Here is a 57,671-nt window from a genome sequence, read left to right as displayed (position 1 = left end):
GATCAAAATTAGGGGTGGAAATAGGAGCTGTATTGCTAATGCTTCTGTTTCCGTCCGACAGTTCGATGGGAGTGGCTGTGGTATTAACCTGATTGATCGTCTGTAGCGAGCTGGTTGGGTGCTGACCAGTATTGGGAATCCTGTTTTCTGGCTCGGTGGATAACAGATTGCCTCTCGTCAATGTATCGGGCTCACTTGTAACCGGTTGCCCGGTATTTGAAGTCATATACGTCATTGAAGTCGGCAAGGTTTTGCCACTACCGGCAAAATTTGCCGTATCAATTACTTGATCAAAGCTATTTGCAGAAGTAGATGCCAGATTGCTGATGCCCTTGGTTTCATCTGTCAGCTCAATAGGGTCGGTTGTCTGCAGTAAGCCGGCTGAGTGCTGCCCGGCATTTGAGGTTATACCTGTCGGCAGTATGGATAATAGTTCTGCCGTCTGAGTATCCGGTGCGGGCTGAAGTTGATTGATCCATTGGTTAACCGGGACAGGCATCATGCCCGGCATGAATGCATCAACTGGTAATGCAAGCTCCAGATCTTCAGTATCGTTTTCTTCAGCTGTTGGCTCATTTCCCATCATACTGGTCAGGATGTTGCCAAATGCCTGTTCAACCGGCTGACCGGGAGCAGAAGGGGCAGAAGCACCCGGCAAAACGGTCGTCATGAGATCGCTTGTTGTGACGCGCAGACCCATGTCAGGAATGGCGGGTAAATTTGGCATAGCTATCCTCGGAGAAATTTGTGCTTGTATAACAAATATCAAGCAATTTTGATGCCATTATTCTACGTTCTTTGGCCGTTTGCTGAGTGTGTGTGAAGTGTGTTCATCCAGCTGATGTTGCTCCTGCTTTTGCAGGCGCAGTTGATAATGAAGCTCGGCACGTCGCGATAAGGTGTCATAAGATTTCAGTTTTTTCCGCTGATGGTGGTATTGCATGCTGCCTGCTTCTGTATGCTGTTGTGTCACCGCAACAAGGTTTTGCTGTGCCTGAATGGCGGTATCAAGCTTGCAGATAAATGCCTTGAAATTGCGCCATTCGGTGGGTGTCACGCCATTCCCAGCAGATTCCATGAATTGTACCTGGTAGTTTTCCCGGTATTCGATCAGCAGTCGCAGGGTTTTTTCAGCCTCCTGTTGCTTGAAATTCAACTTTCCCAGATTAATGGCGGCATCATCCGTCTGCTTATGGGCGTGTTCAAGTAACAGTTTGAGTGAATGAGAAGTGGCCATGATTCATCTTGTCCGGTTACAGATTCAGGGTGGTTAGTTTGTCCATGCTTGCAGCATAGTTCTCCTGTTCAAACATGCCTTGCTGTAGGAAAGATTCGAGTGCCGGATAAAGCGTGATAGCCCGATCCAGTTGAGGATCGGTACCACTGGCGTATGCGCCAACGCTGATCAGATCATGGCTGCGCTGGTAGCGAGAGTACAGCGCCTTGAAACGCTGCGCCTGACCAAGTTGTTCGCGTGTTACCAGGCTGGCCATCACCCGGCTGATCGAGGATTCGATATCTATCGCCGGGTAATGACCGGAGTCGGCCAAGCGTCGCGAAAGAACAATATGACCGTCGAGAATGGCGCGTGCATTATCAGCGATGGGGTCATTTGGATCATCATTCTCGGCCAACACGGTATAGAAGGCAGTAATTGATCCGCTACCCCGTCGGCCATTACCAGCGCGTTCCACCAGTTGGGGCAAGCGAGCAAATACCGAGGGAGGATAACCTTTGGTGGCAGGCGGCTCGCCAATGGCAAGTGAAATCTCGCGTTGTGCCATGGCAAAGCGGGTGAGTGAATCCATAATCAGCAGCACATGCTTGCCTTCATCGCGGAAATATTCAGCAATCGCGGTGGCGTAGGCGGCACCGTGCAGTCGCATTAGTGGTGAAGTATCAGCCGGGGCAGCTACGACCACTGAGCGTGCCAGGCCTTCTTCGCCGAGGATAGTTTCGATGAATTCCTGCACTTCCCGACCCCGTTCCCCGATCAGTGCCACCACGATAACGTCCGCACTGGTATAGCGCGCCATCATGCCGAGCAAGACACTTTTACCCACACCACTACCGGCAAACAATCCCATGCGCTGGCCACGACCCACGCTTAACAGCGTGTTAATCGCCCGCACGCCAACATCCAGCGTTTTTTCAATCGGAGCGCGTTCCAGTGGATTGAACGGACGACTGTAGAGTGGAACGTTGTGCCCGCACTGGAGTGGACCGAGCCGATCAAGTGGTTCACCGGCTCCGTTCAGGACACGCCCCAGCAGTTCTGGGCCAACACTGATGTGCTTTGCCCGATCAGCTGAACGTCGTCGCGGATGCTGTATTGCCCCGATGCGGGGTGGGGTACCGGTATATTCAACTGGAACTACTTTTGCGCCGGGAGTCAGCCCATAGATATCGCCGGATGGCATCAGAAAAAGCCGTTCTCCAGAAAAGCCGACTACCTCCGCTGTGACACTGGTTCCATTTGGCAGAAAAACAATACAACTGGTTCCTACTGCCAGCTTGAGGCCGACTGCCTCCATCACTAACCCGGCCACGCGGGTCAGCGTACCGCTGACGAGCAGAGGGTTGGCAGGCTCGATCAGTTGTTGGCAGTTCTGAATGAAGCCGCGCCAGAGTGAGGTATGTGCCGACTCGATGGTGTCCATGATGGTGCCCGTCAGATAGTGTTATGTCAGCCAGTCCTGATCCTGACTGAGAGCAGCCAGGATGCGTTGCCAGCGGGTAGCCAGTGTGGCATCCACTTCACAACCACCTGATTCAACCCGGCAACCACCGGGTTCGATTTGTGCGTCTTCATGGACATGCCATTTGGGGTGTGCCGGATAATCTTCCAGATGCGTGCGGATGTGGGCAGCATCATCAGGATGCAAGGTCAACCGGATTGGCTGTGAAACAGAAGGCAGTTGACGTAATGCATCTTCAACAATCGGAAGGATCAGTTCCGGTTTGATCTGCAATGCCTGGCCGGTGATTTTTCTGGCCAGATCAATGGCTAATGCCAGCAAATCCTGTGCCATGGTCTGGTCAATATCTTTCACCTCCCGTGCAAACGTATCTGCCAGTGTTTGAAAGCGTTGTGCTTCCGCTGTGACGGTTTGCTTTGCCTGTTCCATGCCTTCCTGATAACCCGCTGTTTTTCCTTCCTCGTGAGCTTGCTGGTAAATCTGTTCGATCTGCTCGGCAGTTGGTAAAACGATAGTGTCCTGTCCGGTTGCTTCCCGATCGGATATCACCTGCTTTTCAGGTTGGCTGATCGGTTTTGTGGTCTGAGGTGTTTTTTGTGAAGATTCTGTTTTCTGTCTGGATTTAAGTGGATCAAGCGAACCGAATTCCCATTTCTGCCAGGAAGAAAGATCTTTTTTGGGGATGACGTAGGCTGCTTCCATAGCTTTGCGTTTCCTTTTTCATAGATGAGGTATCTGACAAAACCTGTTGCTTACCCTGTGCGGCCAGGTGGATGGCAGCGCCTCTTAGTCGTGATGCCAGATGATTCCAGTTTTTCAAGATTTGTCAGGGTAAGGGGAGAGGATTCGTAACGACGCACAGTTTTCTGTTATTCGCAATAAATAAGGCGCTTAAAGGAAACCATCTCCTCCTCCACCCAGCGCGACACGACCATCATCGGCAAGCTGGCGTAAAGTCTTGAGAATTTTCTTCTGTTCAGCTTCCACCTCGGAGACACGAACTGGCCCTTTGCTTTCAAGGTCTTCACGCAGCACTTCAGCAGCACGTTGCGACATGTTCCTGAAAATCTTGCTGCGCAGTTCTTCTTTTGCACCTTTGAGTGCAGTGATGAGCGAATCTGACTGAATTTCCCGCAGCAGCAGTTGTATACCCTGGTCGTCAACCTTTAACAGATCATCGAAGACAAACATCTCATCCATGATGCGTTGCGCGATTTCTTCGTCGTACTGGGTGAAATTTTCAATAACACTGTTTTCCAGCGCAGTGGGCATGAAGTTCAGGATCTCTGCGGTGGTACGGACACCACCCATACGCGGCTTTTTGATGCTATCAGTACCTGACAGCAGTTTACTTAGCACGCCATTTAATTCGCGTAATGCAATCGGTTGCACGCTATCCAGCGTGGCAATGCGCAGCAGGACATCGTTACGTAGCCGTTCAGTGAACTGCGCGAGAATTGTGCTGGATTGATCACGCTCCAAGTGGACTAGAATCGTGGCAATAATTTGTGGGTGTTCGTTCTTGATCAGCTCTGCAGCAGCAATGGCATCCATCCACTTCAGACTTTCTATACCACTGGTATCATCTCCCCGGCTGATGCGATCCAGCAGATTAGCTGCTTTCTCCTCTCCCAGTGCCTTGATCAGTACGTTGCGCAGATAGTCTAGTCCGTCCTGCCCCAGTGAGGTTCTATCATCAGCCTGTTGGCAGAACTCTTCCAGTACCAGTTCTATTTTTTCCCGCTTGATATCGTTGAGAGCGGCCATGGCCTCACTCAGTTTCTGTACTTCCTTGGGACCAAGATAGCGAAAAACCCGGGAAGCTTCTTCTTCTCCCAGCGACATCAACAGGATTGCACTTTTTAATATTCCTTCATCGTTCATTGCCGGATACCCATCCTTTGACGACGTTGGCCACAATGGCCGGTTCATTGGCAGCCAGTAATCTGGCCTTTTCCAGATTTTGTTCCAGAGTCATTACCCTGATCGTATCGATCACAGTTTCGTCCTGTTCTGAATTATCCCTGGCAGTTAGTGCCGGAACAGGGGCAGGCGGCGGCGGAGGCAACAGATTTTTCAGAAATGGCCGGAAGATTTTTTGCAGGAAGAACAGCACGATGGCAGCAATTAGCAACTGTTTGCCAATATCTTTGGCGAGCAGAACGGTATCCGGATCTTTCCAGAGTGGTGGCTCTTCCAGTGCGTCCTCTTTCAGCCTGAATTGACTGCTGGTGATGGTCAATGTATCACCGCGAGTCTCACTGAAACCGATGGCCTGTTTGACCAGCGCCGTAATCTTTTCAATTTCTTCGCCCGTAAGCGGTTCGTTGATCGGGTTGCCTTCTTCATTCATCCTTGTGTGGTAATTGATTACCACTGCTGCCGAAAGCCGATTGATCTGCCCGGTTGGCTGACGGATATGTGAAATGGTTTTATCCACTTCGTAGTTGGTAGTGGATTCCTTCCGGGTGTCGGAGGGAGTTGTCTGAGCAGTTTCTTCTTGGCTTTCCTTGGATTCTACTGGTGCCTGGGCCGGGGCAGGAGGGCGATTTGACAGCGCACCAGGCACACCACCTTCGGGTTGTGAAATAGAAACCGATTCGGATTGTTGCTGACTGCGAACCGCTGCAGATTCTGCCGGATTGTTGTTGGGACGGTAAGTTTCTTCGGAACGCTCGATGCGGGAAAAATCAACATCTGCAGTCACCTGTGCATGTACATTATCCTGGCCGGTGACAGGCGTCAGAATAGCTTCAATGCGCCGGACGAAATTCTGTTCCATATCCTGCACGTATTTAAGCTGGCCAGGGTCAAGCCCGGTTTCCATCTGATTCTCTTTCTGGCCGCTTAACAAATTTCCCTGCTGATCAACAACCGTGACATTTTTGACCGGTAGATCGGGAATACTGCTGGAAACCAGATGGACGATGGCACTGACCTGTTCGGGGTTCAGCATGCGTCCATGGTGCAGGTTCAGCAGTACAGAAACACTTGGTTGTTGGCGCTCCCGAGCAAACACGCTTGGTCTGGCAATGGCCAGGTGCACTCGTGCTCCCTGCACGGCTGACAAGGACTGGATCGAGCGGGCCAGTTCGCCTTCCAGTGCGCGCTGGTAATTGACTTGTTCCAGAAACTGACTGGAGCCGAATTTCTGATTTTCCAGTATCTCGAAACCAGACAGATTGCCCTTGGGCAATCCCTGTCCTGCCAGACGCAGACGGATCTCATGCACCTGATTGACTGGAATCAGAATCGAGCCACCGCTCTCGCTGAACTGATACGGAACGTTCATCTTCTGCAGAGCATCAATGATTGCGCCGCCTTCCTGTTCCGATAAGTTTGCGTAAAGCACGCGGTAATCCGGTGTCTGGCTCCACAGCCATGTTCCTGCGATCAGTGCGATAACGGCAGCCGCCGCCACCATCAATCCCAGTTTCTTTTGGGTCGGCAGTTGTTTGATTTTATCCAGCTGGCTGAATGCTTTTTTTTCTTGCTGGATTTCTTCCTGAACGGTTGCCATAAAATCACCTCCTGCCCGGTTGATCGGGATTGACACAGCCTGACGAATATTTGAGCTGATTCTGGTTTGGCATATGAATATCGAACGTAGTTAAACGAATACCGGAATTATCAGGATATTCGCCAGACCCGAATCCCGGAACAGAGAACATTTGTTTGTGCTATTCCAGCCGTAATCCGGGTAGAGGGTGATGCTAAGCTGCGCAACATCGAAATTGGGTTTGTTTTTCCATGAAAACAGAAGTTACTGTTACATCACTGGCTAACCATGAACAGCTCAGGCAGGCATTTACTGTATTTAGCCAGGCCTCCAGCCAGCTTTCCGGAATCTATCGCGAATTACAGCAGCAGGTTTCCCGGTTGACTGAGGAGCTGGCGCTGGCCAATGGAGAATTACAATGTGAACTGGCTGCCAAGGAAGCGCTTTCGCAACAGCTGGGTCAGTTGTTGACAGCACTGCCGGGTGGCGTTGTTGTGCTAGATCACCAGGGCCGTATCAGCCGGGTAAATCCAGCGGCAGTTCGTTTTTTGGGAGAGCCATTATTGGGGATGACGTGGCAGCAGATCGAGCAGGAACGTCTGCAGCCAACTGGTCTGGCCGGGGAATGGCTGGCAGCAAAAACTGTCACTGCCGCACCTGGTTTATGCAGAATCTTTATCGAAAACAGCCTCTCGGAAACCACTGGAGAAAGTATTTTGTTGCTGCATGACATCACAGAAGCCCATGCGCTGCGCGAACAAAATCGCCGTAACCAGCGGCTGGCAGCAATGGGTGAAGTGGCTGCCGGCCTGGCGCATCAGTTGCGCACGCCTTTATCAACCGCATTGCTATATGCCGGACACTTGAGCGCTGAAACACTTGATACTCAGGAACGAAGCAGCTTTGCCGCTAAAACGATAGAGAGACTCCATCATCTGGAGCATCTGATCCGTAACATGCTCCAGTTTGTAAAAGGAGAGCCTGTGCCTGCGGGGAAAGTGAAATTATCCGTATTGTTACGTAAATTACAGCAGGTGATGACACCCCAGATGCAGCAACGCCAGCTTCGTTTCGTGGTGGAAGATAACAGCATTGGGACCAGCCTGAATGTGAATCAGGATGCGCTGAGTAATGCCGTGATGAATCTGCTTGATAACGCTGTGCAGATTGCGCCTGCAGGCAGCCTGATCACGCTGGTTTGTGAAACAACAATGGATGAAGCGCGGCTGATCATCAGCGATGAAGGCCCGGGAATTGACCCGGTGTTGCATGAACAGGTGTTTGAACCATTTTTTACTACCAGGACTGAAGGAACCGGCCTGGGGCTGGCTATTGTACATAACCTGATTCAGTCGATGCAGGGTGAAATCCGGATTGATTCAACACTCGGCGTTGGAACCCGATTTACGATCTGCCTGCCAAGAGCCGCAAAGGTATAAACCAATGAATTTATCCCGACGAGTAAAATGGCAACAACTAAAAATGAGGACAGATAAAAGATGCGAAATTTACCTGTACTGATTGTAGAAGATGATCCAGATTTGCTGGAAGCATTGTGTGCAACCCTCAAATTGAAGGGTTACACGAGTCTCGCCGCCAGCGGGGGTGAGCAGGCTATTGATCTGTTACGCAGCTATCCGGTAGGGCTGGTTATCAGCGATGTACAGATGCGTCCGATGGATGGCCATACGTTGTTGCAAAATATCAGGCGAAGTCATCCGTGGATTCCGGTTGTGCTGATGACCGCTTATGGCGAGGTAGATAAGGCTGTAGCTGCCATGCGTGCCGGAGCGAGTGATTATCTGCCTAAGCCGTTTGATTCGCACAGCCTGTTGGCGTATGTCGAACGTTATTTACTGACGATCAGCAATGAGGATGAGCCAGAAATTGTGGCGGAAGATCCCCGTACCCTGACATTGTTGTCATTGGCGAAAAAAGTGGCTGCGACTGATGCGACCGTCATGCTGATGGGGGAAAGTGGCAGTGGCAAGGAAGTGTTGGCCCGGTTTATTCATCGTCATTCGTCGCGTGTATCTCAATCTTTTGTCGCAATCAATTGCGCTGCCATTCCCGAAAATCTGCTGGAAGCAACTCTGTTTGGTTATGAAAAAGGAGCGTTTACTGGTGCATTTCAGGGACAGGCAGGAAAATTCGAGCAGGCTAATGGTGGCACTTTGCTGCTGGATGAAATTTCGGAAATGCCACTCAGTCTTCAGGTAAAACTATTGCGTGTATTGCAAGAGCGTGAAGTGGAGCGGGTAGGCAGCAATAAAGCTGTCAAGCTCGATATTCGCCTGATTGCTACTTCCAACCGGGATATGCAGGCGTATGTGCGGGCAAGCCAATTTCGTGAGGATTTGTACTACCGGTTGAATGTTTTCCCACTGGAGATTCCTCCGTTGCGTGAACGCGCGCAGGATATCGTGCCATTGGCGCAGTATATTCTGGATAAATCCACCCAACCTGGTTGTAGGCTGACAAAATCAGCCATGCAATCTCTGGAGCGGTACACCTGGCCGGGAAATGTGCGCGAACTGGAGAATGTGATGCAACGTGCCATGATTCTGGCAGCAGGGCCAATTGAGGCTGCACATCTGAACTTGCCGGAGTCGCCGATGAACAAGACTTCCCGGGAGAATGTGCATGGAGCAGATGAATCCTCACTGTGTGACATTAAATCACTTGAGCGAGATCATATTTTGCAAACACTGGCGGCTGTGAACGGTTCACGCAAACTGGCAGTGCAGAAACTTGGTATTTCCGAGCGGACATTGCGTTACAAGCTGCAGCAATACCGGCTTGCTGAATGCTGATTAATTTAACAAAGAGCGGAGAACAAATATGAATATTGCATCAGGGATGGATCAGGTGCTGGCGCAGCTCAAGGCAACCTCGGATCTGGCGGCAGGCGGCAATAGGTCCTCTGTGGTTGCACCTGCAGTTTCCCAGGCGGATTTTGGCCAATTACTCAAGTCTGCGGTTGATCAGGTTAATACAGTGCAACAGACCGCCAGCCAACTCAGCCAGGAATTTGTGCGCGGTAATCAGGATGTCGAACTGCACGATGTCATGATTTCCCTGCAGAAAGCCAATGTTTCCTTTCAATCCATGATTCAGGTGCGCAACCGGCTGGTAACGGCTTATCAGGAAATAATGAATATACAAGTGTAAAGATCCCGGGCTATAAAGAACAAAGGAGCAGACTATGGCCATACTCCAGACATTCTCCGAGCAGGCGATCTCTTCGGCAAGAGCGGATGATGTACAAGAGCCAGATTACAGCGTGCATTCCCGGCCGGAAATATGTTTTTTTCTGAATGGGATCATGCAGGAAAAATCTCTGATTTCACTGTACCTTGCGCGGGACAGTCACTCCGCCATTCTCTCATCCATTCTGGCGATTGATCCGCAGAAGAAGCTGTTGATAATGGATTACGGTATTAATGAAACGCTCAATCAGATAGCGCTCAAAAGGGGATATCTGCGGTGTATTACCAGCCATAACCGGATTCGGATCGAGTTTGATTGCGACAATCTGCAGCGTGTCCAGTTTGAAGGTCGTCATGCATTCAGTGCTGATATTCCGGAATCACTGAAACGTCTGCAGCGGCGCAATTTTTACCGGGTCACTACGCCCATCACCAACCCTGTGGTTTGTACTATTTCTTCATTGCGGGCACCAGACGAGACGCCAGTTGCCTACAGCCTGCTGGACATCAGCTATGGTGGCATGGCGCTGATAGATCAACCAGATACTGATACGCTTCTGAAAGCTGGCACGAGGCTTGAACACTGCCGGATTGATTTGCCAGGAGATGGTAACTTGTTTGGTTCAATTGAAGCCTCCATCCAGATCACGTACGTCGGTACAGTTATTCTGAATAATGGGAATACCTGCCCGCGCATTGGTTGCGAATTTATCAATCTGCCCGAGAAATCAAGAATATTGATACAGCGCTACATTATAAAACTGGAGCAGCAGGCAAGAAAACTTGAAACTGAATCCGGTTTTTGAAACCAGCACCGCCGGTGTAGTCAGGCAGATGTTGTTGCCATGCCGTTTTCCAGCCGGTAGAGCCATGCCAGCAGCTCGGCTACAGCTACGTATAGCTCCGGGGGGATGTGTTCGTCCAGATCAACCTGCATCAGCAGTGCTACCAGTTCTGGCGATTCATGCACATATACCCCGGCTTCTTGCGCTCGGCGGATAATTTCTTCTGCGATGAGTCCTTGTCCCTTGGCAACTACCCGAGGGGCTGTCATGCCGTTGAGGTAAGTGAGTGCTACTGCTCCGGGGGTGGCCGCCCATCCCGTTGTGGTGAGTGATGAGTTGATCGGCTCGCTTTGATTTTCTTGCTGGTTTAATTCAGGATTCTTCATGCCGCTGGATCTCCATTGCGCGAATTGTTAGCCCGGTTACTTGCATGGCGTTGGCCAGTGCCATCTGTTCTTTTTTGAGCTGCTGCGTAATATTATTGGAATCAGCATCCAGCTGGATTCGTATGCCTTGTGGATCAATCATAAGTGTGGCAGTGATTTTTCCCAGATTCGGCAGGTGCAGGTGGATACGAGTCTGCCAACGGCCGGGTTTCCCGGTTGTTTCGCCGTCAAACTGCTCTTTTTCCTGATAATTATCGGGGTACTCGGTGATGTCCCATTCCATGGCCTGCCCCGGCCAGACTTCTCCTCGCCATTGGATGGTTCCAGTTTCTAGCGTATGTAGCTGTTGTTGCATCAGTGAGGCTGCCTGTGGCGCAACCGGCGCTGTTGACGTTGAAGCAGTGGTTGCTGCGGGGGCGGGCAATCTGCCTTGTGGTTCCTGCTGAAGTTGCTGCAGTGATCGCTTGCCATTTAGCCATCTTGCCAAATGTGCTTCATAAAATAATCCACTGATTGCCAGTGCCTGCCGTAACTGGCCTGGCATTTGTGCTTTGTCTGCATTGATAACGGGTGGAGTCGGCAGCAGGGGAGCGGAGTTACTTGCAGCTTTAGAGGCGGGCAGAGGTTGGTTCAGTAATTGTGCAATGAGTTTTCCGGCCGGGCTAAGTGTTGCCGGGTTGCTGCCTGCTGGTGTATCGGTGTGTAACAGAAATTTTAAGCGCGGAGATTGCTCGATCAGTGTTAGTTCCAGAAGATCTCCGGTATTGACTGCAGTGGGCATACGCATTTGCAGCCACTTGCCCGCAACATTGACCATAGAATGACCATTTGCCAGCCGTTCACCCATCTGTGCCATATATTTCTGACTCAGCGTAAAGGCGGGCGTATCGGATTGCGTTGCATCCGGCACCGGATTAACGGCACTAACCGGCCGGGTCTGTGAAATCGTATCGGTTGGCGTGGCAGAAAGAATAACAGCAGGATTGACTGGATGAGAAATCATGATGCTGCTCCTTTGTAACTGGTTTTTAAATCGGATTCAAAGAGTTCGTGCTCCAATCATATCCTGTCAGAGTCTGTTTATGATCTTCTGAGTATCGGTGCCATGAAGGCCAGATGAATGACGTGGTTTCATTAAACCACGTCAGTGTGAGTCCTCGCAGGGTTTTGAGTCGCTTGGCGAAGTTGTAGGCATTCAGGAAGTTGTAGAGATGCTCTCGCAACTGCTGATGATTTTCGTAATAGTATCGTTTGACGGTTGCTTCCTTGAGGGTACGGTTCATACACTCGACCTGGCCGTTGGTCCAGGGATGATTTGGTTTGGTCAAGCGATATTCCGTACCGTTGTCCAGACAGACGCGATCAAAGATATGCAAGAAGGCGCGCCTGTCTTTTTTGCGGTTGGTGAATTGGATACCATTGTCTGTCAGGATGGTGTGGATTTTGTAGGGTACGGCAGTGATGAGAGTGCGCAGGAACTGCGCCGCTTCCATCTTGCCGTACCTGGGTAGCAGCTCGGCGTAAGCAAACTCCAGTGTGCCATCTCCCACAGCTAATTCAGGTGCATTCTGTAGATCCCGCTGTGTGAGGCCTCAGATTGAGTCATGGTGCGCACAAGCAAAATAGTTATGTTCGCGTAGCGCACTGTTGGGCGGAGACATTGTTGCGGATACTCTCCCAAATCAGGTCTTTCTTTGGGTTAACATTCCAGGTTAATCAATATTTCTAGTGAAGGACTTGGATGAAGGCGAATTCCGGGATTCTGTTGTGGCTGTGGTCTCGGGACCCTGCCAGAGCGCATGAATGAAAATTGCTAAATAGCTTTTATCAATCAGTGCCCCGACTCGCTCAATTTCAGGAAGCAGCAATGCGTGTAATTTTTGCAGGTTGTACCAAGGTACACCAGGGCGGGCATGATGCCCGATGTGATAATTGATGTTATTCCAAAAAAATGAATTCAATTGATTACTGATGATCGTCCGAGTTCCTGCCAATGGTCCAGCATCCCAAGGACAGCCATAATGTTCAGCGATGAATCGCATACTGTTAAAAAAACCAAAAAAAATAAGTGGCCAAAACCACACATTAAATACTTGATTTGTAATACCTTGGGAGGCTGCCCAATCAAATACGGCCCACATTATAGCTATGTGAAGCGCTATCTCACTCCAATGGATCAACGCTTTTTTCCCACGCAAAATCTTTAGTGGAAAAATTAATGTAAACTGAATTGCAGTCAAGAACACACCAATGATTGCATAAGCATAGAAAAGTATGAAATCGCCTACTCCACGTTTTCCCATCGTGAATGCATCCGGATCTTTCGAAGTGCGATTATGTCTATGATGAATAAGATGATCTTCCTTAAAGGAAGTAAATGAAATAATGAGTGGAATCATCGCGAAAATTCCGAATACCTGATTCTTCCAGCGAACTTTAAATAAAGTGTTGTGCGTACAGTCGTGCATAAAAGTCACAATCCCCATCTGTATGTAGCCCATTCCTAAGTAGCATACCCAGGTCAACGCCCAATAGCTTGAATTCCAGGCGATGATTCCTAGTGCAATCCAAATCCCGTAGAAAAGAGGGATTTTTAGATTTGGTACCCAACGATGCTGATAGAGCTGCTTCAATTCCGCGGAATTATTGAAAGGGAGTGGGAGTTTATTTTGTTCATGTGAGGGACTAAATATTTCTGCCCCTTTTGTTTTGTGGGCTGGCACGGGTGCTCTCTTGGAGGTGAAATTCCTCCCGTAAGTTGATCACAGCGAAGCTGCGGGGATAGACTCGACTGCGGAAACTGAACCGCTCCGGGTACTCGGTAGGTTTGAGTCAGACAATTCTGACTGACTTTCCCAGTTGACGATAATACGCTTTTTCTAATTCTGCTGGGAGCTATGATCTTTAGAACTGAACGGTTCAGAACAAAATGACCCGCTACAGGTAGTTTTGCGGGAAGGTGCGCACAAGCTGCTGGCAGCAGTGATTGAATCGGAAGTAGCTGCTTTTATCAAACAGCGGGTTCTAACAAAGTTTAGATGGTGACGTCGGATGCTTACATTCCCGTCGTCATGATTCATTTTTATTTGTATTCTCGGATATTCGCCAGAAGATCGTACATTTGACTGCGTGAATCCTATGAATTGAGGATCGAAGATTACAACTCTACCGAGTTATACAAAAGGCAGATCTTTTATGCTATATTTCTAGCTGGTCGCATCTTATTTGTGATGTGAATCAATAAAGAAAATGTGAATTCAGTTCATTATCGTTTCATTTCTAATCCATACGATCAAGGAGTTATGAAAAATGAGTACAGTGGGAAAAGGTAGCGATGCTGATACCGCCAAAAATATGATATTGGGTACTGTATTTTTATTGGTGCTATTAGCTTCATGCGCCGCACTGGCTGTGCATCTCACCCCCGTTGTTGTAAACTAGCTTTTTGACAACTACATAGTACGGTATTTCGCCGCTGTGTTGGTTATGTCGATACACTATCCCCTCCAGTTTTTCTTCGGCGGGGATGGATCGCAATAAGAATGATTTATTCCATAGTAACTTCATCTTGATCTATCTCGCGTTCAATCATTAACCGGTTCTGTTTCTTTCAGCAACTTGGTTTAATCATCCAGATCTTATTTCAGCTCTATCGTTTGTTTCCAGATTTATCGGGAAAAAATCCTTTTTATTTTTAAGGAGGTAGAAGGTGTATTTTGATAATATTCCTGACTCTTGACCCCTCTCTGGGGATGACATTCTGATTGTTTATTTGTGAGATGGCTGTTTGCCTTGGGCGGGCCGGTAAATTTACAATAGGGATAATCCTGATACGTCAGATAACGTGGTTTGTACTTGTGAAATACAGGGAGAGCGCTGACCGTGGTGTTGGATAGAATAGAAAGGTTGTTATGTATCGTTTTGGTGCTGATACTTACTGCTTGCAGTAAGCAGGAGGAGGCTGTAAAAGTAGCCAATCCGCCATCAGTCAGTGTGACCACTGCCCGGAATGTGTCTATGGAAGTGCGCGAGGAATCCATTGGCTCACTGGAGGGCATAATGGATCCAACGATCGCGGCAGAAGTATCCGGGCGCGTCCTCAAAGTACTGGTGCATCAGGGGCAACATGTGAAGAAGGGACAGGAAATTGCTTTGTTGGATCCGGCTGATCATCAGTTACAGCGACGTGAGGCTCTCAGCGAGGTAGCGAGATTGGAGGCTCTGTTGGAAAACCAGCAGCGTTCAGTCGAGCGCAATACCCGGCTGGTCGAACGAAATTTTATTTCCCAGATCGTGCTGGATGATGTCAAAACCCAGGAAATAGCATCGAATCGACAGCTGGAGGGAGCGAAATCCCGTCTGGCCACAGCTGAACATAATAAATCCAAAACACGCCTGTTTTCACCGATGGATGGAAAAGTTGAATCACAGATCGTTGTTGAGGGAGACTATGTCAAGGTTGGTGATCCGTTACTGCAAATTATCAATAACCAGCACTTACGTGCTCATCTGCCATTTCCGGAAAGTATTGCTTCATATATCAGGCCGAATCTTGAAGTCAGGTTGAGTACGCCTACTTCTGATACTGAAATTGTTTCCCGCATCAGGGAATTGAAACCTGCCATTGGTGTTAGTAATCGGGCGATTGATGCGCTTGCCTACGTTGAGAATCAGCCTGGCTGGCATGCAGGCGCAAGTGTCAGTGGCGTGGTTATCCTTGGTATGCGCGAGAATGTAGTGGTTGTGCCGGAGCAGAGTGTAGTGCTCAGGCCGGCAGGCCGGGTGGTTTATGCCATCAATGACGGGCAGGTTGAACAGCGAGTTGTGCGAACCGGCTTAAATCAGGATGGAATGGTTGAAATTATTGATGGCGTACAAGCGGGTGAGCAGATCGTACTGGATGGCGCCGCCTTTCTCACCGATGGCACCAAAGTTACTATACAAAGGGAAATACTGGGGCAGGCGGATTTATGACGCTGCCGGAGCTGTCGATCAAGCGCCATGTGCTGGCGTGGATGGTTTCAGGGTTATTGGTGTTGCTGGGTGTTATCAGTTATCAGCGAATTGGAATGGATCGCTGGCCATATATCGAATTTCCCATCATTTCGGTAACAACGACTCTGATTGGAGCAAACCCGGATATTGTTGATGCCAGTATTACCGGTATCATTGAAACCGCCATCAATACTATTCCTGGTATTGAGCATGTGCAATCCAGTTCTTCCCCGAGCGTTTCGACAACAACAATCACCTTTGATCTGGATAAGGATATTGATGTTGCCTATAACGAGGTGCAGGCAAATATCAGCCAGATCCTGAAGCGTTTGCCGGATGATACTGATCCACCAATTGTGCGCAAGATCGAAACCAATGCCCAGCCTGTCATGTGGCTATCGCTGCAGGGTGATCGTACCTTGCAGCAACTTAACCTGTATGGGTTTAATGTCATCAAGAAAAAGCTGGAAACCATTGATGGCGTCGGTGAAGTTCGTTTGGGTGGACGGCGTGACCGCACGATACGAATCAACGTCCTGCCTGGGCGTATGGCTACCTATAACTTGACTGCCAGCGATGTAATCAATGCCTTTCGGCGCGAGCATATTCAGTTGCCGGGTGGTTTTCTGACAGGTAAAAACACAGAAAGATTGATCAAGCTGGATCTGGAATTTCATAATCTGAAGGATATAAGCAACCTGATTGTGGCTTATCGTGAAGGTGCCCCGATCAGATTGAAGGAAATTGCAGAGATTGAGGATGATCTGGCTGATTACCGCCAGGTGGCTCGTTTCAATGGACAACCCACGCTGGGGCTGGGGATCGTCAAGGTTTCAAATGCCAATACAGTTGCCATCATCAATGAAGTTGAGCGTCGGCTGGCAGAAGACATCAATCCGAGCTTGCCGCCCGGGATGCGTATCAGTGTTTCTTCCAGCGATGCAATTTTCATCAAAGAGCTGGTATATGCGCTGCAGGAGCATCTGGTCGAAGGCACCTTACTGGCTGCGCTGGTTGTCTGGCTGTTTCTGCGTTCGGTTCGTTCGACGTTGATTATTGCGACTGCAATCCCGGTATCACTAATGGGTGCCATTGCTGTCATGTATTTCTCGGGCTTTACCTTTAACACCATGACGTTGCTGGCTTTGCTGTTGCTGATCGGGGTGGTGGTGGATGATGCCATTGTAGTGTTGGAGAATATTTTCCGGCATATGAGTCATGATCAGGCAAAACACGGTAAAGTCGATGCGACGGCAGCTTCGATCAGAGGCAGTCACGAAGTGGTATTTGCTGTCATGGCGGCTACACTGGCACTGGTATGTATCTTTGCGCCAGTGATCTTTATGGAAGGTATCATCGGCAAATTCTTCAAATCGTTTGCTGTAGTTGTTACCTTTGGTGTATTGATTTCGTTGCTTGTTTCATTAACGCTGACACCCATGCTATGTTCGCGTTATTTACGTGTTGATCGAAAGCATGGTCGTCTCTATTACTGGCTGGATAACTGGTTTGATCGTATGGATCATAGTTATGCTTCGCTGCTCGGGCTTTCCATACGGCACCGTTGGAAAGTCATCGTGCTTACTGTTATCACGGTATTGAGCAGTATTTTTTTCTTTGGCAAAGTGGATAAGGAGTTTTCTCCGGAAACGGATGAAGGTGTATTTACGATAACGTTCAGGACGCCACTTGGTTCAAGTATTGACTACACTGATTCACGCCTCAGGCTGATTGAACGTGTATTGGCAACTTATCCTTCAGAAATAATCAGTTATCTTGGAATGATTGGAGCTGGGCAAGATGGCCAGGTGAACAAAGGGTTTGTCAATGTACGTTTGTATGATCGAAATACCCGCGATATGAGCCAGAAAGTGTTGATGCGCGAACTGAGAGAACATTTCGATAAAATTCCTGGTGTCCGGGCATTTCCTGCTCCGGTTTCTATTGTGCGCGGGCAACGTTCAGAAAAATTACAGTTCAACCTGACTGGTCCTAATCTCCAGGAAGTGGGCCAGTTAGCCAAAGAAATGCAGCTGCGGCTGGGAAAAATTCCGGGTATGGGTAAGGTTGATCTTGATCTCGATCTTGATTTGCCGCAGCTGGTCGTGAATATAGATCGGACACGTGCCGCCAGTCTTGGTATATCCGCAGCTGATATTGCCACAGCAATCAATATGTTTACCGGTGGTGTTGACGTGGCCCGGTTCAACGATGATCCGGGGGATGGGCAACGCTACGAAATCCGGATTAAAGGTAAGGAAGATCGGTTTAGCCAGTTGGATGATCTGAAAAAGATTTATTTGAGGAGTAGCGGGAATGAGCTGGTAAGACTGGATGCGGTTGCTGAATTCCGGGATACCCTGGGGGCCGCGCTAATCGGGCGATTTGATCTGCTATATGCGGCGATGTTCTATATCAACCCTGCGTTACCGCTGGATAAAGCAACCAATGCCGTATTTCAGCAGGCTGCCGAGTTATTGCCACCAGGTTATACAGTAAAGCTCACCGGGCAGGCGGAAGAGCTGGCCAAAACAATGAAAAGTACCGTATTTATTTTTACGCTTGCACTGATTTTGCTGTATATGGTGCTGGCCAGTCAGTTCAATTCCTTTCTGCAGCCGCTTATCGTTATGGTGGCACAGCCACTTGCCATTATTGGCGGTATTTTTGCCTTGTGGCTGACAGGCAATTCACTCAACATCTTTTCCATGATCGGGCTGGTGCTGCTGATCGGCCTGGTGGCAAAAAATTCCATCCTGTTGATTGACCTAACCAATCAACTGCGTGAACAGGGCAAGTCTATTGATGCAGCTCTTAAGGAAGCCTGCCCGATCCGGCTGCGGCCAGTGCTGATGACCTCGTTGACTGTCATCCTCGCACTGCTGCCGGCAGCGATGGGGTTGGGGGCCGGTGCTGAAACCAATCGTCCACTTGCTGTTGCAGTTATCGGGGGCATGGTTTCCTCAACACTGCTTACATTAGTGGTGGTGCCAGCCGTTTATTCCCTGGTGATGCAGACAGTGGATAAATTGCATCTCTCCCGGCGTGCCTCCACTGAATGAGTTGAGGTTAAGGTTACTTTTCCAGAATGTGGTAACCCCAAGCGGGCAGGTCAACAAAAAGCTGAGTAATATTTTCTATCCGAACTGGTAACGATTCACTCAAATTCATCAGGTCATGCCAGCTCTTGGTACTTTCTCCTGGTTGTAAATCGGCAAACTCCAGTAGACATTGGCCTGGATGGGGTGCGTAGTTGACGATGATTAGCAGAGAGTCACTGCTTTCCCCTTGCCAGTGGTACGCGATGAAATTATTCCAGGTCCCGTTCTCTTTCTGGGCCGGCAAGCATTCCAGCAATACCCAGTTTCCCTGTCGTAATACCGGGTTTTTCAGAATCTGCAGCAGTTGTTGATAAAAGTGACTGAGTCTGGAATCTGTCGGTTCATCCGGACTTCTGCATAAGTGCATCGGGATATGTACCCGCTTGCCTTCCAGTTGTCCAGCCTGAAAAAAACGCATCCCTGGTGCCAGATAATTGATCATGGCTGCTGCTTCATGCACAGTCGGCGGAAAAACAGTCGCCGCGCGCTGCTCATCGTGATTCTCCAGGAACCGGGTGAGTTTGCGCTGATAAGTGATATCTGCTGTGAGATGGTCGTGCACAGGTTTGGGAGCTTGGCTGAGTAGCCGATCATATAATCGTTTGTCGTAAGTGTAATCAAATCCTTGCTGCTGCAGCGCCCATTCCAGATCCCAATACACTTCAGCCAGAAAAAGGAAACCCGGAAATTGTTTGCGGACTGCCTGAATGGTGGCAGGCCAGAAGGAGGTGATGGAGCGCTGCCAAGTACGTTCAAAAATTTGCGGTAACAGCAGCATGGCCATATCACAACGTACGCCGTCGCACAGCTTGGCAATGTTTAGCAGTTCTACTTGCATCGCCTGTTGTACGGCAGGATTGCTGTAATCCAGTTGCAAAGTATCTGGCCAGCCATCAAAGTAAGGGTCACGGCCATAGGCAAAAATTCGCTGATCTTTGCCAGATGAATTCGATACAAGTGCAACATAGTTTTGTGGATTGCGCTGTAAATCCTCCCGTGTCCCGTTGATATAGAACTCAGGGTGTGTCTGCATCCAGGGATGATCCAGTGCGGTGTGATTAGGAACGAAATCGAGCATGAGGCGCAATCCGCGTTCATTGAGTTTGTGGCGCAGGTGCTGCAGCGCCTTGTTTCCTCCCAGCCTGTCGGCCACCTGATAACGGGTAATGGCAAAGCAGGAACCGCAAATATCTGTCTCGGACAGATCCGGTAAGCAGGTGGCCTTAAAGCTTTTCTGCCAACCAGACTGTGTGCGTGAAACATGCTGACCAGCTTTTCCGGTTTCCCATACGCCAAGCAGCCATACCCAGTCAAACCCCAGTTCAGCTAACCGATCCCATTCACTATCAGGCCAATCATTCAGTGGGGGAGGTGAGATAGCAGCGCGTGAAAGCTCGTACTGTCTGATGCGGGCGTTGAGCTGATACAGCAGGGGATAGGAAGGGATGGTCATAGAATATTTCTAATTTTCATCAATTTTCGGGAGAATCAGTAGCATACCGATCAATAATTTACCCTTCGGCCGCAACGGTAAATTACCAGCCATTCATTATGCAGAATTATTGAAAAGAATCTAACTATGTGTCTGGAAATACTTGAGCACTATATTTCTTTACTGATGCCTGTGCCCGGCCTTGGCCAATAATTTATCCAGTACGGAAACGGGTAAGATGCGCTTGAGAAGGCCAAACATGTGGGTCGGAAAGGTAACGTAATAGCGGGCATCAGGGGTACTTGATTTAAGTATGCAGATCACCTTTTTCAATACGGCTTCTGGAGGCAGAGTGAAAGGGACAGTGGGTCCCTGCTTGTTCAGCCGGTCCTGAACAATGAGGTATTTCTCGCGGTGAATACTGTGCTCGATATCGATGTGGCGTTCAAACGCTTTCATTGCGTTGGCACGGAATTTCGTGGCAATTGGCCCTGGTTCGATCAGGCTGACAAAAATATTGCTCCCTCTCAGTTCCAGCCGTAAGGTATCGCTCCAGCCTTCGACTGCAAATTTGGAGGCGTTGTACGCGCCACGGAACGGCATGGCAGCAAAGCCAAGTATGGAGCTGTTTTGTATGATACGACCCTGTCCCTGCTTACGCATGACGGGCAAGATCAGATTGGTCAGCTCCACCCAACCGAAAAAATTGGTTTCAAACTGGGCGCGCATGGCTTCCCGACTGAGATCTTCTACCGCTCCAGGCAGGCCATATGCACCATTATTAAATAATGCATACAATTGGCCATTGCTGCGATTCAGGGTTTCTTCAACAGCGCGTTGAATTGAGCTGGAATCGTTCAGATCAAGTTGGAAACTTTCTAATCCCTCAGCAAGTAACATGTCCACACTTTCCTGTCTGCGGGCGGTGGCAAAAACACGGTAACCGCACGCCTGCAATCCATGCGCAACGCAATAGCCAATGCCGCTGGAGCAACCGGTAATCAATATGGATTTTTTCATAAGCTGGATTTGAGCGATATTAAAATAAAGGAGGGAGTATGAGCAGCATCTGGGTAATGATGAATTTACGCTGCGGGCTGTCCGAAGTTCCCTAAAGTTCATTCTGAATACGTTTATACCCTTGTATAAGGGTATTGTTGGTTCTGGCGATATCCTCGGAAAATTCTGATGCCTTGGGGGTTACTTTTTTTGATAGAAGCCAGGTCGGTTTTTGGCCAGATGCGTTGTGTGGAAGGAACATAAAAGCCTGGTGGCAGATCGCAGCCATCAACGACTGAATTGTGGCGAACGACACATCCTTCACCGACCGTGCAGTTGAACAGTACGCTGTTAAATCCGATGAACACTCCGGGGCCGACGATACAAGGCCCGTGTACAATTCCCGGTGGGCGATTGAGGTACGCTCCCCGACAGTAACTGCTGCGCCCGATTTGGAATGAATGACTACGCCATCCTGAATGTTGGAATGCGCACCTACTGTAATGGGTTCCATATTTCCGGCTTCATCCACCTCATCTGCCCGAATGACAACGTATGGCCCGATAAACACATTTTCATGTACGACAATACGTCCGCAGAGAATGGCAGTGGGATCAACAAAAGCACTTTCGTGGACGATCGGTTGATCACCCGTGGGGTTTTTTCTAATCATGATAATTTCTGAGTGCGTTATAAATAGCGATGGATATCTATGACTATGGCGTAAAAACGATTGATGGGCAGAATAAACTGCTCGGCGATTATAAAGGTAAAGTCTTGCTGATAGTGAACACGGCCAGTAAATGTGGTTTTACACCCCAGTATCAGAGTTTGGAAGCGTTATATCAACGATACAAGGATCAAGGGCTAGTTGTACTTGCTTTTCCCTGCAACCAGTTTGGCCACCAGGAACCGGGTAATGAGCGTGAAATTCAGGCGTTCTGCTCATCTGATTACAGCATCAGCTTCCCTTTATTTGCAAAGATTGAAGTGAATGGCACCAATACCCATCCGCTCTATCAATATCTGAAGGGTGAAAAACCTGGTGTGCTGGGTTCCAAAGGTATCAAATGGAATTTCACCAAGTTTCTGGTAGATAGAACCGGGAAAGTGGTTAAACGTTATGCACCAGTTGATAAGCCGGAATCTCTGATCGGGGATATCGAGCAGCTGCTCTAATTTTATTGAATGTTTGTCGTGTATGAGTCTGGTTTCATCTCTTGATATTGATTTCTCAGCGCCCCCTGCCGAAGTGGCGCGTTCCCTGATAGGCGTGACGCTTATGCTGAATGGTGTAGGTGGTCGGATTGTGGAGGTGGAGGCTTATGATCGTGAGGATCCTGCTTCACATTGTTTTGGCGGAATGACGCCACGTAATCAGGTGATGTTCGGGCCGCCGTGCCGTGCGTATGTCTATCGCTCTTACGGCATACATTGGTGCTTCAATATTGTGTGCTGTCCGCCAGGCCACGGTGCCGGCGTGCTGATCCGTGCACTGGAGCCGCTGGCAGGAGGGTTGGATACTATGCGGAAGCGACGCGGGCTGGATAATGTACGTTTGCTCTGCGCAGGTCCCGGGCGGCTTTGCCAGGCGCTCGGAATTACTATGGCGCATAGTGGCATGCCGGTTGATGTTCCTCCGTTTCAGCTTCTGCCGATTACAACTCCGGTAGCAGTTGTTACCGGGCCGCGTATTGGTATTTCCAGAGCAAAAGAAATACCCTGGCGTTTCGGGTTGGCTGGGTCGCGTTTTCTAAGTCGTCCATTTCGCTGAATTTCTACAGAAATGAGTGAGTCGAGCCCTTGTCAGTAAGGGTTGATTTAGTTTGTGATAAACCGGAAGCTGGAAGTATGTTTATGAAACGATTGATTTAATTTTTATGCCTGAAAGTTCTATTGGAGAAAACAACGCAGATATTTCTTGTTTTCTCCAAGGCTTATCAGAGTGGCTTGCTTCAGGTTTTTTCTACGATGTGGCGCAAAAGATCAGTTGAAGTAAGGATACCCCACGGCTGGTTTCCTTCTGCTCTGACGATAAGGCTATTGATTTTATTGTCCAGCATTGTCCGGATAGCGGTATTAATTTCGGCGGAAGGTTCAATTACGATGGGCGCATCGCTCATGAGATCCTTAACAAGATTTTCAGCTTTAACACCGTCTGAGTCATGTCTGGCCATTGACAGATCTCTGTCACTCAGTACGCCAACCAGTTTTCCCCCATCCAGTACGGGGAGATGATGGCAGGCATATTCTTTCATTATCTCCAGGGCTTTTCCCACTGAAATATCGAAGCCTATGGTTTGAGGCATGGGCGTCATCAGATCACGGACTTGTGTCATTTTCTGCCTCGTAATATCTCAACCAGAACATCCAGTGCATCAGTTACTGTAAATATGCCCTGCAGATCTCCCTTTTCATCCGCCACCAGCACACTGCCAATTTTTTTCTCTGACATCACCAGAATCACATCCTCGATGGAAGTGCTGCCCTGAAAAGTCACGGGATCGAGTGTCATTAGATCATCTGCTCTGACCAGGAACTTTTCACGGGCGCTCAATGCCGAAACGATTCTGAGATCACGTTCGCTGACGATGCCCGTTATTTTTCCATTCGACATGATGGGAATGTGGCGTACTTTGAGATTCTTGACGATATCCAGTAACTCATCAATCGAGCTGTCCTCGCGTGCGGTGACCGGATAGGGGGTGGTAAATTCCTGAATCGGCAGTTCCAGTTTTGTGCTCATAAGCATCTCCATATGCGTGAACTGGTCTGAGTTATACCAGATCACTAAGTATTAGGGAATCTTGTCCGGGAGAAATGGCAATCAGTTTCTTCAGCTGTTTATTTTCTCGGTGGAGCTTTCTTCATTCGTTGCGCAGGTTTGCGTTTTGGTTTGGAATCAGATTTAGATATATCCACAGCCGTGGTCTCGACGTTTTTTTTATCTGGGTTGATCCGGTATATAATTAAAATCTTACCGATCTGCTTGATAGGTGCGGCATTTAGAGAAAGGCAAATTTGTTCCAGTAGGGACGTTCTCTGGCCTCGATCGCCTTCAAGCACTTTAATTTTGATAAGCTCATGCTTCAAAAGATTCCGATCCAACTCACTAATAACATTTTCTGCCAGGCCATCCTTACCAATCGTTACTACTGGATTTAAATGGTGCGCACTGGCCGTAAGCTGCCGGCGCAGAGCCATATCAAGTTCAAGCATTAAAACTTTCCTCAAAACACAGGATTTTACCTGATGAAATCTGCCAAAACCAGCAGAGCCTGGATAAGAGCGCATATCAATGATAACTTTGTCCGCAAGGCTAACCACGAAGGTTATCGTTCGCGTGCGGCCTACAAATTACAGGAAATCGCCGAGCGCGATGCACTTTTTTCACCGGGAATGACGGTTGTCGATCTGGGAGCAGCGCCTGGCAGCTGGTCACAAGTGGCACTCGAATCTGTCGGGCCGACTGGAAAGGTTTTTGCGCTGGATATGCTGGATATGCAACCCTTGCCTGGCACGATATTCATTCAAGGTGATTTTCGTGAAAATGGTGTTCTGGCCGCGCTGGAGAAAGTTTTGGATGGGAAGCGGGCAGACCTTGTAATTTCCGATATGTCACCCAATCTTACCGGAATTCGTGTCAGTGATCAGGCTCACGGCATGTATCTGGCAGAGCTCGCTTTGATGTTCTGTCGCGAACATTTGAACCCCGGGGAAAACTTTCTTGTCAAAGTATTTCAGGGGAGTGACTTTGAGACATTCCGACAATTAATGCAGGCTGATTTTGCAAAAGTCGTCATCAGGAAACCAAAGGCTTCGCGAGATCGGAGTAAAGAGTTATATTTGCTGGGACTGGAAAAAATAATCTGATAGACTGCGGTAACAGTCCTGTAACAGATACAGATAAACCGCAGCGTTTCAAAAATTCGGTTTCGTCGAGAAGCAAAATTGAGGAGCTAATATGAATAATTTGATTAAGAACATGGCTATCTGGCTGGTGATTGCATTAGTACTGATGACAGTCTTCAATCAGTTCTCTACCCGACAGCCATCACAGCCTCCCATGGAATATTCACAATTCATCAGTGAAATGCACCAAGGCAGGATTGCCAAGGTAGTAATCGACGGTCGTACCTTGAGAGGTGCAAAAACAGATGGCCGCTCGTTTATTGTCCATTCGCCTTCCGATCCATGGCTGGTAAGTGATCTTCTAAAGGCTGGAGTGGCAGTGGAAGCTAAGCCGGAAGAAGAGCCTTCCATGCTGATGAGCATACTTGTGTCATGGTTCCCGATGTTGCTGCTGATTGCTGTCTGGATCTTTTTCATGCGCCAGATGCAAGGGGGTGGTCGCAGTGGTGGTGCTTTCTCATTCGGAAAAAGTAAAGCCAGAATGCTTGATCACAAGAGTAACAACGTGACTTTTGCGGATGTGGCCGGTTGTGAAGAGGCCAAAGAAGAGGTTGCCGAGTTGGTCGAATTTCTGAGAGACCCTTCCCGATTCCAGAAACTGGGTGGTCGTATTCCTCGCGGTGTACTGATGTGTGGTAATCCGGGAACAGGTAAAACGCTGCTTGCCCGCGCCATTGCCGGTGAAGCAAAAGTACCATTTTTCAGTATTTCCGGTTCGGATTTCGTCGAAATGTTTGTCGGTGTCGGTGCCTCCAGAGTGAGAGATATGTTTGAGCAGGCGAAAAAACATGCACCCTGCATTATCTTCATTGACGAGATTGATGCGGTCGGCCGTCAGCGTGGCGCAGGTCTGGGAGGTGGAAATGATGAGCGCGAACAGACGTTGAACCAATTGCTGGTTGAAATGGATGGCTTTGAAGGCAATATGGGTGTGATTGTTATTGCTGCTACTAACCGCCCGGACGTACTGGATCCTGCTTTGCTGCGTCCAGGCCGGTTTGACAGGCAGGTTGTTGTCCCGCTGCCGGATATTCGCGGTCGGGAACAGATTTTGCTGGTACATATGCGCAAAGTTCCTATATCCCCTGATGTGAAAGCCAGTATCTTGGCAAGGGGCACGCCTGGTATGTCAGGAGCTGATCTGGCCAACCTGGTTAATGAGGCTGCCCTGTTTGCCGCACGAGCCAACAAACGTCTGGTTGATATGGATGACTTTGAACGTGCGAAAGACAAGATTCTGATGGGCGCAGAACGTCGTTCCGTTGTTATGCCCGAAAACGAGCGGCGCAATACTGCTTATCACGAATCGGGGCATGCGGTAGTGGCTTATTTGCTGCCTAAAACCGATCCGGTTCACAAGGTTTCAATTATCCCGCGCGGACGTGCACTGGGTGTAACTATGCAGCTTCCTGCCGAGGATCGTTACAGCATGGATCGCGATCAGATTTTGCAGACGATTGCTGTCATGTTTGGCGGCCGTATTGCAGAAGAAGTGTTCATGAACCAGATGACAACCGGTGCTTCCAATGACTTTGAGCGGGCAACAGATACCACTCGCAAGATGGTGACGCAATGGGGTATGTCCGAAACGCTGGGACCGATGGTGTATGGTGAAAATGAGGGAGAAGTATTCCTTGGACGTTCAGTTACTACGCACAGAAATCTGAGTGAGGCAACTATGCAAATGGTCGATGCCGAGATTCGTCGGATCGTTGATGAACAATATGCACTTGCACGCAAGATCATCGAGGAGAATAAGGATAAAATCGAGGCGATGACTCAAGCATTGCTTGAGTGGGAGACAATAGACAGCGACCAGATCAAAGATATTATGGAAGGTCGCCCACCGCGTCCACCGCAATCACCTTCTTCTTCTCTACGGCAGGATAAAGGTTCAACCAGCACCAGCGGCGGTGAGGTCAAACAGCCCGCAGATGAGCCTGCAACAACAGAAGAAGCACCTGCTCAAAAGGTAGAAGCCTAAAAATTGTATTGTTCTTAATTAATGGCCTGTACGAATAAATAAAACGTACAGGCCATTTTTTCTTGCTCAAGTGAATAAACTGCAAAGGATTCTTCAAGAAAATTGCCCACTGATCATGGGGGTGATCAATGTCACGCCCGACTCTTTTTCTGATGGCGGCTGTTTTGATACAACCGGGAAAGCAATTGAACAGGTGAATCGCCTGGTTCGGGAAGGTGCAGATATCCTTGATATCGGAGGGGAATCTACCCGTCCCGGGAGTCGATCTGTTGAATCGGATGAAGAGCTGTCACGGATCATGCCCGTCATAGAATTTGCGTTGAATATGAATATTCCGGTTTCGGTTGATACTTCCAAACCGGAAGTGATGCAAGCCGCTATTAATGCCGGGGTTGTTCTTGTTAATGATACCAATGCGCTGCAAGCTCCTGGTGCACTGGAAGTTGTTGCAGACAGCTCTGTTATGGCTTGTCTCATGCATATGCAAGGCCGACCAGAGACAATGCAGCTTGATCCGCAGTATTCGGATGTGATTGCCGAGGTCATGGCTTTTCTGGAACAACATGTTGCATTGGCAATATCAGCCGGGATTGCACGTGAGCGAATCATTATTGATCCCGGTTTTGGCTTTGGTAAAACACTGGAGCACAATCTTGCCTTGTTACACCATCTGGACCATTTTACCGCTATGGATCTGCCTGTTATGGCGGGTATTTCACGTAAATCAATGCTGGGAATGATTACAGGTAATACAGTTGATAATCGTGTGTATGCCAGCGTGGCGGCTGCTCTTTTGGCCGTGGGACAGGGTGCCAGGATTGTACGGGTGCATGATGTCAAGGCGACCCGTGATGCATTTTCAGTGTTTGCGGCAATGGATCGTATTTATCCAGGTTTTCTGATATACCCGTCACCCGACCAATAATTGATTGTACGATAATCAGTACCCAGACCCTATAATACGAGTATGACAATTGGGTAGTTGATTACTATTGATCTATCAGACACTAGCATCTGTGGGGTATTGATTGTGATATTGTGAATTCTGTTAAATACTTTGATCTGGAATTCAACAGGGAAGCGACACTGATATGAAGAAAAAATATTTTGGTACAGATGGCATTCGTGGAAAGGTGGGGGAATTCCCGATCACGCCCGATTTTTTCCTGCGTCTGGGGTATGCTGTTGGCAAAGTGTTGCTGGCGTCCGATTGGAAACTGGCGGTAGATAAACGACCCACTATCCTGATTGGAAAAGATACACGCATATCCGGATACATGCTGGAATCCGCGCTGGAGGCTGGTTTCTCGGCGGCAGGGGTAGATGTTCTGCTATCCGGGCCATTACCAACCCCTGCTGTAGCCTACCTTGTGCGAGCGCTGCGCATTCAGGCCGGAGCAGTTATTTCTGCTTCACACAATCCATTTTATGATAATGGCATTAAGTTTTTCTCTTCTGAAGGCTCAAAACTGCCGGATAGTGTGGAGCTTCAAATTGAAGCTGAGCTGGATTTTCCTATAGAAACAGCGCCTTCTATCAAATTAGGTAGAGTACAACGTCTTAAGGATGAAGAAGGCCGGTATATCGAATTTTGTAAAAGTACCTTTCCTAATCAGCTTGATTTACGAGGCTGGAAAATCGTGGTTGATTGTGCCAATGGTGCGGATTACCAGGTCGCCGGGCATGTGATGCATGAACTGGGCGCTGATGTTGTAACCATTCATGCAAATCCGGATGGGTTCAACATTAATCATGAATGTGGTGCAACCCATATCAAGGCACTACAAGGTGCAGTTTTGCAACATGGTGCAGATTTTGGTATTGCTGTAGATGGCGATGGCGACCGAGTGCTGATGGTGAGCGGAGAAGGGGTGGTATACGATGGTGACAGCCTGGCCTACATTATTGCTAAACATAGACAGCAGCGCGGTGTACTACAAGGTGGAGTGGTTGGGACACTCATGACCAATCTGGCTGTTGAGCACGCTTTTGAGCGGCTCGGAATTCCATTTGCACGGGCAAATGTCGGAGATCGTTATGTGTCTGAATTGCTGCAACAGAATGACTGGTACTTGGGCGCAGAGAATTCCGGCCATATTATCTGCCGTGATAAACATACGACAGGCGACGGAATTGTTTCAGCTCTCCAGGTTTTATATGCATTACGTGACACGGGTTTGATGTTTGCTGACTTAATGCGTGATGTTGTTTTCTTTCCCCAAAGATTAATTAATATAAAAGTTCCCAAAGATTTTAATTTTCAGAATGATCAGGTAGTAGAGACATGCAAAAACGAGGCAGAACAGGCATTGGGAAATGATGGGCGTATTTTACTGCGTGCTTCTGGAACTGAACCGTTAATCAGGGTGATGGTGGAAGGAAAAGACCCTCAACAGATTGAATACTGGGCTGAGAAAATTGCTGGAATAATTCAGCAACAGGCCACTGCTTCAACTGCTGGGTACTGAGCTACCATCACAAGACTGTAATATATCTTGTTTATCTTTGGTGAATACCTGAAGTTAGAGTCATAGGGTATACAGGTCAGATATCTTTTCTTTAATTCTTGAACATCAAGGTGACTATTATGCAACAGTTCTTATTAAAATCCAGTAGTAGAGCCGGATTTTTAATTACGACCCTTATCCTTCTGAGTGGAATTAGTGGATATATTCAAGCCAGATCGCTTGTCAAGATAGATGGATCGAGTACTGTTTTCCCGATTACAGAAGCTGTTTCTGAGGATTTTCAGACTGCCACAAAAGGGGCCACTATGGTTACCGCCGGTATCTCCGGTACCGGTGGAGGATTCAAAAAATTCTGCAGAGGGGAAATCGATATTGTGAATGCATCTCGCCCGATCCTGTCTTCTGAAATGGAGCAATGTCGGCAGAATGGCGTGCAATACATCGAGATGCCAATTGCTTTTGATGCATTGACGGTGGCGGTCAACCCCAGAAATAGCTGGATTAAATCCATAACAATTGCTGAGTTAAAAAAAATATGGGAGCCTGCAGCGCAAGAAAAGATACTTAACTGGAATCAAATCAACCCGGCTTGGCCCAATGCCAAAATCAAACTTTTCGGTGCAGGAGCTGATTCAGGTACATTCGACTATTTCACCGAAGCCGTGGTCGGTAAGGCAAAATCCAGTCGTGGAGATTTTACTGCCTCGGAAGATGACAATGTACTCGTTCAGGGTGTGGCGAGCGATTTAAATGCATTAGGTTTCTTTGGCTTTGCCTACTACATTGAAAATCAGAAGAAACTGAAAGCTGTGGCGATTGATAATGGTGCTGGCGGTGTTCTGCCTTCCATGCTTACCGTACAAAATGGAAGTTATAAGCCATTATCGCGTCCTCTCTTTATTTATGTAAATGCAAAATCAGCAAATAAACCGGAAATAAATGAATTTGTTATCTTTTATATGCAACACGCACAGCAATTGATTGAGGAAGTGAGATACTTCCCGCTAAAAAAGGAATTCTACGATTTCAATATTAAACATCTCCAGAGCAAGACACTCGGTACAGTGTTTGGTGGTGAAGCTGGCATGGGTATGACCATTGAGGATCTGTACAAGCGGGAAAGAGTTCAATAATCGGCACATCCATGGCCTGAATTCTGATCGTGGGCAGGAGATAGCACAATCAGCAGGTACTGAACCCGGATATGTAATTCCGGAATAAGAGGTTATACATCGTTCTGATTAACCTTTAACGGGCCAGACGGTTCTTTGTTTATTGAATCCTATTTTATCTGTATGGATTACTTGCCGGTTTTTCTCAACATTAAACAGCGAAATTGTTTGATTGTTGGCGGAGGAGGTGTTGCAGCCCGCAAGACGAGGTTGCTGCTGCGAGCAGGGGCGCACATCCATGTCGTTTCCCCCGCAATTAGTGCTGAATTCGCTGGTTTGTTGCAGCAATTCCCTTCAATCTCACATAACGCCGAAACCTTTCGCCCGGATCACTTGCAGGACAGGGTGCTGGTTATAGCCGCTACGCATGATCAGGCAACCAACCAGGCTATCTCGATTGCAGCCCGGGAAGCAGGTATTCCAGTAAACGTTGTCGATAATCCGGATTTATGCACCTTTATCATGCCTTCCATTCTGGATCGCTCTCCAATTATCGTTGCGGTATCAAGTGGTGGCAGTTCTCCAGTACTGGCAAGGCTGTTGCGTGCACGACTGGAAGCATTAATTCCCGCTGCCTATGGCCGACTGGCAACTTATGCCGCGCAGTTTCGTGAACAAGTCAGACAGCATTTTCCTCACCAGGAAAATCGTCGTTTCTTCTGGGAAAAGATGCTGCAGGGGCCGTTTGCAGAAATGGTATTTGCTGGCAAAGATCGGGCTGCCCGGGATTATTTATTAGAAACATTGAATAGTAGTGTGGATCAACCTCCGGTTGGGGAAGTTTATCTGGTGGGAGCAGGCCCGGGAGATCCGGATCTGTTGACTTTCCGCGCTATGCGCCTGATGCAGCAGGCAGACGTGGTGATTTATGACCGGCTGGTTGCTCCTGCCATCCTGGATATGGTCAGACAGGATGCTGACCGTATCTATGCTGGCAAGGAACGTAATCAACATACCCTGCCGCAGACATCAATCAACGACCTGCTGGTCAAGCTGGCGCAGGAAGGTAAACGTGTATTGCGGTTGAAAGGTGGTGATCCTTTTATTTTTGGACGAGGGGGTGAGGAAATTGAAACTTTGTCACAACATCGGATTCCATTCCAGGTTGTTCCTGGCATTACAGCCGCATCCGGTGTGGCCAGTTATGCAGGTATCCCTCTGACCCACCGGGATTACGCGCATTCCTGCGTTTTTGTAACCGGACACCTGAAAGACAACACGGTACAACTTGATTGGTCGGCACTGGCGCGTCCCAACCAGACGATTGTCGTCTACATGGGGTTGCTGGGCGTCTCCGAGTTATGTCGGCAGTTGATTGCCCATGGTCTGCCAGAAACGACACCAGCTGCTATTATTCAGCAGGGTACAACCCCTAATCAGTGTGTTCTCACCGGCACACTTGCAACATTGCCGACAATCATTCGGGATAACCCATTGAAACCACCAACACTCATCATTGTGGGAGAAGTGGTCAAGCTTCGTCAGAAACTTGCCTGGTTCAATTCAACTTCAAAATCTTTGGAAAATACGCCTACTTACTCGAAACATCCTTAGCTTCAAACCCCGGTTGATCTGGTGGCGAGCGCTATCTTAACGGCGGATCAAATAACGAATGGTGGGACCATCCTGCTGGATCTCCAGAACTTCGTAGCCATGATTTTTGGCATCAATCGGAATGTTGTTGATTGACTGTGGGCAGTCGGAAATCACCTCCAGAATCTGCCCCGGCTGTAACTGAGGCATAGCTTCCAGCGTTGCTACAGCAGGATAGGGGCAGGGTTCTCCTATCATATCGAGGCGAAAATCAGGAATGATGGTAGTTGATTTCATGGGAGGCGCTTATATTCAGGCCGTTTGCAGAGCCTGGCGGGCTTTTCGGGCGAAGAAATATTTTTCCCAGTACAGCACCAGTGCCAGAAACACACCCAGCATAGTATAGGTAGCCAGTAGGCCGCCTTGTGGTCCGAATGTCTTAAGGAGATTGATCTTGTCAAAATTTACGACAAGAATGGGCGCCAGATCATCCCATACCAGTGCCAGCAGTGTGGAGCCGATAATGTTACCTAATCCCACCAGCCAGAAATGCACCTGTCCTTCCACCGCGCGATACATCCAGCCTGTTTCGCAGCCACCTGCCAGCACAATGCCAAAGCCGAACAGTAATCCGCCAATGACTGCATTTGGCCCGGCCCAGAATATTTTAGGATCCATTCCTAGTTGTACGTAGCTGTAAACACCAATCGCACCGACTGCCATGCCCGCGATAATCGCCTTGGCCATTTGCGTGCGGCCGGTAATCCACAGATCACGAAACGCTGAAGTAAAACACACTTGCGCACGCTCAATGATGAGGCCAAAAGCCAGACCAAACAGGGCAGCATAACCCAGCCTGGGTTCATCCAGCGCTCTGGAAACCGCCCACAGCACAAAAGTAATAAACAATAACATGCCGATGCGAAAGTGGCGCTGTGCTCGGGTTGCATGCTGGTTAAGTGGTTGCGCTGCTGATACTTTTTGCAGCTGTACCGGAATGCGAAATATTGGCAACAGGCTGACCTTGGCGCCTGCCAGCGAGCCGATTGCGGTAGCAATAGCAAAAAACCAGGCATGCAAAGAAAACTGCGGAATGCCGGTAAAAAATGCCGCCAGATTACATCCCATGGCCAGGCGCGCTCCGAAGCCCGCGATAATGCCCCCCATAATGGCCTGAAACACACGGATACGGTGCTGGGGTAAGCGCAATTTGACGTTATTGGCCCACAATGCTGCCGAGAAACACCCTACAAACATACCGAGAATCATCACTCCATCAATACGTGTCAGCAGTGAACCCTGCAGACCGATGACCTGAAAATAACCCCAGTGGGAAACATCCACGCCCAGCCATTGCAGGATATGGCCGCCCCAGCGGGTGAATTCGCCTGTTACGGCCCAGAAAGTGCCAGTAATACCGAAGTAAAAGGCAGAGAGAATACCGGCTGCAATCACTGCGGGCACGGGTGACCAGAAACGTACCAGATACTGATATTTGAAGTTGTACCAATTCATTTTCTATTTTTTTGTCTCATGAATACGTATGATATTTTTTATATTCTATGACTTTTGCACGTATTTTACTTTTGAATATAATAATTAGCGCTATTCAAATTTGAGTATCCCTATTTTAATTTACACACCCGACAGGTGACCGGGCGCTACAGTACAGTTACAACTTCTTGATACATCATCAAAATTCGAGCAGTTTGCGCGAACATCAGATTTTCCTTGACTGCATGTAACAGATAAAAGGAGGGGTAAATTATTTTTCTATTCTGTATCATGTGGTTAGATGTGGCGCGAACCGGCCGGCATTTGGCCGATGCTACAGGTTCGCGCGTATCAGATGGTGAGTGGCCCTTCAAAATCAACTGCCTTGAAATTTCCATATTCTTTTACATGGAGTTTAATTGGTTCGGTTAACCGATACAGTCGCAGATTATCTTCCTGCTCGTCTATTTCTGCCAGCAGGCGGCGTTCCAGTTCTTCATATTGCATCAAATCAACACGGCATTCAAATACGGATTTTTGCACACGCTGCCCGATGCTTTCGCAAACTTTTGCGATTCGTCGCAATCGTTTGCGGCCAGCTTTGGTTTCTGTTGAAACGTCGTAGGTAACAATAATCAGCATCACTATCTGGTCAGGAAAGGGAGATAACCATCCATTTCGCCGCGTATAACACGGGCCATGAATCTTGCCTGAAGTTGCGGCAGCAGGCCGATAGGCACTTTGGTTCCCAGTAACGGATGGGTAACTTCTTCCTGCTTGCGTTCCTGATAAGCAACGACCACAGCTTTCCTGGCTTTGTCCTCCAGATGGATTGCCCCGCCTTCCCGTACCTGCAAATCCCGTGCGGTGATCTGCCCGCGGTTGATCAGCGTCAGTACCAGCCGGTCGGCCAGGAATGCACGGAATTCCTCCATCAGATCCAGTGCTAGTGCAGCTTTTCCCGGGCGTATTGCATGCAAAAAACCTATTTGCGGATCCAGTCCGACACTTTCCAGCGCCGAGCGGCAATCATTCATGACCATAGAATAAATAAATGAAAGCATGGCATTGAAACGATCACGTGGCGGGCGGCGTGTTCGTCCGTCCATTGTAAAGAATTCACGTATATCTTTGCGGACCAGATGGGGCAGAGCAGAAAAATAAGTTTTAGCCGCATCTCCCTCAATCCCGCGTACATGATCAAGATCTCTTGATTGTGGCAAGCTTCGGATTGAGAAGGCCAGAGATTCCGAGGCACCGCTCAATATTCTCTGGTCAGCCTCGTCGTTACTTTCGCGTGCACCGCGTAGCAGTACCTGTCGTGCATTGCGCAATTTTCCAGCAATGATTGCCTGTGTGGTTGCCAACACAAAATTCTTATCGTTCACTTTGCGATGCTGAGCCTGGCGTAGTAAAACATTGCCGCTGACCGAACCTTCCAGGCGAGCCTTGAAACGGCCATTAGCATCCACCAGTACAAGGCTGATGCCATTATCGGCACAACGATGCATCAGAGCCGGGGAAACCAGCACGTTACCAAAGCATACGACTGAGCCCAGATGATGTAACGGTACCTGTAATTTCTTTTCTCGTTCCACATCGATGCGCAGGGTATCGTTTTCCAGATGTGCGTAAGCGTTGGGAGTCAGGATATAAAGGGTATTGAGAATCTGGCGCATAGTCTGTCTTGATCAGTTAATCATTGACGGTAAATAACGTTGCCTGTGCTGTTCGGTAATTCGACTTCTGTGCCAACACTTCCGGCTGACAAATGTCTTTCAGCGAACATTCCCTGCAACGTGCGTCATTTGCAGGAGGTGGTAAAGTGTCGGTCGCCAGCAATGCGCGAATGGCAGCAACTGTTTCTTCCACCTGCGCTCGCAAAGCGGAGGTGATGATGACTTCCCGCCGGCGCCGTGAGGAATGGTGATAAATTGAACCGTGCGTGACGGGTTTGCCGGTCATTTCCTCCAGACATATTGCTTGAGCGGCGAGTTGCAGATCATCATGCAGTTTGGCCCGTTTTTTCCCATGTTTGTATTCCACCGGATGAATCTGCCCGTCGGGGTAAAATTCAACGACATCGCACTTGCCGATCAGCCCCAACCGATCGGACCATACCGGTAAAGAACGTTCGCTGCGTACGCCTTCAAAGGTTTCGAAACCAGGGTCGTCCACATGCTCATGGACGGCGTTACCTCGCATGGTGTGAACGTTTTGATCAAAGGCCTGTTCCAGATGGATCAATGCGCACTGGCGCGGGCAGTAGCTCCAGTGCTGGAGGGCGGAAAGCATGATGGGGTCGTCGGATTCACCATTCATGCTGCTATCAGCCAACAATACGCTGTAATGTCACGCCCTGCGGCAAGTCTGCCTCATCTACCATAACGGTGTAATCACCAAAGTCACGTACGACGGAATTTTCATTTTTTATTTTTAGTTTGGGCTGAATGCGTGCGAATAAACTGTGAGCCGGAGCGTTACCCAGTTCGCTGTCATGTTTGAACACATACAGCCCCCGGGTTGCCATTTCACCTCGTGCAGCAGAGCGATCATGCTCGAACATGCTTTCGAGTGCCTGCCACAGTAATTCGAGGTCGTCTTCACCAAAATCAGTTTGGTTGGCAAGATGGGCAGAGATAAAACCGTGGGCAACGTAGAGACCGTACGGTACGGTGAATTTGCGGCCCATGGTACGGTTGTCGCCAGACTGTTTTTCAGCTTCCACTTCAGTAGCGACAGCCATGCGGGTAATGGAATGTTCCAACGCCACGATAGGATTGATAGAGCGGGCAAAGGTGAGTTGTACCGGGCCGCGTACTTGGCCGCAGTTGATACCGGTAGACATGACAGCCCCAAACGTGCGTACATCATAGAAATTTTTACACATCCACTGACGAGCTTCTTCAACGGCATTGCCTCCTTTACGCTTTTTATCCTCTCCTTCCAGCAGCTCGGGTTTGCCGATGCCGACATAGGCGCGCTTGTTCTGATTATTGAGAATGGCTTTCTCTTTAACGTAAATCTCGAAGCGTTTTTTGTCTCCATTCAAGGATTCTGTTACCTCCGACTGATCCCTGGTCATACTGACAAAGTTACGCACTTTGCGTTTCAGGGCGACATCCGTCATCAATCCCAGCCCGGTTTCCGCATCGACACGCGGCAGGTTACCTGCATCTGGGTCACCATTCGGATTACCGTCTTTTACATCGAATAACAGTACAAAGTCATAGCGGTTTTTCAGTGTCATGGTGATTATTCTCCTTTATTAGCAGGTTCGGATTTAGTGAAGAAGGCTTGTCGCTGATGGTAATACCCGATAGCAAAGCGCCCTTGATCGGCCAGATTCAGATGTGTCGGGAAGTCGCTGATATTGGCCATGATTTCGCCGATAAGTTTTTCAAAAAAGCGTTTGCGCCCTTCTTCCAGCTTGGCAAGATGATGATTTTTCAGCTTCATCAGGTTGGCAAATACGGTAACCGGCGTACTGGAGGCTGCGCCATAGAAGCGATCACGAATCGTGGCGTTTAGCCCCGGGCTGGATTCTTCCTGTATCTTTTCCAGCGCGGCAAACAGACGGCCGGTACGGTAACCGGGATTGGTATTGGAATTATCGAGTGACACTGTGATCTCCTTTTCTTGAGAGGATGAATGATGTACCTGCCGGTTCAAACAGGCTTTGATGAGCGAGGCGCGTGGATAGGTGATTTTCCGTTCTGCACGAATGCGGCGCACGGCAGCAGCCAGCAGGGTTTGCGGATAAGGTAACCCTTCCAGAATGGCTCGCATAGAATCACCGGCCAGATTGGGTGGAATATTTTCTGATTTGCCTTGTGTGGCTGTGGAAACCAGCAGACGGGAAGGTTTCTCGAAGCTGGCATGAACAATTTTCAGATCCTCGAAATGCCGGCGTATCCGCTGCGACATTCCGGCAACCGTGCCTGTCAGCCAGAAACGCACACTGATGCGCGCCGCATTGGGAGCCAGCCCCAGCACATAAAAAGGAGTATCACCCCCCTCATCAGAAAATGTGCCGGTCTCTGGTGACTTGAATAAGGCTTCGATAGCGCGCGTTTGCCTTGCTGGATCATCCTTGGGTGGCTCATCAAAAATACTGGCAAATGAATCCTCCAGTGGAGAAGATTGCTCGGACCAGAACACAGTGGAAGCATCACCCATCTGAATGCGCTGGGTACTTTCTCTACTTAATAAATGGTTGAGTGCGGTGGTGTAGGCAAAAGCAGCATGTTTGCCTACGGGCGCATTAGCTCCCTGTTCTTTGGCAAAAGAATTGAATGCCTCCTTATTGAAGGAAACTATATTCGCACCGCTGGTCTGGGCGCCCCAGACACCTTTGATGGCAATATGCAGGCGCTCGAAGTGGTCAGGTTTGCCGGTAATCAGACAGATGATTTTTTCTGCTTCTGTACTTGCATTTTCAAACAGGGTGTGGACTGCCGGGCGCTGGCAAACCAGCTCCTTATCACCACTTAGCCGGAAACTAAGAATGGAGTTGGTGTCACGAATTTCTGACCAGAGCGGGTCATTCTCCAATCGCTCTTTTTCAGGAGAGTGCAGGAATGTGCAAATAGCATTCAATCCGGCATCGTTAATCTCGTTGGCTAATACTTCCAGTTTTGCCAGGAATGCTGCGTGCTGTTCCTGTACCCGTTCCGGTTTTCCTGTATTGGTTATGCCCAGCACATATTCAGCAGTATCCCACAATGAATTGGCTGTAATCCCAGAAGCTCTCTTTACTCCTTGGGGTACTAGAAAGCTGCGAGCAATTTTCTTCTTGCCTGCCATGGTTCTCGTGTCCTCGATCTGCACGAGGCTACCATCAGCATTGATCTCGAGAATGAACGGGATAGGTTTGATTTCAAAACCAGGGCGAGGTAAATCCGGCTTGCGTTCGTAGTATTTATATAGCGCTTGCAGGATCATCCCCGCACCTCCACGTTGTTCAAATCCAGCCCACCATTTTTCATTTCAGCCCGGAAGAAGCGTGGATTAGGGCTGACAGGATCGGAGTAATTCATGTCGTACAGCATCCAGCCCAGATCACGGGTTTCGGTGATTGGCGAGGGCTCGGCAGAAATATCCTCGATCAGCCTGAAGCTGGCAGAAAATTCGCGACAACCCAGATAAGGCTGGTTCACGCATTGCCCTTTGGCAACGCGACGTTCGAACATGGCGAGAAATTTTGCCGGGGTATTAGCTGCATCAGCTATTTGCCGTTCCTCCGGGTCATTGATGGGATGTTTCACCAGATGCGGGTAGTGATGCTTGCGCTGTGAGGCATCACGCATTCCAAAGTGTGCATGAATACGATAGGCAACATCGCGCAGGAACAATCCGGCACGCTGCTGGCGTACATCCTCGATGTACAGGCCAAGGTCGCCGCTACCACTGTTCATGGCAGTCTGTACATTGCGCGTTGATATAACTGCCCCGACTTCATTGCGCCGCAGATTGATCCATTTAATCGGATTTAGCACTTCTATTTTGGTGATATGCCACTGAATGGCAGGTTTCCACAGAATGGCTTCAAACACAGCGCGTGCGGCAGAAGGAGTCATCACGTCATAGCTGACACGTTCGACTTTCATTTCCGGCCGAGTGAAGCAGGCGAAATCACCCGATACTTCCAGACAATAGGTTTTCATGTTTTCTATCCTTGTTCAAATCACCAGGCTATCCGGCGTGATGTTGCTGTCGAACACCACGCCGAGCTTATCGTTGTAGAGTGCTGCACTTGCCTGTGCGTAAATGCCAGGCCATATCTGACATACGTCGCCCTTTGCTTCAAGCCGTGCGAATACATACCTGGGCAGATTGACTGAGTACCGCTGTAGCTTACGCATCAGCCAGCGTTGTGGCCCTTCCTTTTTCAGTTGATCAAGCAATATATCGTTGTCGTCATAGCGCACCAGTATGGTCTGGTAGGTGCTGTCATCTATCAGTTGGAATCTGGTTGCTGCGGTGCGGAACTGAATTGCGCCATCGCCGGCATCGCGTGTAAGCAAATCATGGATGCCATATTTGTCGAGCGAAGGAGCGCGTATGTAAAGATGTTCGAAGAACCGCTTGGCAAGTCCGCGTTCCAGCACATCATTTTTATTGCCGGCTAGCAGACTGACCGAGATCTGTGCAGCCTGGCGCAACAAGCCGGGAGGCGCGGGTTTGGGGGGGACGAAAACCACTACTTTCCCTGGTGTGTAAAGTTTGCCCTCCCGGTTGCAGCGTCCGGCGGCCTGTGCAATTGAATCCAGCCCGGCCAGTGCGCGATACACCACCGGAAAATCAAAATCTACGCCGGCTTCTACCAGTTGCGTGCTGATCACGCGAACAGACTGGTTATTCTTCAATTTTGCCCTGATGTCAGCGATAACGTGGCTGCGGTGTTCTCCGCACATTAGTGCCGATAAGTGTATGGTTCCTTCCGGCATCAATCGGTACAGTTCACGTGCATCGTCGCGGCGATTGACAATGCAAAGTATGGTTGAGTGTTTTTGCAGTGCATTGGCGATACTTTGCCAGTCGTCAGGCGTTGTCAGATCATCGGGAACTGTGACTTCAACCCGTTTTAGTTTCCGGTACAGACTGTCCGGGTCATCCATGATCTCGCGCACATTATCTAACCCGCGAAAAGGCTGTTCACCAAAAGATTGAAAAGAACCCAAGGCTGGCTGAGTAGCTGTGGAAAGTACGAATGTTACGCCGTAATGGGCTACCAGCAGATTCATGATGTCAGCGATTGGCTGCAAGAATTCTGGTGGCAGCAATTGTGCTTCATCCAGCACGACGACACTGTTGATGATGTTGTGCAGCTTGCGGCAGCGGCTGGTGCGGGCAGCAAACAGGGATTCAAAAAACTGGACATTGGTGGTGACGATGATCGGTGCATCCCAGTTTTCCGTTGCCAGCCGGGAGCAGGCATCTTCCTTGTCGGGATCGAGATTGGCGTGATGTTCAACGATGTTGTCGCCAAAAACATCGCGAAAAATATTGGCAGTCTGTTCGATGATGCTGGTGTACGGGATGACGTAGATAATGCGCCGCTTCTGGTGCCGTATCGCATGCTTTAATGCGAAGGCTGTTCCAGATAGGGTTTTTCCTCCTCCTGTCGGTACCGTCAGGGAAAACATTCCCGGTACAAGCTGCGCTTTTTCCCGACATTGGTTCAGGATAGCGGTACGGATGACATTAACCGGTGTATCAGTTTTGGCTTTACTCATCATGTAGTTATCAAATGTTTCCAGCAAGTCGGCCAAATCGCGATAACCTTTGCGGACGGCGGCTTTGCTGCCATCCATGAAAGCCTCGGTATCGAGAAAATCAGCATCGGTTAAACACGAAAACAGCATGCGCAACCAAAGATGCAATCCTTTCGTGCCCCCTTTAGGTTTGGTGATCGGTAGGGTTTGATCAAAAATATCTGCGGGAACAGCGTGAGGCGGGATACGGTTGAGCAGATAGTCATGTTCCGGGTTCAAACGTACGGAAAGCGACTTGCCACCAGTTTCTGAAGCGGACCAGTCTGGCAGGCCAGCGTGATGACCTGCAATCAGATAAGCCAGAATGCGACCAGGCTCATCCAGTTGGCGCATCGCATGAATGGCTCCCGCTGTGGAGTGATCCACACGGCCTGGTGCACCTTCGATATGTGCTTCGGCGTTATAGCCGCTGACATTTTTAATGTAGCGCTGAAATTCATTGCTGTATTTACCCAGATCGTGCCATATTCCCGCCAGCCTGGCCCAGTCGGCGCTATCAAAAGCATTGGCTGCTTCACCTGCACGGCGATCGACTTCACGCAAGTGTTCATCCAGGGCGTGTTCATGCCAGAAATTTTCTTTATCCTGACGGACATGAGCTAGAAAAGTCGTATTGTTTCCAGTATTCATATCTTTCAGATTCCTGGAATGGTTTTTAGAGATCGGGTTTTTGGTATTCTGCTGTGCTTGAAGTCGCTCTTAGTTAGCAAGCAAAGGAAGAATTACCTGCTTATTATGATGAGAAATTTTATTTAACTTCGTCCGGGATTATTTCGGCGTGCTATGCTTTTATTGGGTTACTGAGATTTGTGCACGGGTAATTGATGAAGCGATGATGACTGATATATCTACAACCAGAATCCTGATCCTGGACGATGATCCATTCATACTGAAGTTGTTGGCGCGCATGCTGGTCAATTTGGGTTTTCCATCAGTTGATTGTTGCGAAAACGGTGTGGATGCATTGAAGTTGCTGGATGATGCTGCTACCCGTCCTGATCTGATTTTGCTGGATCTCAACATGCCTGGCATGGATGGCATTGAATTCGTACGCCATCTGGTTGAACGGAAATTTACTGGCAGTCTGATTCTTGTTAGCGGTGAGGATGAGCGCATGCTCAAAACGACGGAAAAACTGGTACAGGCACACAAGATTCCCATTCTGGGTTACTTGCAAAAACCGGTACAGCCTGAAGCGCTGCGAATGCAGCTGATGAAGCTGGCTTCGTCGTTATCCGGACAAAGTGAGAAGGGAGCTGCCTCTAAAACCTACGATGCGGTGGCAATCAAAAATGCGCTTAATTCTGGAGAGCTGGTCAACTATTACCAGCCGAAAGTTCGGGTAGAGACTGGGGAAATAGCCGGAGTTGAAACACTGGTACGCTGGCATCACCCCGTAGATGGGGTGATCTATCCTAATCAGTTTATTGGTACGGCAGAAAAATGCGGCCTGATTAATCACCTTACCCAGGCGGTGCTCAGGCAAGCCTTTGCTCAGGCAGGAATATGGCAGAAGCTGGGTTGTGATCTGAAAGTAGCCGTTAATGTGTCGATGGACAACCTGGCATCTCTTGATTTCCAGGATACGGTAGTCAGGCTGGCAGCTGAAGCTGGGGTGCCTCCTAACAGGATTGTGCTGGAGATTACTGAAAGCCAGTTGATGGGAGATGTGCGTGTCTCGCTGGAAATTCTGACTCGCTTGCGCCTGAAACGTTTTCATTTGTCTATTGATGATTTTGGTACGGGACATTCCTCACTGGCACAGTTGCGGGATATTCCGTTTGATGAGCTCAAGATTGATCAAGGGTTTGTGCATCACGCTTCCGAGGATGAAACGCTGCGCGCCATTTATGATGCCAGCCTCGCATTGGCCAAGCAGTTGAGTATGGAAACAGTTGCCGAGGGGGTGGAGAGTCGCGAAGACTGGGAATTACTGCGCCAGACTGGCTGTGATCTGGCGCAAGGAAATTTCATTGCACGCCCCATGCCGGCCGAAGAACTGGGCGGCTGGGTGAAAAAGTGGCGTGCTCGAATAGAAGCGGAATCACTCGTTTCCCGGAGTGAGGGGCAAGCGCAGTAGAGTTTTCCTGGCAGGAGGCCAGATTAATTTTGTTTAGATACCAGAATCTGGCAGTTTGCGATCCAGCATCACAAAGTGATATTCCAGGCCGTTACCTCCTGTTTCATGGCGGATTTTGCGAGAGATTTCCTGCCAGTCGTCGTGATCGTACTCCGGGAAGAAAGTATCGCCTTCGAAATCCTGCTGAATTTCGGTCAGGTACAGGCGCTGACACAGCGGTAGTGTTTGTCGGTATATTTCAGCGCCCCCGATGACAAAAATCTGTCTGTCATCATTGGTGAAGTGGTCCAATACTTCCTGAATCGAGTGTGCCGTGATAATCCCCGGCACATCAAGATTGTGCTGACGAGAGAGCACAACATTGGTACGGTTAGGCAGGGGTTTGCCAATGGAATCAAATGTACGACGCCCCATCACAACAATATGGCCGGTGGTCAACTGTTTGAAATGCTTCAGATCTGCTGGTAAGTGCCAAGGCAGGGAATTGTTCAACCCGATAACATGGTTGCCTGAGACGGCAGCGAGAATGGCAAGTCGGGGGGTGACAGGTTGCAGGATAGTCATACGGCAACCGGTGCCTTGATGGGCGGATGAGGATCATAATTATGCAGGGTGAAATCCTCGTATCTGAAGTCAAGGATATTTTTGATTGCCGGGTTCAGTTCCATTACAGGAAGGGGTTTGGGTTCACGAGTCAGTTGCAGGCGAGCTTGTTCAAGGTGATTCAGATACAGATGTGCGTCTCCAAAGGTATGAACAAATTCACCGGGCTTGAGATTGCAGCACTGCGCGATCATCAGCGTCAACAAGGAATAGGAAGCAATGTTGAATGGAACGCCCAGGAAAATATCCGCGCTGCGCTGGTAGAGCTGGCAGGAGAGCTTGCCATCCGCCACATAAAACTGAAATAGCACATGGCAGGGGGCGAGTGCCATTTTATCGAGATCTCCCACGTTCCAGGCGGAAACAATCATCCGGCGTGAATCCGGTGTTTCTTTGATTTGCTGGATCACTTGCGCAATCTGGTCGATGGATTTGTTGCCGGAAACAGTCCAGGAACGCCACTGGTGACCGTAAACCGGCCCTAGGTCCCCATTTTTATCTGCCCATGCATTCCAGATGGAAACACCATTTTCTTTCAGATTGTCAATATTGGTATCGCCACGCAGAAACCACAATAATTCATGGATGATCGATTTGACATGGCATTGCTTGGTTGTTACCAGCGGAAACCCCTGTTGCAGATCAAAACGCATCTGATAACCGAAGACAGAAAGTGTCCCGGTGCCGGTGCGATCGGTTTTTTTATGACCGTATTGCAACACATGTCGCATCAGATCAAGGTATGGATGCATGAATAATCCTGAAAGCATGAATCAAGCAGATATAATACAACGTTAGATGATAAATAACGGCGATCAACTTCTCTGAAGTCGTCCGACTAGAAACCAATGCTCGCAACCCTTACACAAAACGACAACACTTTCGACGAATCAACCCAAGCTTCTCATTTACTAATCATCTTTCCCAAGACAGACAAAATACCTGGGAAATACCCATTGCCTGCCGAGCAGGTACTGAATGATTTATTACAGCGGCAAGGTGCATCGCCAGGCCGGTTGGTGGAAACACCGTTATCTGTCAACCTGCAGAATGGTGCGCTTTATGCCTGGACGATGGTGGATACCAGCAAATCGGTATTTGAACAACAAACCGGTATTCGCAAGGCAATGCAACTGCTGCTGAATGAGAACCCGGCTGAAATTCATCTGGCTGTTTATGGAGATGAAACACAAAGACAACATCTGGCCGAACTTGCGGTTTATATTGCTTGGATTAACGGGGCAATCCTGCCGATACGTAAACAACGTAAGGCGGATGACAAACCATTGGAGAGAATTTATTTGCATGGTGCGGCTGATTCCACTGGGTTTGCCATACAGCACGCACAGGCAGAGGGGAATTTTCTTGCCAGAGGATTGACTATCCTGCCTCCTAATGAGCTGACTCCCAAGACTTACCGTGAACAAATAAAAAAGCTGGCTGCCAGTGAAAACTGGCAATACCAGGAATATGAATTATCCCGGTTACGCGAGATGGGGGCAGGTGCATTTACAGCAGTTGCGCAAGGCAGCTTGACGGATGACGCAGCGATTGTCTATTTACGCAGAACGGCAAAAAATAGTGAAACCAACAGAACAATCGCTCTGGTGGGAAAGGGTATTTGCTTTGATACAGGCGGGCACAATCTTAAATCGGCACGCTATATGTATGGCATGCATGAGGATATGAATGGTTCGGCGGTAGCGCTTGGGGCGCTTCTGGCTGCAACCCGGGCCGATCTGCCAATCAACATAGACTGTTGGCTTGCTATCGCCCAGAACCACGTGAGCCCCGATGCGTTCAAGCAAAATGATGTGATTACTGCCCTGAATGGTATGACGGTAGAAGTCGTCCATACGGATGCGGAAGGTCGGCTGATACTGGCGGATACGTTAACACTTGCTGCCAGAGAAAAACCTGATCTGATTATCGACTATGCCACGCTGACAGGCAGCCTGATTACTGCACTGGGCACTCGCTACAGTGGTGTTTTTACCAACCGTGATTATCTGGCACAAAATGCGGTAGCTGTGGGCAGAACAAGTGGCGAGCGGGTATGCGTGTTTCCAGTAGACAATGATTATGAAGCTGATCTCGAAAGCAAAATTGCCGACATCAAGCAGTGCTCCATAGAAAGTGAGGCAGACCATATTCTTGCTGCTTGTTTCCTGCGACATTTTGTAAATGATATTCCCTGGCTGCATATGGATCTTTCTGCTTCCCGGCATCAGGATGGATTGGGTGCGATCAGTACGGATGTTACCGGGTTTGGCGTTACCTGGTCGATTCATTTTCTGCAGGAAATGCTCAAGATTCTGCAGAAGAGAACAGGGAGAACTCGCTGATTATCAACTTTATCTCACAGGTATTTTCTCCATGAATGATGAAGTAAAACAACGTTTGCAAAATACTGAAACCTGGACCCGGGTGCTTTTTATGCTGTTGTTTATTTTTGTCCAGGGAGGGGTGAAATTTCTGATTACGCTGCTGGCGGTATTTCAGACGGTATCAACCCTGTTGGCTGGGCAAACCAATACTCAACTGCTTAAGCTGGGCCGTCAACTGGCAATGTATGACTATCAGATCAGTTTGTTTTTGACCTTCAACAGCGAGCGACGTCCATTTCCATTTTCTGCCTGGCCTGCTGATACAAGTGGTTATAACCCGAGCGATAATTAGGACAATTAAGACTGATTTTCAATAAAGAGCATTTAAAGAGTCCGTTGCCCTGTTAATAAATCAACTATTCCTGTTTCTGGTCATGGTTTGGAAACAAGGCGAGACGACGGGGTTTGACAAAAACCTGCTCTCCTTTTATCAGCTGTAATTCACGAAAACGTTCCTTGCTGATTGTGGCGTGAATGGTGCGCTGGGTCAGATCATCTCCATGTACCAGTTCCAGCCGTACTACCGGGCCAATTGAGAGAATGTGAACAACATGCGCTGCCAGCGCAGGTTCACCGTTTATGGTCCGGCTCACCTCAATATCATGAGGGCGAACATAAGCAATGGCGTTGAGATCTTCTGCTGCTGCATGTTCGGGTACATCTATTTTCAGACCGCTGATCCATGCCTGTCCATGGTGTACACGGCCATGGAAAAGATTGACGTGCCCCAGGAATTCGTACACAAACGGATTGGCTGGTTTTTCATAGACTTCATTGGGTGAACCAACCTGTTCAATGTGTCCCCGGTTCATGACGACCACGCGATCCGCCACTTCCAGTGCTTCGTCCTGATCATGTGTAACGAAGATGCTGGTCATGTGCATATCATCATGTAATTTGCGTAACCAGGTGCGTAATTCCTTGCGAACCTTGGCATCCAGCGCGCCGAAAGGTTCATCCAGCAACAAAACGCTGGGTTCGACCGCCAGTGCCCGTGCCAGTGCGATGCGCTGGCGTTGTCCGCCAGAAAGCTGATGGGGATAACGGTCTGCCAGCCAATCCAGCTGTACCAGTTGTAATAACTCAGTCACCCGACGGGTGATTTCCTTAGCGCTTGGACGTTCTTTCCGGGGGCGTACACGCAGGCCAAATGCCACATTCTCGAAAATGGTCATGTTACGAAATAGCGCATAGTGCTGAAAAACAAAGCCAACATGGCGGTCACGGACGTGTTTGGTGGTTGAATCTTCCTGATTGAACAATACCTGCCCGGAATCAGCCGTTTCCAGACCAGCAATAATGCGCAGCAATGTGGTTTTACCAGAACCGGAAGGACCAAGCAGGGCGAGCAGTTCACCCGGATTAACTTGCAAGTTAATGTTGTGCAGGGCAACAAAAGAGCCAAACTGCCTGGAAAGATTGCGTATTTCGATACTCATGCGTAATTTCCTTATCTGGATATTTTCTGTGCGACTCTGGATTCAACGAATGTTTTCAGCGCCAGTGTAACCAGCGCAAGTAATGCCAGCAGAGAGGCCACGGCAAAAGCAGCAACGAAGTTGTATTCGTTATAAAGAATCTCGACATGAAGAGAAAGTGTATTGGTTAAGCCACGGATATGTCCGGAAACAACCGATACGGCGCCAAATTCGCCCATTGCCCTTGCGTTGCAGAGGATAGTGCCATACAGCAGTCCCCATTTGATGTTAGGAAGGGTGATGTACCAAAGTGTTTGCCAACCACTTGCTCCGAGAATGATAGCGGCTTCTTCTTCCTCTGTTCCCTGGGCCTGCATTAATGGAATCAGTTCGCGTGCGATAAATGGCACAGTCACAAAGATGGTGGCCAGAACAATGCCGGGCACTGCAAAAATGATAGAAATATCATGTTCTCTCAGCCATGGCCCTAGCCAGCCTTGCAAACCGAATATCAGCATGTAGATTAATCCGGCGACAACAGGTGAAACCGAAAAGGGCAGATCAATCAGCGAGATCAAAATACTTTTGCCGCGAAACTCGAATTTGGCTATCGCCCAGGCGGCGGCGATGCCAAAGATCAGATTGAGCGGTATGGCAATGGCGGCGGCAGTCAGCGTCAACTGGATGGCAGCGAGAGCATCCGGTTCAGTGATGGCGGCGAGATAAACCTCCCATCCTTTTTTCAGAGCTTCGGAGAAAACTGCTGCCAGCGGCAGTAAGAGAAAAAGAGATAAAAAGGCAAGTGCCAGCCCGGTCAGTACCCAGCGTGCCCATGGTGCCTCCTGTGTCTGTGGTGCGGTGAAAGTATGAGGTGATTGTGTAATTGACATGAACTTTATGCGATTGCCTTGCGATGGCGAATCCACCATTGCAACAGATTGATGATTAGCAGGAGTACAAACGAAATGATCAGCATCACGACAGCAATGGCAGTTGCACCGGTGTAATCATATTGTTCCAGCTTGGTGATAATCAGTAAGGGCGTGATTTCCGAAACCATCGGGATATTGCCGGCGATAAAAATTACTGATCCGTATTCCCCGATGGCGCGGGCAAATGCCAGTGCGAAACCAGTGGTCAGCGCAGGCAAAATGGTGGGGAAGATAATGCGCCGAAAAGTTTGCCAGCGAGTTGCACCTAACATGGCGGCGGCTTCTTCCAATTCTTTTTCAATATCTTCCAGCACAGGCTGAACAGTGCGGACAACAAACGGCAATCCGATAAAGGTCAGTGCAACAAAAACACCGATGGGTGTGAATGCCACCTTGATTCCCAACGGCTCCAGATATTGTCCGATCCAGCCGTTTCCCACATAAATTGCAGTGAGCGTAATGCCGGCAACAGAGGTGGGCAATGCAAATGGCAGATCAATCAGGGCATCGACCAGACGCTTGCCCGGGAATGGGTAACGTACCAGTACCCAGGCGACCAGCAAGCCGAAGAACGCATTGACCACAGCCGCTGCAAAGGATGCGCCGAATGTCAGCCGGTAGGAGGCAACCACCCGGGGGGCGGTCACTGTATTCCAGAACTCAGGCCAGGTCAGTTTTGCAGTATGAATAAATGCTGCTGATAGTGGAATTAGCACAACTAGACTCAGGTAGAGCAGAGTGAATCCGAGTGCTAGATTGAAGCCGGGCAAAACAGAGTGATGTTTGTGCTTGCTCAAAATTCAGATTCCTTGATTGATCTGGTTACTGATATTCATAGATTTTGTCGAACAAGCCGCCATCGCTGAAGTGAATCTGTTGTGCTTGTTGCCAGCTATCCGCCACATCATTGATGGTAAACAGATTAATTTCTGGAAATTGATGGGCATATTCTCTGGCTGTTTCTGCATCGCTCGGGCGATAAAAATGGCGGGCAACGATTTCCTGTCCTTTTTTGCTGTACAGATATTCCAGGTAAGCCTGAGCGATATCCTGTGTACCATGTTTATCCGTATTTTTATCAATTACGGTAACAGGGGGTTCAGTAAGAATGCTGATCGAGGGAATGATAATTTCGAATTTCTCTGGGCCATATTCCTTGAGTGCCAGAAAAGCTTCATTTTCCCAGGAAATCAGAACGTCCCCGATACCGCGCTGAATGAAGTTGATGGCTGATCCGCGTGCGCCGGAATCGAGTATCGGAGCATTTTTGTACAGTCTGGCAAGGAAGTGACGGGCTTCTGATTCATCTCCATTGTATTTTTTAAGTGCAAATCCCCAAGCGGCCAGATAGTTCCAGCGTGCACCCCCTGATGTTTTGGGGTTGGGTGTCATAACAGCGATACCGGGTTTGATCAGATCATCCCAATCCTTGATTTTTTTGGGGTTGCCTGCCCGCACCAGGAGAACAATCGTTGAAGTATAGGGTGAGCTGTTGTTAGGTAGGCGTTGCTGCCACCCGGCAGGAATTAACCCGGATCGTTCGCTGATTGCGTCAATATCGTAAGCCAGTGCTAATGTAGCGACATCGGCAGGTACGCCGTCAATGATCGCGCGTGCCTGCTTGCTTGAACCACCATGGGATTGCCTGATAGCAATCTTTTCTCCGGTTTTATCCTGCCAGTACCGAATAAACTCCTGGTTGAATGCCTGATATAGCTCGCGGGTCGGATCATAGGAAACGTTGAGAATGGTTCGATCAGCAAGTGCCTGATTAGAGTTGGCCACAATGAACATCAATAAACCGACTGACAGCCACATATTGAATTTCATTTGATTCCTTTTTGCGGATAAGTTGATGTTATTTGAATGCGCTGACAGCGACTTCTACATAGAAGAAATCCGTGCCAGCAGTAGTTTCTCCCAATTCCGCCAGTTGACGATTTTTTACAAATTCGCCATTGAACCAGTGTGAATAGCCCAGTGTGGTATTGATGTGGGGAGTTAGCTTGTAACGGGCACGGATATCGGCTGAATGTCCGAGAAAGCTTCCGCTGTTACCGCTACGGTCACGGTTATTTCCATCGCCATTGAGAAGATTGTTGAAACGATCAGTTTTACTGGCGAGCCAGAAGCCGTTATAGCCCCCATCAATTTGTAAATCCGGGTGTGGCTGGAACTCTACTTTGATTTTCGGTGCCTGGATATTTTCCATGATGACATAGTCATCAGCTGACCAAGGGCGTGAAAAGCCGAAGAATCTTTCGAAACGGTTGTTTGTGTGGTCGTTAGGATCACGATCACCGCTTATAAAGCCGTAGAAAGCACTGATACGAGGCTTCCAGTCAAGTTGCTGAAAGGTGTAGCCGAGTTCGAGCAGATAAGCGTATGCCGATTTTTTCTGTCCGCCCTCGCGACCAAACTGATAAATGGCACCGGCATCGAAATCTACATCAGTGTTGGGTAAAATACCATAGGCTCGTATGGCGGGAGAGTGGATTTCACGTTTGACTCGTGTTCCTCCCTCGTCATCCTGCATTAATCCCATGTAGTAAGGTTGGAGGGTGATTATTCTTGACCATTGGCGGAAATGTCCGATTGCGCCATAAAACCACTGCCCTTTGTCGCGCCGGTCAAATTTTTCTATCAGTCTTATAACCGGTTGCACACCCCATGCGTCAAATTCCCAGTCATTCGATTCCTGACCGAATGTAATACGGAAGCCCTCAAAATTATTGGTAGTATTGCGCCATTGATTGCTGGCCAATAAGCGCCGATCCAGTGTTTCCCATGCCATGCGGCCACCCCGGATCCTGATGGGGTGATAATTGCCAAGGCTATCTCGCCCCAGCGCATCCTTAAAATAGAGTTCACCATAGGTCTGGATCAGTTCGAATTCATTCCAATCACGATTATCTTTAGGGAATTTACCGTTATAACGACGTGCATCTTCAAATTCGACGACGAAGCGCAGAGGATCCGAAATTTCCCTGATACCCAGATAAGCCCGTGTTCTGAGTAGAACAGGATCATCTGTGGTAATACGTGAACGTCGGATATCGTTGTGGCGATGTTCATAACGTATGCGGTAATCCAACCCGACATCCAGCCAGTAAATATTTTTGAAAGTATCGATACCTGTTTTGGATAGATTGCGAACGTAACGAGGGGGATCAGATTCCGGGTGCGTGCTGTAGCTGCGTGCACGCTGGTAAAAGCTGGTAGATCTATCACCAAGAGTGAATGTTTGTCTGTCTAGCTCAGCTTGCCGGTTTGATGCAATTTGTATCATCACCCCCTTCGATATTGCAGATTTGGTATTTGCTGCTGTTGTCGGGCTATCCTGATTTTCCGAAGGTTCTTCTTTTGCATGAACCATATTTGGTAGCGATGGGAGAGTAATTAGATAAAGCCATATCCATATACTGTGTTTCATTTATACCTCTGTTATGGGTTGGTATTTGTTTATGGCTCTTGATGTCGTTTGAGCGAAGCAAAGATAACAGCAATCCTTTATTTATAAAAATAATAGATAATGATTTTTATATTATTATTTTATATATAGAGTGAGATTACTATAAAGGGGTATGAGTGCGCATGAGAAGAAATGATGTAAGAAACTGATAATCGGTCACAACAGCTGGATACGATAGTCCGGAAAAAATGTTTCTGGCGATTTTGAAAATCACTTGTTTAGATTATTTTTACATCCGGTTTTCTGGCTGTCAGCTTCTGTTGTCCCGCGCTGTATAAGTATTTGAATGATATTTCTATCAGGTTAGGGAGAAGATTGTGGCTATCGAATTTAAAACAGCTGTATAACCGGTTCTAGACAGGGTATTGGAGGAGCAATTTCGTTGCGTCTAGCATGAGATGAATTTTACATTGGCAGTTTGGATTTCAATCTGGGCACTACTTGAGATGCACTTGCCAGGCCGTGAGGGCGAACGCGGGGGTCAATTTATCAATGCAGTTTCTTGATTATACGAACAGAGGCTCTGTGGCGGAATTTGCCACCAGAATTACTTGAAAGCACTGATCGATACTTCGATGTAAAACAGATTGGTGGAATCGGTTGTTTTTCCCATTGCCGCCAGTTGTCGTTTTTTTACAAATTCACCGTTGAACCAGTGTGAATAACCTAAAGTGGTGTTGATATAGGGCGTCAGTTTATAACGGGCGCGAATATCGGCAGAGTGTCCCAGAAAATCACCGCTATTACCGCTGGGATCGCGATTGTTCTTGCCACCGAACAGATTGTTGAAACGGTCGGTTTTGCTGGCTAACCAGAACCAGTTGTAACCCCCATCGATTCGCAGATCTGGCAGTGGCTGGAATTCTATTTTTATTTTTGGTCCTTTGACGTTTTCCATGACGATGTTGTCGTCTGCTGACCAGGAACGAGCAGAGCCAAAAAATTTTTCAAAGCGATTGTTGACGCTGTCGTTAGGGTCGCGATCTCCACTTACGTAGCCGTAAAAAGTACTAATGCGGGGTTTCCATGTGTGTTGCGAGAAGGTATAGCCGAATTCAAACAGATAAGCCCAGGCAGATTTTCTTTGTCCGTCATCACGGCCAAATTGGTGAATGACGTCAATATCGAAATCTATTTCCGTATTAGGTAGTATGCCGTAGGCGCGGAGAGCGGGAGAGTGAATTTCCCGACTAGCTTGGGTGTTATTGTGATTATCTTGCATTAATCCCATGTAGTAAGGCTGCAACGTAATGATATCGGACCATCTGCGCCAATTGATGATGGCGCCGTAGAACCATTGGTTTTTATCGCGCTGATCGAATTTGTCTATTAATCGAATCACTGGCTGTGCACCCCATGCATCCAGTTCCCAGTCATTGGATTCCTGGCCGAGCGTAATTCGGAAACCTTCAAAATTATTAGTGGTATTACGCCACCCGTTACGAGTCAGTAAATGGCGATCGGCGACTTCCCATGTCATGCGGCCACCACGGATTCTGACGGGGCGGGAATTTCCCAGATTATCCTGCCCAGTGCATCTTTAAAATAAAGTTCCCCATAAATCTGAAGGAGATCGTATTCATCCCAATCACGATTATCTTTGGGGAACTTGCCGTCATAGCGACGGGAATCCTGGAATTCGATTGCCAGCCGCAATGGATCCAAAATTTCTCTAATCCCCAGATAAGCCCTTGATCTGAGCAAAATGGGATAATCATTGGTGATTTGGGGGCGCCGGATATCGTTGTCGCGAAATTCAAAGCGTGTACGGTTCTCCAGTCCGGCATCCAGCCAGTAAAGATTCTTGAAAGTATCAATTCCGGTTTGAGAAAGGTTGCGGACATATGCAGGAGGATCGCGTTGCGGAGTGACTCCATAACTACGTGAACGGCGATAAAAGGTAGATGATTCACGATTTGAAATGGTGTTGATGTCTGTTTGTTTGATCTGGCGATCTTTGGTGGATAACAAACTACTATCTGCGTGAATTGTGCCTGGTAGAAGAAAAAAAATGGCTTGGATAAGCCATATCCAGCTGAAATATTTCATTTGTTTTTATCTGAAACAGAAAATCTTTTACCAGAAGGAAAAATGCAAGTTGTTGACAGGTAATTCGGATAGCTGTTAGACAGCTACCCAGCATGGTTCGTGACTCGGATGTGGGCCGAATGTGAACCGGGAATCGACTGATAGGTTAATAGCGTGCGTCTTTTGGTTTTCCACCTTTAGGCCAATCCTGGAGTTTTTTTGCAAAATCCGGGCGAGGTTGTCGGGTAAAGTACAGTGCTACATCAAAGGCCTCTTGATCGGTTAATGTGTTGCCTTGTCCAAGGGGCATGTTGGCTTTGGTAAACGCAGCTGCTGTATTTAGTCTGGCCATGCCAGCAGCGATATTAAAGGATTTGTCTCCCCAAAGTGCAGGAAAAATTACTTCGCCGTTTGGCGCATATTGCCCTTCCCCGTCTGGCTGATGACAAATAGCGCATTTGTCAGCATAAACTTTTTTTCCTCTTTCCATATCTGGAGGTTGCGGCGCAGTAATTCTGATAAAACCGCGACCCTCTACATCCACGCCAGTTGGGACATCTTTTGATAACCAATGCATGTAGGCGAGAATGGCAAGCATTTCATTACTATCGTAAGGTAGTGCTTTGCCGTTCAGCGAGCGCTCAAAGCAATCGTTAATCCGGTCTTGCAAAGAATTGATTTTAGCGTTTCTGGCACGGTACTCAGGGAATGTTCCCCAGATTCCGACCCAGGGTGCGGCATTGGGTTGGCGACCGCCATTGAGATGACAGCTTGTACAGTTCAATGCGCTCCCTGAATTATTTTTTAGCAACAGTGATGTCTGAAACAGGAGCTTCTGACCCAGACGAATGGCATCTCCTTGCGGGCCAGCAGGAATGGTGGACTCATCAGGGGGATTAAAAGCTGCCTTTTCTACAGCGGGTGGCTGAGCGACAGCGCTACCTGCACCCAGCCATAATAGAAGTAATAAATGATACATTTTCATTGGGTCTCCTTTAGCAACTATTACAATTTCCACCGAGCTCTAAAAATGCTGACTGATCAAGATGTATGGTGTTGTGATGAAAATTGAAAAGAATAGCATACTCTTATGGAACCGGATTTCAGCCATCTTGACTGCGTTTCTAACTTATTCAGCTTTTCCTCTGCTACTTGCCAACCGGATTGTCGGTGTCATCTTTTGGATAGTTGCTGCGGTCTGTGGTCAAATATTTCGGGATATTTCGCAGAGAGAACAACCTTAAACAAAAGTATATTTGTTCTTTGTTTGATCGCAGGACCTTTTGCTGCTTTACCTTGATATTGGATTAGCACTCGATGGATGAGAGTGCTAAAATATGCTTGTTGATTTTGTATTCCGCAGTATTCATTCGGAAATCAGGAGGAAAGTATATGAGTGAGATTTTAACTTTACCGGTAATAAATGGAGGGAATCTGGAGAGCTACATTCATGCAGCCAACAGTTTTCCTGTTTTATCACGGGAAGAAGAAATATCGCTGGCTAAAAAAATGCAGGAAGATGGGAATATCCATGCGGCGCATCAACTGGTACTTTCTCACTTGCGTACAGTTGTGACGATTGCACGTGGTTATCTGGGTTATGGGTTGCCGCATGCTGATTTGATACAAGAGGGTAATATCGGCTTGATGAAGGCTGTTAGACGTTTTGATACGGAACGTGGTGTTCGCCTGATATCCTTTGCAATTCACTGGATCAAAGCGGAAATTCATGAATTCATCATGCGCAACTGGAGGTTGGTCAAGATTGCCACTACCAAACCACAGAGAAAGCTTTTTTTCAATCTGCGTAGCATGAAAAAAGGGCTGGATACGATGAATCAGGCAGAGGTTGCGACCATAGCAGAGCAACTGGGCGTTAAGGTGGAAGAAGTTGTCGAGATGGAAACACGCTTTAGTGGTCGGGATATTTCGCTTGAACCGCTAACGGACAGTGACGAAGAGGATTTCAGCCCGATTGCCTATCTGACAGATGGATCAGATCCGTCCAGAGAGCTGGAAAAAGAACAGCTGGAGCAGTTGACGCATACGAAACTGAAAAATTCACTGGATAGCCTGGATGAGCGCAGTCGTCGTATTATTGAAGCGCGCTGGCTGCGGGAAGATAAGACCGCAACCTTGCATGAACTGGCTGAAGAATTGGGTATTTCTGCCGAACGGGTACGCCAGATTGAAGCCAGGGCCATGAAGAAAATGCGGGCTGAAATAGCTATTTAACAACTACTTTATGCAATCTCCTGATGGATGGCTGTGTTGCTTGCGGTCATCAATTTTTTAATGCAGTTATCCATTTTTTGTATAGACGATCCGCAACTGATTGCAATGCCATAATACGCTCCTCCAGGTTCGTCTGAATTTCCTCACTACTACTGACAGCGGGATTTTCATGGTTATGCAGCAGCTTATCAGCATTCGCTTTGCACCATGCTTTGACCATCGTCGCTGTCATTTCAATGTGACACTGCATACCCAGATGGATGCCTAGTGCAAAAGCCTGATTGGGACAATAAGGGCTGGACAGCAGTCGCATAGCATTTGCCGGTATGCTGAAGGTTTCACCGTGCCAGTGAAAGGCATCAAATTCTGAAAGATCGCTGCCAAACCAATCCTGTGCAATAGGTGTGCTTTCTTCAATACGGACTTGTCCCCAGCCAATTTCCTTAACCGGATTACTTGTTACGATACCCCCGAGAGCAGTTGATAGCAGTTGCCCGCCCAGGCAATGGCCCAGCACCGGGATATCAGCAGCTACCGCCTGCCTGATGAGTGATAATACCGAATTGATCCAGGGTAGATCATCATGCACACTCATTGGCCCGCCCATCAATACCAAGCCACTGTATTCCCTTGGGTTATTCGGAGGCCGCGTTCCTTTATCCAGGCAGATGAGCTGCCAGGGAATATGATGGTGATCAAGAAATGTGGCAAAATAGCCGGGCCCTTCAAGCGGGAAAAACCTGAGAATTGCGACGGGTTTCATTAACAATATCCTTCCTGGAATAAATGAACGGATTTCACTGTTCTCTTTCGGGTATTTTGCTTTGTTCAGTAGCGTATGAATTGTACGGTTTTCCGGGCTTTTACGGGTGGAGGCTTTTATGGGCCGCCATGTGATAACCGCTTCCTGTTGCCATATATTGGTAGTTTGCACTGCCTGATAACAGGGTTTTCAGGTCGCCATCCAGGTATTTCGGGGTAATCTGATTTTTATTTATTCTACTTTGATATATCAATAGTGATGGCCTTTAAAAACCATGATTTTAGTGATCTGGTTCGATTGGAACAGCTGCGGCATATTGAAACCGGTCAGGCAAAGACGCTTTCCTATGCGGGTGTTGCCAATATGGAATCGTATCCTGTTGCTGGTTTTAGTTACGCAGCTTTTCTGGAAAGACTGCTGAATCGTGCCCATCATCTGATTCACGATAATCACCTGGACGATATTCTCCAACAGCCAGAGAAACTGTTTGTGCGCGCTGGCAGAATCATTCTGGTTCTGGCAACAATTCTTGGTGGACTGGCAGCAATTAATGCAACCAGTGATTCTTCAACGCTGAATATTTACTGGCTGCTGGTTGTGCTACTTGGATTCAATTTTTTCTCGATGCTGCTGTGGAGTGCGGGAATTACGCTGGGTATTCAAGGGTTAAGTTCAGGTATTGCTGCACAATTGGCGCGCTGGCTACCCTTCCAGTTTAAGAAAAAGGAGAGGGATTCTATTGGCATGCTTGCTGCGCATGCCTGGTGGGAAACCTGTCTATTCGGCAGGGTGGGTAAGTGGCGAATCA

55 protein-coding genes and 1 pseudogene (2 of these 56 only partly in view) are annotated in these 57,671 nt (G+C 48.4%); 20 read left to right on the top strand and 36 right to left on the bottom strand.

The window, feature by feature from the left end:
* From BM331_RS04200 to fliF, 6 genes are all read right to left on the bottom strand, one after another.
* Positions 1-727, bottom strand: the 5' portion of a protein-coding gene (locus BM331_RS04200; protein ID WP_074927330.1) for a flagellar hook-length control protein FliK. Its footprint begins 560 nt before the window's first position; 727 of the gene's 1,287 nt are visible here — the first part of the coding sequence; the start codon lies at positions 725-727; the stop codon falls past the left edge of the window.
* Positions 728-784: 57 nt separating this feature from the next.
* Positions 785-1,237, bottom strand: a complete 453-nt coding sequence (fliJ, locus tag BM331_RS04195; RefSeq protein ID WP_074927328.1) for a flagellar export protein FliJ — start codon at positions 1,235-1,237, stop codon at positions 785-787.
* 16 nt (positions 1,238-1,253) lie between these two features.
* Positions 1,254-2,660: a flagellar protein export ATPase FliI gene (gene fliI / locus BM331_RS04190; protein WP_074927327.1), complete on the bottom strand. Its 1,407-nt coding sequence runs from the start codon at positions 2,658-2,660 to the stop codon at positions 1,254-1,256.
* 21 nt (positions 2,661-2,681) lie between these two features.
* Positions 2,682-3,401: a FliH/SctL family protein gene (locus BM331_RS04185; RefSeq protein WP_074927325.1), complete on the bottom strand. Its 720-nt coding sequence runs from the start codon at positions 3,399-3,401 to the stop codon at positions 2,682-2,684.
* Between the two features lie 189 nt (positions 3,402-3,590).
* Entirely contained in the window at positions 3,591-4,583 is a 993-nt protein-coding gene (gene fliG, locus BM331_RS04180; RefSeq protein WP_074927323.1) for a flagellar motor switch protein FliG, read from the bottom strand.
* Entirely contained in the window at positions 4,573-6,219 is a 1,647-nt protein-coding gene (fliF, locus tag BM331_RS04175) for a flagellar basal-body MS-ring/collar protein FliF (protein ID WP_074927322.1), read from the bottom strand. Before fliF ends, fliG begins: the two co-directional genes overlap by 11 nt.
* Positions 6,220-6,449: 230 nt before the next feature.
* On the opposite strand from fliF, the gene BM331_RS04170 reads away from it, so the two are divergent.
* Genes BM331_RS04170 through BM331_RS04155 form a run of 4 tightly spaced genes read left to right on the top strand, consistent with a single transcriptional unit; the run spans position 6,450 to position 10,213 of the window.
* On the top strand, positions 6,450-7,637 hold the full coding sequence (locus BM331_RS04170) for a sensor histidine kinase (RefSeq protein WP_074927320.1): 1,188 nt from the start codon (positions 6,450-6,452) through the stop codon (positions 7,635-7,637).
* A 60-nt stretch (positions 7,638-7,697) separates the two neighbouring features.
* Entirely contained in the window at positions 7,698-9,011 is a 1,314-nt protein-coding gene (locus BM331_RS04165) for a sigma-54-dependent transcriptional regulator (RefSeq protein ID WP_074927319.1), read from the top strand.
* A 28-nt stretch (positions 9,012-9,039) separates the two neighbouring features.
* Positions 9,040-9,369, top strand: coding sequence for a flagellar hook-basal body complex protein FliE (fliE, locus tag BM331_RS04160; RefSeq protein WP_074927317.1), 330 nt, complete (start codon positions 9,040-9,042; stop codon positions 9,367-9,369).
* Positions 9,370-9,403: 34 nt separating this feature from the next.
* Positions 9,404-10,213, top strand: a complete 810-nt coding sequence (locus tag BM331_RS04155; RefSeq protein ID WP_074927315.1) for a flagellar brake protein — start codon at positions 9,404-9,406, stop codon at positions 10,211-10,213.
* A 20-nt stretch (positions 10,214-10,233) separates the two neighbouring features.
* On the opposite strand, the gene BM331_RS04150 is transcribed toward BM331_RS04155, so the two are convergent.
* The 4 genes and pseudogenes from BM331_RS04150 to BM331_RS04135 form a co-directional block, all read right to left on the bottom strand.
* Positions 10,234-10,578 carry an EscU/YscU/HrcU family type III secretion system export apparatus switch protein gene (locus BM331_RS04150; RefSeq protein WP_074927313.1) on the bottom strand — a complete coding sequence of 115 codons (345 nt, stop codon included), beginning with the start codon at positions 10,576-10,578 and terminating at the stop codon, positions 10,234-10,236.
* On the bottom strand, positions 10,565-11,581 hold the full coding sequence (gene fliK, locus BM331_RS04145) for a flagellar hook-length control protein FliK (RefSeq protein ID WP_074927311.1): 1,017 nt from the start codon (positions 11,579-11,581) through the stop codon (positions 10,565-10,567). Before fliK ends, BM331_RS04150 begins: the two co-directional genes overlap by 14 nt.
* A 25-nt stretch (positions 11,582-11,606) precedes the next feature.
* Positions 11,607-12,122: pseudogene (locus BM331_RS04140) on the bottom strand (integrase core domain-containing protein); the annotation flags it as partial.
* Between the two features lie 168 nt (positions 12,123-12,290).
* Positions 12,291-13,301, bottom strand: a complete 1,011-nt coding sequence (locus BM331_RS04135) for a fatty acid desaturase family protein (RefSeq protein ID WP_074927310.1) — start codon at positions 13,299-13,301, stop codon at positions 12,291-12,293.
* Between the two features lie 586 nt (positions 13,302-13,887).
* Here BM331_RS04135 and BM331_RS12155 point away from each other — a divergent pair.
* From BM331_RS12155 to BM331_RS04125, 3 genes are all read left to right on the top strand, one after another.
* A complete protein-coding gene (locus BM331_RS12155; RefSeq protein WP_256214811.1) occupies positions 13,888-14,019 on the top strand; it encodes a hypothetical protein in 132 nt (43 codons plus the stop codon).
* 441 nt (positions 14,020-14,460) lie between these two features.
* Positions 14,461-15,552, top strand: a complete 1,092-nt coding sequence (locus BM331_RS04130; RefSeq protein ID WP_074927308.1) for an efflux RND transporter periplasmic adaptor subunit — start codon at positions 14,461-14,463, stop codon at positions 15,550-15,552.
* Complete coding sequence (locus BM331_RS04125) at positions 15,549-18,635, top strand: efflux RND transporter permease subunit (protein WP_074927306.1); 3,087 nt, start codon at positions 15,549-15,551, stop codon at positions 18,633-18,635. The genes BM331_RS04130 and BM331_RS04125 overlap by 4 nt, the downstream gene beginning before the upstream one ends.
* A gap of 13 nt (positions 18,636-18,648) precedes the next feature.
* Here the strand turns inward: BM331_RS04125 and BM331_RS04120 are convergent, their stop codons facing one another.
* The 3 genes from BM331_RS04120 to BM331_RS04110 all read right to left on the bottom strand — a co-directional run bounded on the left by BM331_RS04120 (position 18,649) and on the right by BM331_RS04110 (position 21,778).
* Positions 18,649-20,127, bottom strand: a complete 1,479-nt coding sequence (locus BM331_RS04120; RefSeq protein WP_074927304.1) for an alpha-amylase family glycosyl hydrolase — start codon at positions 20,125-20,127, stop codon at positions 18,649-18,651.
* Between the two features lie 159 nt (positions 20,128-20,286).
* Complete coding sequence (locus BM331_RS04115) at positions 20,287-21,126, bottom strand: SDR family oxidoreductase (protein ID WP_074927302.1); 840 nt, start codon at positions 21,124-21,126, stop codon at positions 20,287-20,289.
* Positions 21,127-21,217: 91 nt separating this feature from the next.
* A complete protein-coding gene (locus tag BM331_RS04110; protein WP_256214810.1) occupies positions 21,218-21,778 on the bottom strand; it encodes an LbetaH domain-containing protein in 561 nt (186 codons plus the stop codon).
* A gap of 29 nt (positions 21,779-21,807) precedes the next feature.
* On the opposite strand from BM331_RS04110, the gene BM331_RS04105 reads away from it, so the two are divergent.
* Positions 21,808-22,284 (top strand): glutathione peroxidase, encoded by a 477-nt coding sequence (locus BM331_RS04105; RefSeq protein ID WP_074927300.1) that lies wholly within the window; start codon positions 21,808-21,810, stop codon positions 22,282-22,284.
* Positions 22,285-22,306: 22 nt separating this feature from the next.
* The gene (locus BM331_RS04100) at positions 22,307-22,879 is read left to right on the top strand and encodes a DNA-3-methyladenine glycosylase (protein WP_074927299.1); all 573 of its coding nucleotides are present in this window, start codon (positions 22,307-22,309) and stop codon (positions 22,877-22,879) included.
* A gap of 181 nt (positions 22,880-23,060) precedes the next feature.
* Here the strand turns inward: BM331_RS04100 and BM331_RS04095 are convergent, their stop codons facing one another.
* The 3 genes from BM331_RS04095 to yhbY all read right to left on the bottom strand — a co-directional run bounded on the left by BM331_RS04095 (position 23,061) and on the right by yhbY (position 24,324).
* Positions 23,061-23,444 (bottom strand): CBS domain-containing protein, encoded by a 384-nt coding sequence (locus BM331_RS04095; RefSeq protein WP_074927297.1) that lies wholly within the window; start codon positions 23,442-23,444, stop codon positions 23,061-23,063.
* Positions 23,441-23,851, bottom strand: a complete 411-nt coding sequence (locus tag BM331_RS04090; protein WP_074927296.1) for a CBS domain-containing protein — start codon at positions 23,849-23,851, stop codon at positions 23,441-23,443. The genes BM331_RS04095 and BM331_RS04090 overlap by 4 nt, the downstream gene beginning before the upstream one ends.
* 98 nt (positions 23,852-23,949) lie before the next feature.
* Positions 23,950-24,324 (bottom strand): ribosome assembly RNA-binding protein YhbY, encoded by a 375-nt coding sequence (gene yhbY / locus BM331_RS04085; RefSeq protein ID WP_074927294.1) that lies wholly within the window; start codon positions 24,322-24,324, stop codon positions 23,950-23,952.
* Between the two features lie 33 nt (positions 24,325-24,357).
* On the opposite strand from yhbY, the gene BM331_RS04080 reads away from it, so the two are divergent.
* From BM331_RS04080 to cysG, 6 genes are all read left to right on the top strand, one after another.
* Positions 24,358-24,978 carry an RlmE family RNA methyltransferase gene (locus tag BM331_RS04080; protein WP_074927293.1) on the top strand — a complete coding sequence of 207 codons (621 nt, stop codon included), beginning with the start codon at positions 24,358-24,360 and terminating at the stop codon, positions 24,976-24,978.
* 91 nt (positions 24,979-25,069) lie between these two features.
* Positions 25,070-27,001 (top strand): ATP-dependent zinc metalloprotease FtsH, encoded by a 1,932-nt coding sequence (gene ftsH, locus BM331_RS04075; RefSeq protein ID WP_074927291.1) that lies wholly within the window; start codon positions 25,070-25,072, stop codon positions 26,999-27,001.
* 70 nt (positions 27,002-27,071) lie between these two features.
* Positions 27,072-27,926 carry a dihydropteroate synthase gene (gene folP / locus BM331_RS04070; protein ID WP_256214809.1) on the top strand — a complete coding sequence of 285 codons (855 nt, stop codon included), beginning with the start codon at positions 27,072-27,074 and terminating at the stop codon, positions 27,924-27,926.
* 166 nt (positions 27,927-28,092) lie between these two features.
* A complete protein-coding gene (gene glmM / locus BM331_RS04065; protein WP_074927288.1) occupies positions 28,093-29,469 on the top strand; it encodes a phosphoglucosamine mutase in 1,377 nt (458 codons plus the stop codon).
* Positions 29,470-29,588: 119 nt separating this feature from the next.
* Entirely contained in the window at positions 29,589-30,602 is a 1,014-nt protein-coding gene (locus BM331_RS04060; RefSeq protein WP_074927286.1) for a PstS family phosphate ABC transporter substrate-binding protein, read from the top strand.
* 162 nt (positions 30,603-30,764) lie between these two features.
* Positions 30,765-32,195 (top strand): siroheme synthase CysG, encoded by a 1,431-nt coding sequence (gene cysG / locus BM331_RS04055; RefSeq protein ID WP_074927477.1) that lies wholly within the window; start codon positions 30,765-30,767, stop codon positions 32,193-32,195.
* A 36-nt stretch (positions 32,196-32,231) separates the two neighbouring features.
* On the opposite strand, the gene yedF is transcribed toward cysG, so the two are convergent.
* The 9 genes from yedF to BM331_RS04010 all read right to left on the bottom strand — a co-directional run bounded on the left by yedF (position 32,232) and on the right by BM331_RS04010 (position 41,575).
* Positions 32,232-32,471, bottom strand: coding sequence for a sulfurtransferase-like selenium metabolism protein YedF (gene yedF / locus BM331_RS04050; RefSeq protein WP_074927285.1), 240 nt, complete (start codon positions 32,469-32,471; stop codon positions 32,232-32,234).
* A 15-nt stretch (positions 32,472-32,486) separates the two neighbouring features.
* Complete coding sequence (gene yedE, locus BM331_RS04045) at positions 32,487-33,689, bottom strand: selenium metabolism membrane protein YedE/FdhT (protein WP_074927283.1); 1,203 nt, start codon at positions 33,687-33,689, stop codon at positions 32,487-32,489.
* Positions 33,690-34,019: 330 nt separating this feature from the next.
* A complete protein-coding gene (gene cas2 / locus BM331_RS04040) occupies positions 34,020-34,310 on the bottom strand; it encodes a CRISPR-associated endonuclease Cas2 (protein WP_074927281.1) in 291 nt (96 codons plus the stop codon).
* Positions 34,311-34,312: 2 nt separating this feature from the next.
* The gene (cas1c, locus tag BM331_RS04035; protein WP_074927280.1) at positions 34,313-35,347 is read right to left on the bottom strand and encodes a type I-C CRISPR-associated endonuclease Cas1c; all 1,035 of its coding nucleotides are present in this window, start codon (positions 35,345-35,347) and stop codon (positions 34,313-34,315) included.
* 16 nt (positions 35,348-35,363) lie between these two features.
* Entirely contained in the window at positions 35,364-35,990 is a 627-nt protein-coding gene (gene cas4, locus BM331_RS04030; RefSeq protein WP_074927278.1) for a CRISPR-associated protein Cas4, read from the bottom strand.
* A gap of 7 nt (positions 35,991-35,997) precedes the next feature.
* Positions 35,998-36,918, bottom strand: a complete 921-nt coding sequence (gene cas7c, locus BM331_RS04025; RefSeq protein ID WP_074927277.1) for a type I-C CRISPR-associated protein Cas7/Csd2 — start codon at positions 36,916-36,918, stop codon at positions 35,998-36,000.
* A gap of 5 nt (positions 36,919-36,923) precedes the next feature.
* Positions 36,924-38,612: a type I-C CRISPR-associated protein Cas8c/Csd1 gene (gene cas8c / locus BM331_RS04020; RefSeq protein WP_074927275.1), complete on the bottom strand. Its 1,689-nt coding sequence runs from the start codon at positions 38,610-38,612 to the stop codon at positions 36,924-36,926.
* A complete protein-coding gene (gene cas5c, locus BM331_RS04015; RefSeq protein WP_074927273.1) occupies positions 38,609-39,334 on the bottom strand; it encodes a type I-C CRISPR-associated protein Cas5c in 726 nt (241 codons plus the stop codon). The genes cas8c and cas5c overlap by 4 nt, the downstream gene beginning before the upstream one ends.
* A gap of 15 nt (positions 39,335-39,349) precedes the next feature.
* Positions 39,350-41,575, bottom strand: coding sequence for a CRISPR-associated helicase/endonuclease Cas3 (locus tag BM331_RS04010; RefSeq protein ID WP_074927272.1), 2,226 nt, complete (start codon positions 41,573-41,575; stop codon positions 39,350-39,352).
* Between the two features lie 202 nt (positions 41,576-41,777).
* Here BM331_RS04010 and BM331_RS04005 point away from each other — a divergent pair, with 202 nt between their 5' ends.
* Positions 41,778-43,025: an EAL domain-containing response regulator gene (locus tag BM331_RS04005; protein ID WP_083414684.1), complete on the top strand. Its 1,248-nt coding sequence runs from the start codon at positions 41,778-41,780 to the stop codon at positions 43,023-43,025.
* 33 nt (positions 43,026-43,058) lie between these two features.
* Here the strand turns inward: BM331_RS04005 and BM331_RS04000 are convergent, their stop codons facing one another.
* Complete coding sequence (locus BM331_RS04000) at positions 43,059-43,589, bottom strand: dihydrofolate reductase (RefSeq protein WP_074927269.1); 531 nt, start codon at positions 43,587-43,589, stop codon at positions 43,059-43,061.
* Positions 43,586-44,380 carry a thymidylate synthase gene (locus BM331_RS03995; RefSeq protein WP_074927267.1) on the bottom strand — a complete coding sequence of 265 codons (795 nt, stop codon included), beginning with the start codon at positions 44,378-44,380 and terminating at the stop codon, positions 43,586-43,588. Before BM331_RS03995 ends, BM331_RS04000 begins: the two co-directional genes overlap by 4 nt.
* A gap of 96 nt (positions 44,381-44,476) precedes the next feature.
* On the opposite strand from BM331_RS03995, the gene BM331_RS03990 reads away from it, so the two are divergent.
* Together BM331_RS03990 and BM331_RS03985 are read left to right on the top strand one after the other, a co-directional pair.
* Complete coding sequence (locus BM331_RS03990; protein ID WP_074927265.1) at positions 44,477-45,973, top strand: M17 family metallopeptidase; 1,497 nt, start codon at positions 44,477-44,479, stop codon at positions 45,971-45,973.
* 31 nt (positions 45,974-46,004) lie between these two features.
* Positions 46,005-46,307 carry a DUF4389 domain-containing protein gene (locus BM331_RS03985; protein ID WP_074927264.1) on the top strand — a complete coding sequence of 101 codons (303 nt, stop codon included), beginning with the start codon at positions 46,005-46,007 and terminating at the stop codon, positions 46,305-46,307.
* Positions 46,308-46,371: 64 nt separating this feature from the next.
* Here BM331_RS03985 and BM331_RS03980 read toward each other — a convergent pair whose 3' ends face one another.
* From BM331_RS03980 to BM331_RS03950, 8 genes are all read right to left on the bottom strand, one after another.
* Entirely contained in the window at positions 46,372-47,454 is a 1,083-nt protein-coding gene (locus tag BM331_RS03980) for a sulfate/molybdate ABC transporter ATP-binding protein (RefSeq protein ID WP_074927262.1), read from the bottom strand.
* 11 nt (positions 47,455-47,465) lie between these two features.
* Positions 47,466-48,323, bottom strand: coding sequence for a sulfate ABC transporter permease subunit CysW (gene cysW, locus BM331_RS03975; RefSeq protein WP_074927260.1), 858 nt, complete (start codon positions 48,321-48,323; stop codon positions 47,466-47,468).
* Positions 48,324-48,328: 5 nt separating this feature from the next.
* On the bottom strand, positions 48,329-49,162 hold the full coding sequence (gene cysT, locus BM331_RS03970; RefSeq protein ID WP_074927259.1) for a sulfate ABC transporter permease subunit CysT: 834 nt from the start codon (positions 49,160-49,162) through the stop codon (positions 48,329-48,331).
* Between the two features lie 25 nt (positions 49,163-49,187).
* Positions 49,188-50,195 (bottom strand): sulfate ABC transporter substrate-binding protein, encoded by a 1,008-nt coding sequence (locus BM331_RS03965; protein WP_074927257.1) that lies wholly within the window; start codon positions 50,193-50,195, stop codon positions 49,188-49,190.
* A gap of 28 nt (positions 50,196-50,223) precedes the next feature.
* Positions 50,224-51,798 carry an alginate export family protein gene (locus tag BM331_RS03960; protein WP_074927255.1) on the bottom strand — a complete coding sequence of 525 codons (1,575 nt, stop codon included), beginning with the start codon at positions 51,796-51,798 and terminating at the stop codon, positions 50,224-50,226.
* A gap of 586 nt (positions 51,799-52,384) precedes the next feature.
* Complete coding sequence (locus tag BM331_RS12150; protein ID WP_256214808.1) at positions 52,385-53,317, bottom strand: alginate export family protein; 933 nt, start codon at positions 53,315-53,317, stop codon at positions 52,385-52,387.
* The gene (locus BM331_RS12145; protein WP_256214807.1) at positions 53,314-53,886 is read right to left on the bottom strand and encodes an alginate export family protein; all 573 of its coding nucleotides are present in this window, start codon (positions 53,884-53,886) and stop codon (positions 53,314-53,316) included. The genes BM331_RS12150 and BM331_RS12145 overlap by 4 nt, the downstream gene beginning before the upstream one ends.
* A gap of 145 nt (positions 53,887-54,031) precedes the next feature.
* Positions 54,032-54,850 carry a c-type cytochrome gene (locus tag BM331_RS03950; RefSeq protein WP_074927254.1) on the bottom strand — a complete coding sequence of 273 codons (819 nt, stop codon included), beginning with the start codon at positions 54,848-54,850 and terminating at the stop codon, positions 54,032-54,034.
* A 407-nt stretch (positions 54,851-55,257) separates the two neighbouring features.
* Between BM331_RS03950 and rpoH the strand changes: the two genes are divergently transcribed.
* Positions 55,258-56,100, top strand: a complete 843-nt coding sequence (rpoH, locus tag BM331_RS03945) for an RNA polymerase sigma factor RpoH (RefSeq protein WP_074927252.1) — start codon at positions 55,258-55,260, stop codon at positions 56,098-56,100.
* A 49-nt stretch (positions 56,101-56,149) separates the two neighbouring features.
* Here the strand turns inward: rpoH and BM331_RS03940 are convergent, their stop codons facing one another.
* Positions 56,150-56,863, bottom strand: coding sequence for a type 1 glutamine amidotransferase (locus BM331_RS03940; RefSeq protein ID WP_074927476.1), 714 nt, complete (start codon positions 56,861-56,863; stop codon positions 56,150-56,152).
* 258 nt (positions 56,864-57,121) lie between these two features.
* On the opposite strand from BM331_RS03940, the gene BM331_RS03935 reads away from it, so the two are divergent.
* On the top strand, positions 57,122-57,671 hold the 5' portion of the coding sequence (locus BM331_RS03935; RefSeq protein ID WP_074927251.1) for a DUF2868 domain-containing protein. The gene runs 842 nt beyond the window's last position; the window shows 550 of its 1,392 coding nt (coding positions 1-550); its start codon is at positions 57,122-57,124; the stop codon falls past the right edge of the window.

The organism is Nitrosomonas eutropha, from assembly GCF_900116685.1.
GTDB classification, from domain to species: domain Bacteria; phylum Pseudomonadota; class Gammaproteobacteria; order Burkholderiales; family Nitrosomonadaceae; genus Nitrosomonas; species Nitrosomonas eutropha_A.
The sequence above is the reverse complement of the archived record's forward strand: the minus strand, read 5'-3'. Positions and strand labels throughout refer to the sequence as shown.

Excerpts from the sequence above, each read along its gene's own strand:
- fliJ (WP_074927328.1), bottom strand. The coding sequence starts at position 1,237 with ATGGCCACTTCTCATTCACTCAAACTGTTACTTGAACACGCCCATAAG.
- fliI (WP_074927327.1), bottom strand. The coding sequence starts at position 2,660 with ATGGACACCATCGAGTCGGCACATACCTCACTCTGGCGCGGCTTCATT.
- BM331_RS04185 (WP_074927325.1), bottom strand. The coding sequence starts at position 3,401 with ATGGAAGCAGCCTACGTCATCCCCAAAAAAGATCTTTCTTCCTGGCAG.
- fliG (WP_074927323.1), bottom strand. The coding sequence starts at position 4,583 with ATGAACGATGAAGGAATATTAAAAAGTGCAATCCTGTTGATGTCGCTG.
- fliF (WP_074927322.1), bottom strand. The coding sequence starts at position 6,219 with ATGGCAACCGTTCAGGAAGAAATCCAGCAAGAAAAAAAAGCATTCAGC.
- BM331_RS04170 (WP_074927320.1), top strand. The coding sequence starts at position 6,450 with ATGAAAACAGAAGTTACTGTTACATCACTGGCTAACCATGAACAGCTC.
- BM331_RS04165 (WP_074927319.1), top strand. The coding sequence starts at position 7,698 with ATGCGAAATTTACCTGTACTGATTGTAGAAGATGATCCAGATTTGCTG.
- fliE (WP_074927317.1), top strand. The coding sequence starts at position 9,040 with ATGAATATTGCATCAGGGATGGATCAGGTGCTGGCGCAGCTCAAGGCA.
- BM331_RS04155 (WP_074927315.1), top strand. The coding sequence starts at position 9,404 with ATGGCCATACTCCAGACATTCTCCGAGCAGGCGATCTCTTCGGCAAGA.
- BM331_RS04150 (WP_074927313.1), bottom strand. The coding sequence starts at position 10,578 with ATGAAGAATCCTGAATTAAACCAGCAAGAAAATCAAAGCGAGCCGATC.
- fliK (WP_074927311.1), bottom strand. The coding sequence starts at position 11,581 with ATGATTTCTCATCCAGTCAATCCTGCTGTTATTCTTTCTGCCACGCCA.
- BM331_RS12155 (WP_256214811.1), top strand. The coding sequence starts at position 13,888 with ATGAGTACAGTGGGAAAAGGTAGCGATGCTGATACCGCCAAAAATATG.
- BM331_RS04125 (WP_074927306.1), top strand. The coding sequence starts at position 15,549 with ATGACGCTGCCGGAGCTGTCGATCAAGCGCCATGTGCTGGCGTGGATG.
- BM331_RS04120 (WP_074927304.1), bottom strand. The coding sequence starts at position 20,127 with ATGACCATCCCTTCCTATCCCCTGCTGTATCAGCTCAACGCCCGCATC.
- BM331_RS04115 (WP_074927302.1), bottom strand. The coding sequence starts at position 21,126 with ATGAAAAAATCCATATTGATTACCGGTTGCTCCAGCGGCATTGGCTAT.
- BM331_RS04110 (WP_256214810.1), bottom strand. The coding sequence starts at position 21,778 with ATGATTAGAAAAAACCCCACGGGTGATCAACCGATCGTCCACGAAAGT.
- BM331_RS04105 (WP_074927300.1), top strand. The coding sequence starts at position 21,808 with ATGGATATCTATGACTATGGCGTAAAAACGATTGATGGGCAGAATAAA.
- BM331_RS04100 (WP_074927299.1), top strand. The coding sequence starts at position 22,307 with ATGAGTCTGGTTTCATCTCTTGATATTGATTTCTCAGCGCCCCCTGCC.
- BM331_RS04095 (WP_074927297.1), bottom strand. The coding sequence starts at position 23,444 with ATGACACAAGTCCGTGATCTGATGACGCCCATGCCTCAAACCATAGGC.
- BM331_RS04090 (WP_074927296.1), bottom strand. The coding sequence starts at position 23,851 with ATGAGCACAAAACTGGAACTGCCGATTCAGGAATTTACCACCCCCTAT.
- yhbY (WP_074927294.1), bottom strand. The coding sequence starts at position 24,324 with ATGCTTGAACTTGATATGGCTCTGCGCCGGCAGCTTACGGCCAGTGCG.
- BM331_RS04080 (WP_074927293.1), top strand. The coding sequence starts at position 24,358 with ATGAAATCTGCCAAAACCAGCAGAGCCTGGATAAGAGCGCATATCAAT.
- ftsH (WP_074927291.1), top strand. The coding sequence starts at position 25,070 with ATGAATAATTTGATTAAGAACATGGCTATCTGGCTGGTGATTGCATTA.
- glmM (WP_074927288.1), top strand. The coding sequence starts at position 28,093 with ATGAAGAAAAAATATTTTGGTACAGATGGCATTCGTGGAAAGGTGGGG.
- BM331_RS04060 (WP_074927286.1), top strand. The coding sequence starts at position 29,589 with ATGCAACAGTTCTTATTAAAATCCAGTAGTAGAGCCGGATTTTTAATT.
- cysG (WP_074927477.1), top strand. The coding sequence starts at position 30,765 with ATGGATTACTTGCCGGTTTTTCTCAACATTAAACAGCGAAATTGTTTG.
- yedF (WP_074927285.1), bottom strand. The coding sequence starts at position 32,471 with ATGAAATCAACTACCATCATTCCTGATTTTCGCCTCGATATGATAGGA.
- yedE (WP_074927283.1), bottom strand. The coding sequence starts at position 33,689 with ATGAATTGGTACAACTTCAAATATCAGTATCTGGTACGTTTCTGGTCA.
- cas2 (WP_074927281.1), bottom strand. The coding sequence starts at position 34,310 with ATGCTGATTATTGTTACCTACGACGTTTCAACAGAAACCAAAGCTGGC.
- cas1c (WP_074927280.1), bottom strand. The coding sequence starts at position 35,347 with ATGCGCCAGATTCTCAATACCCTTTATATCCTGACTCCCAACGCTTAC.
- cas4 (WP_074927278.1), bottom strand. The coding sequence starts at position 35,990 with ATGAATGGTGAATCCGACGACCCCATCATGCTTTCCGCCCTCCAGCAC.
- cas7c (WP_074927277.1), bottom strand. The coding sequence starts at position 36,918 with ATGACACTGAAAAACCGCTATGACTTTGTACTGTTATTCGATGTAAAA.
- cas8c (WP_074927275.1), bottom strand. The coding sequence starts at position 38,612 with ATGATCCTGCAAGCGCTATATAAATACTACGAACGCAAGCCGGATTTA.
- cas5c (WP_074927273.1), bottom strand. The coding sequence starts at position 39,334 with ATGAAAACCTATTGTCTGGAAGTATCGGGTGATTTCGCCTGCTTCACT.
- BM331_RS04010 (WP_074927272.1), bottom strand. The coding sequence starts at position 41,575 with ATGAATACTGGAAACAATACGACTTTTCTAGCTCATGTCCGTCAGGAT.
- BM331_RS04005 (WP_083414684.1), top strand. The coding sequence starts at position 41,778 with ATGATGACTGATATATCTACAACCAGAATCCTGATCCTGGACGATGAT.
- BM331_RS04000 (WP_074927269.1), bottom strand. The coding sequence starts at position 43,589 with ATGACTATCCTGCAACCTGTCACCCCCCGACTTGCCATTCTCGCTGCC.
- BM331_RS03995 (WP_074927267.1), bottom strand. The coding sequence starts at position 44,380 with ATGCATCCATACCTTGATCTGATGCGACATGTGTTGCAATACGGTCAT.
- BM331_RS03990 (WP_074927265.1), top strand. The coding sequence starts at position 44,477 with ATGCTCGCAACCCTTACACAAAACGACAACACTTTCGACGAATCAACC.
- BM331_RS03985 (WP_074927264.1), top strand. The coding sequence starts at position 46,005 with ATGAATGATGAAGTAAAACAACGTTTGCAAAATACTGAAACCTGGACC.
- BM331_RS03980 (WP_074927262.1), bottom strand. The coding sequence starts at position 47,454 with ATGAGTATCGAAATACGCAATCTTTCCAGGCAGTTTGGCTCTTTTGTT.
- cysW (WP_074927260.1), bottom strand. The coding sequence starts at position 48,323 with ATGTCAATTACACAATCACCTCATACTTTCACCGCACCACAGACACAG.
- BM331_RS03965 (WP_074927257.1), bottom strand. The coding sequence starts at position 50,195 with ATGAAATTCAATATGTGGCTGTCAGTCGGTTTATTGATGTTCATTGTG.
- BM331_RS03960 (WP_074927255.1), bottom strand. The coding sequence starts at position 51,798 with ATGAAACACAGTATATGGATATGGCTTTATCTAATTACTCTCCCATCG.
- BM331_RS12150 (WP_256214808.1), bottom strand. The coding sequence starts at position 53,317 with ATGACATGGGAAGTCGCCGATCGCCATTTACTGACTCGTAACGGGTGG.
- BM331_RS12145 (WP_256214807.1), bottom strand. The coding sequence starts at position 53,886 with ATGAAATATTTCAGCTGGATATGGCTTATCCAAGCCATTTTTTTTCTT.
- BM331_RS03950 (WP_074927254.1), bottom strand. The coding sequence starts at position 54,850 with ATGAAAATGTATCATTTATTACTTCTATTATGGCTGGGTGCAGGTAGC.
- rpoH (WP_074927252.1), top strand. The coding sequence starts at position 55,258 with ATGAGTGAGATTTTAACTTTACCGGTAATAAATGGAGGGAATCTGGAG.
- BM331_RS03940 (WP_074927476.1), bottom strand. The coding sequence starts at position 56,863 with ATGAAACCCGTCGCAATTCTCAGGTTTTTCCCGCTTGAAGGGCCCGGC.